At 71.0% G+C, this 53,662-nt stretch carries 45 protein-coding genes and 1 tRNA gene (1 of these 46 cut by a window edge); 34 read left to right on the top strand and 12 right to left on the bottom strand.

All coding sequences use genetic code 11. The features are described from left to right. The 11 genes from tuf (at position 1) to G407_RS0114025 (ending at position 14,636) form a co-directional block, all read left to right on the top strand. Complete coding sequence (gene tuf, locus G407_RS0114075) at positions 1–1,191, top strand: elongation factor Tu (protein ID WP_029031309.1); 1,191 nt, start codon at positions 1–3, stop codon at positions 1,189–1,191. A gap of 127 nt (positions 1,192–1,318) precedes the next feature. Beyond that, positions 1,319–1,395, top strand: a tRNA-Trp gene (locus G407_RS0114070). A 322-nt stretch (positions 1,396–1,717) separates the two neighbouring features. Beyond that, positions 1,718–1,921, top strand: a complete 204-nt coding sequence (secE, locus tag G407_RS0114065; protein WP_043539795.1) for a preprotein translocase subunit SecE — start codon at positions 1,718–1,720, stop codon at positions 1,919–1,921. A gap of 14 nt (positions 1,922–1,935) precedes the next feature. After that, positions 1,936–2,469 (top strand): transcription termination/antitermination protein NusG, encoded by a 534-nt coding sequence (gene nusG, locus G407_RS0114060; RefSeq protein ID WP_029031307.1) that lies wholly within the window; start codon positions 1,936–1,938, stop codon positions 2,467–2,469. 178 nt (positions 2,470–2,647) lie between these two features. After that, positions 2,648–3,079, top strand: a complete 432-nt coding sequence (gene rplK, locus G407_RS0114055) for a 50S ribosomal protein L11 (protein ID WP_029031306.1) — start codon at positions 2,648–2,650, stop codon at positions 3,077–3,079. A gap of 11 nt (positions 3,080–3,090) precedes the next feature. Continuing rightward, positions 3,091–3,786 carry a 50S ribosomal protein L1 gene (rplA, locus tag G407_RS0114050; protein WP_029031305.1) on the top strand — a complete coding sequence of 232 codons (696 nt, stop codon included), beginning with the start codon at positions 3,091–3,093 and terminating at the stop codon, positions 3,784–3,786. A gap of 614 nt (positions 3,787–4,400) precedes the next feature. After that, entirely contained in the window at positions 4,401–4,919 is a 519-nt protein-coding gene (gene rplJ, locus G407_RS0114045) for a 50S ribosomal protein L10 (RefSeq protein ID WP_029031304.1), read from the top strand. 51 nt (positions 4,920–4,970) lie between these two features. Beyond that, complete coding sequence (rplL, locus tag G407_RS0114040; protein WP_029031303.1) at positions 4,971–5,351, top strand: 50S ribosomal protein L7/L12; 381 nt, start codon at positions 4,971–4,973, stop codon at positions 5,349–5,351. Positions 5,352–5,684: 333 nt separating this feature from the next. Continuing rightward, on the top strand, positions 5,685–9,806 hold the full coding sequence (gene rpoB, locus G407_RS0114035; RefSeq protein WP_029031302.1) for a DNA-directed RNA polymerase subunit beta: 4,122 nt from the start codon (positions 5,685–5,687) through the stop codon (positions 9,804–9,806). 110 nt (positions 9,807–9,916) lie between these two features. Then, positions 9,917–14,086, top strand: coding sequence for a DNA-directed RNA polymerase subunit beta' (gene rpoC, locus G407_RS0114030; RefSeq protein WP_029031301.1), 4,170 nt, complete (start codon positions 9,917–9,919; stop codon positions 14,084–14,086). 142 nt (positions 14,087–14,228) lie between these two features. Further along, the gene (locus G407_RS0114025) at positions 14,229–14,636 is read left to right on the top strand and encodes a DUF4332 domain-containing protein (protein WP_029031300.1); all 408 of its coding nucleotides are present in this window, start codon (positions 14,229–14,231) and stop codon (positions 14,634–14,636) included. A gap of 40 nt (positions 14,637–14,676) precedes the next feature. Here G407_RS0114025 and G407_RS0114020 read toward each other — a convergent pair whose 3' ends face one another. The 4 genes from G407_RS0114020 to G407_RS0114005 form a co-directional block, all read right to left on the bottom strand. Further along, positions 14,677–16,143: a coiled-coil domain-containing protein gene (locus G407_RS0114020; RefSeq protein WP_029031299.1), complete on the bottom strand. Its 1,467-nt coding sequence runs from the start codon at positions 16,141–16,143 to the stop codon at positions 14,677–14,679. A gap of 5 nt (positions 16,144–16,148) precedes the next feature. Then, positions 16,149–17,084: a DUF6384 family protein gene (locus tag G407_RS0114015; protein ID WP_029031298.1), complete on the bottom strand. Its 936-nt coding sequence runs from the start codon at positions 17,082–17,084 to the stop codon at positions 16,149–16,151. Between the two features lie 49 nt (positions 17,085–17,133). Next, complete coding sequence (locus G407_RS0114010) at positions 17,134–18,357, bottom strand: hypothetical protein (protein ID WP_052341374.1); 1,224 nt, start codon at positions 18,355–18,357, stop codon at positions 17,134–17,136. A gap of 103 nt (positions 18,358–18,460) precedes the next feature. Beyond that, entirely contained in the window at positions 18,461–18,856 is a 396-nt protein-coding gene (locus tag G407_RS0114005; RefSeq protein ID WP_029031296.1) for a rhodanese-like domain-containing protein, read from the bottom strand. Between the two features lie 97 nt (positions 18,857–18,953). Here G407_RS0114005 and G407_RS0114000 point away from each other — a divergent pair, with 97 nt between their 5' ends. The 3 genes from G407_RS0114000 to G407_RS0113990 all read left to right on the top strand — a co-directional run bounded on the left by G407_RS0114000 (position 18,954) and on the right by G407_RS0113990 (position 20,771). Next, complete coding sequence (locus G407_RS0114000) at positions 18,954–19,652, top strand: DUF599 domain-containing protein (RefSeq protein ID WP_043539793.1); 699 nt, start codon at positions 18,954–18,956, stop codon at positions 19,650–19,652. Between the two features lie 10 nt (positions 19,653–19,662). After that, complete coding sequence (locus G407_RS0113995; protein ID WP_029031294.1) at positions 19,663–19,935, top strand: DUF3253 domain-containing protein; 273 nt, start codon at positions 19,663–19,665, stop codon at positions 19,933–19,935. A gap of 101 nt (positions 19,936–20,036) precedes the next feature. Next, entirely contained in the window at positions 20,037–20,771 is a 735-nt protein-coding gene (locus tag G407_RS0113990; protein WP_052341373.1) for a GntR family transcriptional regulator, read from the top strand. Positions 20,772–20,798: 27 nt separating this feature from the next. Here G407_RS0113990 and G407_RS30545 read toward each other — a convergent pair whose 3' ends face one another. From G407_RS30545 to G407_RS0113970, 4 genes are all read right to left on the bottom strand, one after another. Continuing rightward, on the bottom strand, positions 20,799–22,853 hold the full coding sequence (locus tag G407_RS30545; RefSeq protein ID WP_169728788.1) for a S8 family peptidase: 2,055 nt from the start codon (positions 22,851–22,853) through the stop codon (positions 20,799–20,801). Between the two features lie 176 nt (positions 22,854–23,029). Further along, a complete protein-coding gene (gene ldtR / locus G407_RS0113980) occupies positions 23,030–23,545 on the bottom strand; it encodes a transcriptional regulator LdtR (protein WP_029031292.1) in 516 nt (171 codons plus the stop codon). Between the two features lie 200 nt (positions 23,546–23,745). After that, positions 23,746–24,219, bottom strand: a complete 474-nt coding sequence (locus G407_RS0113975; RefSeq protein ID WP_029031291.1) for a DUF6163 family protein — start codon at positions 24,217–24,219, stop codon at positions 23,746–23,748. Continuing rightward, complete coding sequence (locus tag G407_RS0113970) at positions 24,219–25,277, bottom strand: enoyl-CoA hydratase/isomerase family protein (RefSeq protein ID WP_029031290.1); 1,059 nt, start codon at positions 25,275–25,277, stop codon at positions 24,219–24,221. Before G407_RS0113970 ends, G407_RS0113975 begins: the two co-directional genes overlap by 1 nt. A 168-nt stretch (positions 25,278–25,445) precedes the next feature. On the opposite strand from G407_RS0113970, the gene G407_RS0113965 reads away from it, so the two are divergent. The 17 genes from G407_RS0113965 (at position 25,446) to G407_RS31785 (ending at position 44,823) form a co-directional block, all read left to right on the top strand. Next, positions 25,446–26,291, top strand: coding sequence for an EamA family transporter (locus G407_RS0113965; protein ID WP_029031289.1), 846 nt, complete (start codon positions 25,446–25,448; stop codon positions 26,289–26,291). 160 nt (positions 26,292–26,451) lie between these two features. Then, entirely contained in the window at positions 26,452–26,604 is a 153-nt protein-coding gene (locus G407_RS0113960) for a hypothetical protein (RefSeq protein WP_245259089.1), read from the top strand. Between the two features lie 20 nt (positions 26,605–26,624). Continuing rightward, a complete protein-coding gene (locus G407_RS0113955) occupies positions 26,625–27,062 on the top strand; it encodes a type II toxin-antitoxin system HicB family antitoxin (RefSeq protein WP_052341371.1) in 438 nt (145 codons plus the stop codon). A 146-nt stretch (positions 27,063–27,208) separates the two neighbouring features. Beyond that, a complete protein-coding gene (gene hemB, locus G407_RS27800; protein ID WP_043539792.1) occupies positions 27,209–28,300 on the top strand; it encodes a porphobilinogen synthase in 1,092 nt (363 codons plus the stop codon). A 13-nt stretch (positions 28,301–28,313) separates the two neighbouring features. Continuing rightward, positions 28,314–28,685: a hypothetical protein gene (locus G407_RS0113945; RefSeq protein ID WP_052341370.1), complete on the top strand. Its 372-nt coding sequence runs from the start codon at positions 28,314–28,316 to the stop codon at positions 28,683–28,685. 152 nt (positions 28,686–28,837) lie between these two features. Beyond that, positions 28,838–29,962 (top strand): inositol-3-phosphate synthase, encoded by a 1,125-nt coding sequence (locus G407_RS0113940; RefSeq protein WP_029031285.1) that lies wholly within the window; start codon positions 28,838–28,840, stop codon positions 29,960–29,962. Continuing rightward, on the top strand, positions 29,959–30,588 hold the full coding sequence (locus G407_RS0113935) for a histidine phosphatase family protein (RefSeq protein WP_029031284.1): 630 nt from the start codon (positions 29,959–29,961) through the stop codon (positions 30,586–30,588). Before G407_RS0113940 ends, G407_RS0113935 begins: the two co-directional genes overlap by 4 nt. After that, positions 30,578–31,366, top strand: a complete 789-nt coding sequence (locus G407_RS27795; protein ID WP_052341380.1) for a TIGR04290 family methyltransferase — start codon at positions 30,578–30,580, stop codon at positions 31,364–31,366. Before G407_RS0113935 ends, G407_RS27795 begins: the two co-directional genes overlap by 11 nt. Then, positions 31,363–32,301, top strand: a complete 939-nt coding sequence (locus G407_RS0113925) for a glycoside hydrolase 5 family protein (protein WP_029031283.1) — start codon at positions 31,363–31,365, stop codon at positions 32,299–32,301. Before G407_RS27795 ends, G407_RS0113925 begins: the two co-directional genes overlap by 4 nt. Before the next feature lie 101 nt (positions 32,302–32,402). Next, positions 32,403–33,326, top strand: coding sequence for a phosphonate ABC transporter substrate-binding protein (phnD, locus tag G407_RS0113920; RefSeq protein ID WP_052341369.1), 924 nt, complete (start codon positions 32,403–32,405; stop codon positions 33,324–33,326). Positions 33,327–33,546: 220 nt separating this feature from the next. Next, positions 33,547–34,467, top strand: coding sequence for a phosphonate ABC transporter substrate-binding protein (gene phnD, locus G407_RS0113915; protein WP_029031281.1), 921 nt, complete (start codon positions 33,547–33,549; stop codon positions 34,465–34,467). A 103-nt stretch (positions 34,468–34,570) separates the two neighbouring features. Next, entirely contained in the window at positions 34,571–35,416 is an 846-nt protein-coding gene (gene phnC / locus G407_RS0113910) for a phosphonate ABC transporter ATP-binding protein (protein WP_029031280.1), read from the top strand. 3 nt (positions 35,417–35,419) lie between these two features. Next, positions 35,420–36,358: a phosphonate ABC transporter, permease protein PhnE gene (gene phnE, locus G407_RS0113905; RefSeq protein WP_029031279.1), complete on the top strand. Its 939-nt coding sequence runs from the start codon at positions 35,420–35,422 to the stop codon at positions 36,356–36,358. Next, the gene (gene phnE / locus G407_RS0113900; RefSeq protein ID WP_029031278.1) at positions 36,355–37,212 is read left to right on the top strand and encodes a phosphonate ABC transporter, permease protein PhnE; all 858 of its coding nucleotides are present in this window, start codon (positions 36,355–36,357) and stop codon (positions 37,210–37,212) included. Before phnE (G407_RS0113905) ends, phnE (G407_RS0113900) begins: the two co-directional genes overlap by 4 nt. 239 nt (positions 37,213–37,451) lie before the next feature. Next, the gene (locus tag G407_RS0113895; RefSeq protein ID WP_084327530.1) at positions 37,452–39,419 is read left to right on the top strand and encodes an autotransporter assembly complex protein TamA; all 1,968 of its coding nucleotides are present in this window, start codon (positions 37,452–37,454) and stop codon (positions 39,417–39,419) included. Beyond that, positions 39,419–44,035 carry a translocation/assembly module TamB domain-containing protein gene (locus tag G407_RS0113890; protein ID WP_043539791.1) on the top strand — a complete coding sequence of 1,539 codons (4,617 nt, stop codon included), beginning with the start codon at positions 39,419–39,421 and terminating at the stop codon, positions 44,033–44,035. The genes G407_RS0113895 and G407_RS0113890 overlap by 1 nt, the downstream gene beginning before the upstream one ends. Before the next feature lie 155 nt (positions 44,036–44,190). Next, entirely contained in the window at positions 44,191–44,823 is a 633-nt protein-coding gene (locus G407_RS31785; RefSeq protein WP_156917587.1) for a hypothetical protein, read from the top strand. Positions 44,824–44,840: 17 nt separating this feature from the next. Here G407_RS31785 and G407_RS0113885 read toward each other — a convergent pair whose 3' ends face one another. Together G407_RS0113885 and G407_RS0113880 are read right to left on the bottom strand one after the other, a co-directional pair. Then, positions 44,841–46,955 (bottom strand): molybdopterin-containing oxidoreductase family protein, encoded by a 2,115-nt coding sequence (locus G407_RS0113885; RefSeq protein ID WP_029031275.1) that lies wholly within the window; start codon positions 46,953–46,955, stop codon positions 44,841–44,843. A gap of 51 nt (positions 46,956–47,006) precedes the next feature. Continuing rightward, positions 47,007–47,930 (bottom strand): protein-L-isoaspartate O-methyltransferase family protein, encoded by a 924-nt coding sequence (locus G407_RS0113880; protein ID WP_029031274.1) that lies wholly within the window; start codon positions 47,928–47,930, stop codon positions 47,007–47,009. Positions 47,931–48,044: 114 nt separating this feature from the next. Here G407_RS0113880 and G407_RS27790 point away from each other — a divergent pair, with 114 nt between their 5' ends. Genes G407_RS27790 through G407_RS27785 form a run of 3 tightly spaced genes read left to right on the top strand, consistent with a single transcriptional unit; the run spans position 48,045 to position 52,868 of the window. Next, the gene (locus tag G407_RS27790) at positions 48,045–50,333 is read left to right on the top strand and encodes a penicillin acylase family protein (protein ID WP_052341368.1); all 2,289 of its coding nucleotides are present in this window, start codon (positions 48,045–48,047) and stop codon (positions 50,331–50,333) included. Next, positions 50,309–51,856 carry a GH3 family acyl-acid amido synthetase gene (locus tag G407_RS0113870; RefSeq protein WP_029031273.1) on the top strand — a complete coding sequence of 516 codons (1,548 nt, stop codon included), beginning with the start codon at positions 50,309–50,311 and terminating at the stop codon, positions 51,854–51,856. Before G407_RS27790 ends, G407_RS0113870 begins: the two co-directional genes overlap by 25 nt. Before the next feature lie 46 nt (positions 51,857–51,902). Beyond that, positions 51,903–52,868, top strand: a complete 966-nt coding sequence (locus G407_RS27785; RefSeq protein WP_052341367.1) for a dienelactone hydrolase family protein — start codon at positions 51,903–51,905, stop codon at positions 52,866–52,868. Here the strand turns inward: G407_RS27785 and G407_RS31205 are convergent. Beyond that, positions 52,753–53,403 (bottom strand): inner membrane-spanning protein YciB, encoded by a 651-nt coding sequence (locus G407_RS31205; RefSeq protein WP_169728787.1) that lies wholly within the window; start codon positions 53,401–53,403, stop codon positions 52,753–52,755. The two genes, G407_RS27785 and G407_RS31205, sit on opposite strands and share 116 nt — an antisense overlap. Before the next feature lie 111 nt (positions 53,404–53,514). Beyond that, a protein-coding gene (gene doeB / locus G407_RS0113855; protein ID WP_029031271.1) for a N(2)-acetyl-L-2,4-diaminobutanoate deacetylase DoeB crosses the window boundary here: on the bottom strand, positions 53,515–53,662 show its end. Its footprint extends 866 nt past the window's final position; the window shows 148 of its 1,014 coding nt (coding positions 867–1,014); its start codon lies off the right edge, out of view — the gene reads right to left on this strand; its stop codon occupies positions 53,515–53,517.

Genomic DNA, 53,662 nt, shown 5'->3' with positions numbered 1-53,662 from the left:
ATGGCCAAGGCAAAATTCGAGCGTACGAAGCCGCACTGCAACATCGGGACGATCGGTCACGTGGACCACGGCAAGACGTCGCTGACGGCGGCGATCACGAAGGTCCTGGCGGAGACGGGCGGCGCGACGTACACGGCGTACGACGCGATCGACAAGGCTCCCGAGGAGAAGGCGCGCGGGATCACGATCTCGACGGCGCACGTGGAGTACGAGACGGCGAACCGTCACTACGCGCACGTGGACTGCCCCGGCCACGCGGACTACGTGAAGAACATGATCACGGGCGCGGCGCAGATGGACGGCGCGATCCTGGTCGTGTCGGCGGCGGACGGCCCGATGCCGCAGACGCGCGAGCACATCCTGCTCGCCCGCCAGGTCGGCGTGCCGGCGCTGGTCGTGTTCATGAACAAGGTCGACATGGTCGACGACGAGGAGCTGCTGGAGCTGGTCGAGCTCGAGATCCGCGAGCTCTTGTCGAAGTACAGCTTCCCGGGCGACGACATCCCGATCACGAAGGGCTCGGCGCTGATGGCGCTCGAGGACAAGAGCCCGGAGATCGGCAAGGAGGCCGTGCTCAAGCTGATGGCCTCGGTGGACGAGTACATCCCGACGCCGGAGCGCCCGATCGACCAGCCGTTCCTGATGCCGATCGAGGACGTGTTCTCGATCTCGGGCCGCGGCACGGTGGTGACGGGTCGCGTCGAGCGCGGCGTGGTGAAGGTGGGCGAGGAGGTCGAGATCGTCGGCATCCGCGACACCGTCAAGACCACCGTGACGGGCGTCGAGATGTTCCGCAAGCTGCTCGACCAGGGCCAGGCCGGCGACAACGTCGGCGTGCTGCTGCGCGGCACCAAGCGCGAGGACGTCGAGCGCGGGCAGGTCGTCTGCAAGCCGGGCTCGGTGAAGCCGCACAAGAAGTTCACTGCCGAGGCGTACATCCTCACCAAGGAGGAGGGCGGCCGCCACACGCCGTTCTTCAACAACTACCGCCCGCAGTTCTACTTCCGCACGACGGACGTGACCGGCATGTGCAAGCTGCCCGAGGGCACCGAGATGGTGATGCCGGGCGACAACGTGTCGATGGAGGTCGAGCTGATCGTGCCGATCGCCATGGAGGAGAAGCTGCGCTTCGCTATCCGCGAGGGCGGCCGCACCGTCGGCGCCGGCGTCGTCGCGGCGGTCCTGGACTGACGTTTCCTTCCGCGCGCGAAAAAGCGCGCGAACGGCCTCGATGCCGATTGTCTTCCGGGAGGCGATGCGCTAGCAATCGCCTCCCGGCGCCGAACGCCCCCGCAAGACGGGCTTTCGGCCTCGCCGTAGGAGTGTAGCTCAACTGGTCAGAGCACCGGTCTCCAAAACCGGGGGTTGGGGGTTCGAGTCCCTCCACTCCTGCCACGCGGCAGGAAATCGACGGTAGTTTCAAGCGCGGGCTCGGGGACGAGCGCCGCGCTTTCTCGTTTCCGGCGGCTGTGTGAAGGCCGGACCGCCCATCGCGCGGCCCATCGTGCCGCCCATCGTGCCGCCCATCGTGTGGCCCTTGCAGGCGGTCCTTGATTTCCCATCCCCACATCTCTATTACACGGCTTCCGGTTCAGGGCGCTGCCGATTCCGGGCAGCGTGCCGGCCGCGGTAGCCGACAGGTTTCTCCAGCCCTCTCGCCGACGACCGTGACGAACGGACGGCCGGCGGCAGGGCGATTTGGCGTGAAGCGATCGAGATGGCCAAGGGCAAGACCACACCGTTCGAGTTCCTCCAGCAGGTGCGTCAGGAAGGGTCCAAGGTGACCTGGCCGACGCGCAAGGAGACGATGGTGACGACCGGAATGGTCTTCGTCATGGTCCTGCTGGCGGCGCTCTTCTTCCTCGTCGTCGACCAGATCCTGCGGTTCGGCGTCGGCGCCGTGCTCGGTCTCGGCGGCTGAGGGGAGGGGAGATCATGGCCAAGCGCTGGTACATCGTGCACGCCTACTCGAACTTCGAGAACAAGGTCGCGCAGTCGCTCAAGGACCAGGCCGAGCAGCGGGGGCTCGAGGAGCTCTTCGACGAGGTCCTGGTGCCGACCGAGAAGGTCGTCGAGGTGCGCCGCGGCCGCAAGGTCGACGCCGAGCGCAAGTTCTTCCCCGGCTACGTGTTGGTGAAGTGCGAGATGACCGACGAGGTCTACCACCTCATCAAGAACACGCCGAAGGTCACGGGCTTCCTGGGCGCCGACAAGGCCAAGCCCATGCCGATCCCCGACCACGAGGCCGAGCGGATCAAGGGCCAGGTGGCCGAGGGCGTCGAGCGCCCCAAGCCCACCGTGACCTTCGAGATCGGCGAGACGGTGCGCGTCGCCGACGGGCCCTTCGCCTCCTTCAACGGCGTCGTCGAGGAAGTCGACGAGGGCCGCTCGCGGGTCAAGGTCGCCGTGTCGATCTTCGGCCGCGCCACCCCGGTGGAGCTGGAATACGCCCAGGTCGAGAAGGTCTGACCCCGTCGGGGGCATCCTTCGAGACCCGGTCGCATCGCGGCGGCGCGCATCGCGTGCCGGCGCGCAAGTCGCGCGGGAGGCCTGCCCGGACGCCATCCGGGAGTGACCGGCCGTACCGCGCCCTGCAACCCTCCGCTCCCGGCCGGCAGCCGGCGGCGGACGCTACGGACGCAGTCTCATGGCGAAGAAGATCACGGGCTACATCAAGCTCCAGGTCCCGGCGGGGGCGGCCAATCCCTCCCCGCCCATCGGTCCCGCGCTCGGCCAGCGCGGCCTCAACATCATGGAATTCTGCAAGGCCTTCAATGCGAGGACCGGGCAGATGGAGAAGGGCACCCCGATCCCGGTGATCATCACCGCGTATCAGGATCGCTCCTTCACCTTCGAGATGAAGCAGCCTCCGGTCAGCTACTGGCTGAAGAAGGCGGCGGGTGTCCCGAAGGGCGCCACCACCCCGGGCAAGGGCGGCACCGTCGGCAAGATCACCGCCGAGCAGGTGCGCGAGATCGCCGAGAAGAAGATGGTCGATCTCAATTGCGATTCGGTCGAGGCGGCCTCCGCCATGATCGCAGGCTCGGCCCGGTCGATGGGCCTCGAGGTCGTGGGCTGAGGGAGGACGACATGGCCAAGGCTGGAAAGCGTATCCGCTCCGCCCGCGAGGGCATCGATCCCGTCAAGCTCTACGGGCTGGACGAGGCGATCGCGCTCCTCAAGGAGCGCTCCAAGGTGAAGTTCGACGAGACCGTCGAGATCGCCATGAATCTCGGCGTCGACCCGCGCCACGCGGACCAGATGGTCCGCGGCGTCTGCAACCTGCCCAACGGCTCGGGCCGCACGGTCCGCGTCGCGGTGTTCGCGCGCGGCGCCAAGCAGGACGAGGCGAAGGCCGCGGGTGCCGACATCGTCGGCGCGGAGGATCTCGTCGAGCAGATCCAGGGCGGCACGATCGACTTCGATCGCTGCATCGCCACCCCGGACATGATGCCGCTCGTCGGGCGCCTGGGTAAGGTGCTCGGCCCGCGCGGCCTGATGCCGAACCCGAAGGTCGGCACCGTCACCATGGACGTGAAGGGCGCCGTCGAGGCGGCCAAGGGCGGCGCGGTCGAGTTCCGCGTCGAGAAGGCCGGCATCGTGCACGGCGGCGTCGGCAAGCTCTCGTTCGAGGCGGGCAAGCTCGCCGAGAACGTCAAGGCCTTCGCCGACGCGGTGATCAAGGCCCGGCCGACCGGCGCCAAGGGCACCTACGTCCAGGGCGTGGCCATCACCTCGACGATGGGCCCGGGCCTGAAGGTCGACGTCTCGACCGTCACGGGCTGATCCCGGACCGATCCTCGGCGGATCGATCGATTCGCCGCGCGCATCGCTGCGGCCGGGACACGCGCCCGGCCGTTCCGGTGGCAGGGGGAAGGTTTCCGAGGCGCCGCCCGGTGGGTGCGGCCGTTCTCGAAAAACCGGCTTGACTTTTCGTCGAGATACCCCTTGGCATCCACGGCGTGACGCGTTAAGGAGGCGGTCCGCGTTCACCGAAGACCGTTCTGGGTCCGCATCAGGCGGAGCCAGGGTCGCGCGTTTTCCGCCCGGGAGACCGGGCGGGAAGACGGCCGATCGGCCGCGAGGCGTCCCCGCGGGGGTGCCGCAGCGGCCTGTCGGCCCGTCCTGTCCGAGACTGCAGGTGCCCGACGAGGGCTTGATGCTCGGCTTCCCGAGCGCCGGCATAGACGGGGACGACCGGATTTTCCGCGACGCCGGCCCGGCAGGGTCGCCGCCGCGGCGAGAAGGTTCGAACCATCGATCCCTGAGGCGCGTCCCGCCGACGGGGGGCAGGGCTTAGCCAGAGCGCCGTTCGTCGGCTCCGGCAGGTCCGGGTACGATGAGCGGCTATTCGCAACCGGCCGGGCCCGCGAGGGTTCCGGTCAACCGGAGAGAGCCCAGTGGACAGAGCAGCCAAGCGCGAGCTCGCCGGGACGCTGAACGACGTGTTCACCAGCACGTCCGTCGTCGTCGTGGCCCACTATTCGGGCCTCACGGTCGCCGACATGCAGAAGCTGCGCGCGCAGATGAAGCAGGCCGGCGCCACCGTGAAGGTCACGAAGAACCGCATCGCCAAGATCGCTCTCGAAGGCACGGAGGTCGCGTCGATCTCGGAGCTGCTGCAGGGCCCGACCCTGCTCGCGTACTCCGACGATCCCGTCGCGGCCCCGAAGGCGGCCGTCGACTTCGCCAAGACCAACGACAAGCTGGTCATCCTGGGCGGAGCGATGGGCGCCACGGCCCTGAACGCGGACGGAGTCAAGGCGCTCGCCACGATGCCGTCCCTCGACGAGCTGCGCGGTACGCTGATCGGCCTGATCCAGGCCCCGGCCACCAAGATCGCCCAGCTCACGACCGCGCCCGCAGCCAAGCTGGCGCGCGTTTTCGGGGCCTATGCCAAGTCCGAGGAAGCGGCTTGACGCCGTCCCGACCCAATCGAACCGTTCGAACCTTTCTGAGGATAGAAGACAATGGCTGATCTCGCCAAGCTCGTGGACGACCTGTCGTCGCTCACCGTTCTCGAGGCCGCCGAGCTCGCGAAGATGCTCGAGGAGAAGTGGGGCGTCTCCGCCGCCGCCGCCGTCGCGGTGGCCGGCCCCGCCGCCGGTGGTGGCGCTGCCGCCCCCGCCGAGGAGGAGAAGACCGAGTTCGACGTCGTCCTGGCCGCGGCCGGCGACAAGAAGATCGAGGTCATCAAGGAGGTCCGCGCGATCACCGGGCTGGGCCTGAAGGAGGCGAAGGACCTGGTCGAGGGCGCGCCCAAGACCGTCAAGGAGGCCGTCGCCAAGGAAGAGGCCGACAAGCTCAAGGCGCAGCTCGAGAAGGCCGGCGCCAAGGTCGAGCTCAAGTGATCGGGTCCGGTCGCCCTGCGGCGATCGGCTTCTGATTGATCCCGACGGTCCCGGGGAAGCCCGGGGCCGTCGTTTCCGTCCGGTGAGGAGGCGATTCGCACGCGCCTCGGCGGTCGGAACGGAACGGGGAGGCGGCGCATATCGTCGCAGATTTCCGTCCCGGCGTTGCGGAAGGGACGGGCTCCTTTCCACATTCGTTCTTTCGTCCACGGTCCCGCGGGACCAGCGGACGGCTGACCCGGCGCCCCCGACTCGGCGCCTTCGCGTCTCTCGCGCGCCCCGACGGCGCGAGGCGGGGCTCCCGGTCAGCCGTGCATGAGGAGCAAGGTCGACATGGCCAACACGCTGCTAGGCCGCAAGCGCATTCGCAAGTCCTTCGGGCGGATCCAGGAAGTCTCGGACATGCCGAACCTCATCGAGGTTCAGAAGGCGTCCTACGACCAGTTCCTGATCGTCGACGAGCCGCGCGGCGGCCGGGCCGACGAGGGCCTGCAGGCGGTCTTCAAGTCCGTGTTCCCGATCTCCGACTTCTCGAGCACGGCCCTGCTCGAGTTCGTCAAGTACACGTTCGAGCCCCCGAAGTACGACGTCGACGAGTGCCGCCAGCGCGGCATGACCTTCGCCGCGCCGCTCAAGGTGACGCTGCGGCTGATCGTGTTCGACGTCGATCCGGATACGCAGGCGAAGTCCGTCAAGGACATCAAGGAGCAGGACGTCTACATGGGCGACATGCCGCTCATGACCGACAACGGCACCTTCATCGTCAACGGCACCGAGCGCGTCATCGTCTCGCAGATGCACCGCTCGCCGGGCGTGTTCTTCGACCACGACAAGGGCAAGACGCACGCGTCGGGCAAGCTCCTCTTCGCCGCGCGCATCATCCCCTATCGCGGGTCGTGGCTCGACATCGAGTTCGACGCCAAGGACATCGTCCACGCGCGTATCGACCGCAAGCGCAAGATCCCCGTCTCGTCGCTGCTGTTCGCGCTCGGCCTCGACAGCGAGGAGATCCTCGATACGTTCTACAACCGCGTGGTCTACTCGCGCGATGCCGACGGCTGGCGCGCGCCGTTCGACCCTGAGCGGATGAAGGGCTTCAAGGGCACGGTCGACCTGATCGACGCCGACACCGGCGAGGTCGTGCTCGAGGCCGGCAAGCGCCTCACCGCGCGGGTCGCCAAGCAGCTCGCGGAGAAGAACGTCACGGCGCTGCGCGCCACCGACGAGGACCTCGTCAGCCAGTACGTCGCCGAGGACCTCGTCGACTCGACGAACGGCGCGATCTTCGCCGAGGCCGGCGAGGAGATCAGCGAGAAGCTGCTCAAGACGCTCGTCGACGGCGGCTTCACCGAGATCCCGCTGCTCGACATCGACCACGTCAATGTCGGCCCCTACATCCGCAACACGCTCGCGGTGGACAAGAACTCCGCCCGCGAGGAGGCGCTGTTCGACATCTACCGCGTGATGCGCCCCGGCGAGCCGCCGACGCTCGACACGGCGGAGGCGATGTTCCACTCGCTGTTCTTCGACGCCGAGCGCTACGACCTCTCGGCCGTCGGCCGCGTGAAGATGAACATGCGCCTCGACCTCGACGCGCCGGACACGCAGCGCACGCTCCGCCGCGAGGACATCCTCGCCGTGGTGAAGGCGCTCGTCGACCTGCGCGACGGCAAGGGCGAGGTGGACGACATCGACCACCTGGGCAACCGCCGCGTCCGCTCCGTCGGCGAGCTGATGGAGAACCAGTACCGCCTCGGCCTGCTGCGCATGGAGCGCTCCATCAAGGAGCGCATGTCGTCGGTCGACATCGACACCGTGATGCCGCAGGACCTGATCAACGCCAAGCCGGCGGCGGCCGCCGTGCGCGAGTTCTTCGGGTCCTCGCAGCTGTCGCAGTTCATGGACCAGACGAACCCGCTCTCCGAGGTCACCCACAAGCGCCGCCTCTCGGCGCTCGGCCCGGGCGGCCTGACGCGCGAGCGCGCCGGCTTCGAGGTGCGCGACGTGCACCCGACGCATTACGGCCGCATCTGCCCGATCGAGACCCCGGAAGGCCCGAACATCGGCCTGATCAACTCGCTCGCCACTTTCGCGCGGGTGAACAAGTACGGCTTCATCGAGACGCCGTTCCGCCGCGTGCACGAGAGCAAGGTCACCGGCGAGGTGATCTACCTCTCGGCCATGGAGGAGGCGAAGTACCACGTCGCGCAGGCGAACGCCGCGCTCGACGAGGCCGGCCAGCTCACCGAGGACCTCGTGATCTGCCGCAAGGCGGGCGAGGTGATCGTGGTGCCGCCCGATCGCGTCGACCTGATGGACGTCTCGCCGCGCCAGCTGGTCTCCGTCGCCGCCGCGCTGATCCCGTTCCTCGAGAACGACGACGCCAACCGCGCCCTGATGGGCTCGAACATGCAGCGCCAGGCGGTGCCGCTGGTTCGCGCCGACGCGCCCTTCGTGGGCACGGGCATGGAGGCGGTGGTCGCGCGCGATTCGGGCGCCGCCATCGGCGCGCGCCGCGCCGGCGTGGTCGACCAGGTGGACGCCACCCGTATCGTCATCCGCGCCACCGAGGAGACCGATCCGGGCAAGCCGGGCGTCGACATCTACCGCCTGATGAAGTTCCAGCGCTCCAACCAGAACACCTGCATCACGCAGAAGCCTCTGGTGCGCGTGGGCGACGTGGTGGCCAAGGGCGACATCATCGCCGACGGCCCCTCCACCGAGCTCGGCGAGCTGGCGCTCGGCCGCAACGTCCTCGTCGCGTTCATGCCGTGGAACGGCTACAACTTCGAGGACTCGATCCTCCTCTCCGAGCGGATCGTGAAGGACGACGTCTTCACCTCGATCCACATCGAGGAGTTCGAGGTGATGGCCCGCGACACCAAGCTCGGGCCCGAGGAGATCACCCGCGACATCCCGAACGTGTCGGAGGAGGCGCTCAAGAACCTCGACGAGGCGGGCATCGTCTACATCGGTGCCGAGGTGAACGCGGGCGACATTCTCGTCGGCAAGATCACGCCCAAGGGCGAGAGCCCGATGACGCCCGAGGAGAAGCTGCTGCGCGCCATCTTCGGCGAGAAGGCCTCGGACGTGCGCGACACGAGCCTGCGGGTGCCGCCGGGCGTCACCGGCACGATCGTCGAGGTGCGCGTGTTCAACCGCCACGGCGTCGACAAGGACGAGCGCGCCCAGGCGATCGAGCGCGAGGAGATCGAGCGTCTCGCCAAGGACCGCGACGACGAGCAGGCGATCCTCGATCGCAACACCTACGCACGCGTGGGCGAGCTGCTCGCCGGCCAGACGGCCATCGCCGGGCCGAAGGGCTTCCGCAAGGACACGACGCTGACCCGCGAGATGCTCGACGAGTATCCGCGCTCGCAGTGGTGGGCCTTCGCGGTCGCCGACGACGCCCGCATGGCCGAGCTCGAGGCGATCCAGAAGCAGTACGACGAGTCGAAGAAGCGCCTCGAGCAGCGCTTCCTCGACAAGGTCGAGAAGCTGCAGCGCGGCGACGAGCTGCCTCCGGGCGTCATGAAGATGGTCAAGGTCTTCGTGGCGGTGAAGCGCAAGATCCAGCCGGGCGACAAGATGGCCGGCCGCCACGGCAACAAGGGCGTCGTGTCGAAGATCGTGCCGGTCGAGGACATGCCGTTCCTGGAGGACGGGACCTCGGTCGACATCGTGCTCAACCCGCTCGGCGTGCCCTCGCGCATGAACGTCGGCCAGATCCTGGAGACGCATCTGGGCTGGGCGGCGGCGGGCCTGGGCAAGCAGGTCGCGGCCGCGGTCGACGCCTACCGCAAGGCGCACGACGGGGCGCAGCTGCGCGGCACGATGGAGCGCATCTACGGCTCGAACCATCCGCTCGACGCCTACGACGACGACACGCTCGCCGAGATGGGCGAGACGCTGCGCCGCGGCGTGCCGATGGCCACCCCGGTCTTCGACGGGGCGAAGGAGCGCGACATCGAGGAGATGCTCGAGATGGCCGGGCTCAACCGCTCGGGCCAGGTCACGCTCTACGACGGGCGCACGGGCGAGTCGTTCGATCGCCCGGTGACGGTGGGCTACATCTACATGCTCAAGCTCCACCACCTCGTGGACGACAAGATCCACGCGCGCTCGATCGGCCCGTACTCGCTCGTCACCCAGCAGCCGCTGGGCGGCAAGGCGCAGTTCGGCGGCCAGCGCTTCGGCGAGATGGAGGTGTGGGCGCTCGAGGCCTACGGCGCGGCGTACACGCTCCAGGAGATGCTCACGGTCAAGTCGGACGACGTGGCCGGCCGCACCAAGGTCTACGAGGCCATCGTGCGCGGCGACGACACGTTCGAGTCCGGCATCCCGGAGAGCTTCAACGTGCTCGTCAAGGAGATGCGCTCGCTCGGCCTCAACGTGGAGCTCACCTCGTCCAAGGCCAACACGAACGAGCTGCCGCCCTCGGAGGCGGCGGAATGACCCGGTGATCGAGATCGGTCGATAGAGACCAGCCGCGGGGACCCGACCCCGCGGCGCCTGCATTTTCGCGGCGAGCGTGACGGCGCACCTCGCCCTGCCAGGAGACGGCGATGAATCAAGAGGTCATGAACCTTTTCAACACTGCGGCCCAGCCGCAGTCGTTCGACCAGATCAAGATTTCGATCGCGAGCCCGGAAAAGATCCTCTCTTGGTCCTACGGCGAGATCAAGAAGCCCGAGACGATCAACTACCGTACGTTCAAGCCAGAGCGTGACGGCCTCTTCTGCGCGCGTATCTTCGGCCCGATCAAGGACTACGAGTGCTTGTGCGGCAAGTACAAGCGCATGAAGTACAAGGGCGTCATCTGCGAGAAGTGCGGCGTCGAGGTCACCCTCGCGCGCGTGCGGCGCGACCGCATGGGCCACATCGAGCTCGCCGCGCCGGTCGCCCACATCTGGTTCCTGAAGTCGCTGCCCTCGCGCATCGGCCTCCTGCTCGACATGACGCTGAAGGATCTCGAGCGGATCCTCTACTTCGAGTCCTACGTCGTCATCGAGCCGGGCCTCACCGCCTTGAAGGAGCGCCAGCTCCTGTCGGAGGAGGAGTACGTCCGCGCGCAGGACGAGTACGGCCAGGATTCGTTCACGGCGCTGATCGGCGCGGAGGCGATCCGCAAGATCCTGATGGATCTCGACCTCGAGAAGATCGCGGTCGACCTGCGCCACGAGATCGCCACCACGACCTCCGAGCTCAAGCCCAAGAAGCTGCTCAAGCGCCTGAAGATCATCGAGGCGTTCCTGATGTCGGGCAACCGGCCGGAATGGATGATCATGACGGTCGTGCCGGTGATCCCGCCGGACCTGCGCCCGCTCGTCCCGCTGGACGGCGGCCGCTTCGCGACGTCGGACCTGAACGACCTCTACCGCCGCGTCATCAACCGCAACAACCGCCTGAAGCGGCTGATCGAGCTGCGCGCGCCCGACATCATCATCCGCAACGAGAAGCGGATGCTGCAGGAGGCCGTGGACGCGCTGTTCGACAACGGCCGGCGTGGGCGCGTCATCACGGGCGCCAACAAGCGCCCGCTGAAGTCGCTCGCCGACATGCTGAAGGGCAAGCAGGGCCGCTTCCGCCAGAACCTGCTCGGCAAGCGCGTCGACTACTCGGGCCGCTCGGTGATCGTCGTGGGTCCCGAGCTCAAGCTGCACCAGTGCGGCCTGCCCAAGAAGATGGCGCTGGAGCTGTTCAAGCCGTTCATCTACTCGCGCCTCGACGCGAAGGGCTACTCGGCGACCGTGAAGCAGGCGAAGAAGCTCGTCGAGAAGGAGCGTCCCGAGGTGTGGGACATCCTCGACGAGGTGATCCGCGAGCATCCGGTGCTGCTCAACCGCGCACCGACGCTGCACCGCCTCGGCATCCAGGCCTTCGAGCCCGTGCTGATCGAGGGCAAGGCGATCCAGCTGCACCCGCTCGTCTGCGCGGCCTTCAACGCCGACTTCGACGGCGACCAGATGGCCGTGCACGTGCCCCTCTCGCTGGAGGCCCAGCTCGAGGCGCGCGTGCTGATGATGTCGACGAACAACATCCTGCACCCCGCCTCGGGCGCGCCGATCATCGTGCCCTCGCAGGACATCGTCCTCGGCCTCTACTATCTCTCGATCCTGGCGGACAAGCAGCCGGGCGAGGGGGCGATGTTCGCCGACCTGGGCGAGATCGACCACGCGCTGTTCCAGAAGACGATCAACCTGCACACCAAGGTCAAGTACCGCGCCACGAACTACGACGAGCAGGGGCAGCCCTACACGCAGGTGTATGACACCACTGCGGGTCGGGCGATCCTGGGCACCTTGCTGCCCAAGTCCCCGCGCGTCACCTTCGACGTCGTGAACAAGCTCATGACGAAGAAGGAAATCTCCAACATGATCGACACGGTCTACCGCAATTGCGGGCAGAAGGAGACGGTGATCTTCTGCGACCGGATCATGGCGATGGGCTTCTACCACGCGTTCAAGGCGGGCATCTCGTTCGGCAAGGACGACATGGTCATCCCCGAGAACAAGTGGGACATCGTCGAGGAGACGCGCACGCTCGTGAAGGACTACGAGCAGCAGTACCAGGACGGCCTCATCACCCAGGGCGAGAAGTACAACAAGGTCGTCGACGCCTGGGCGAAGTGCTCGGATCGCCTGGCGGGCGAGATGATGCAGCGCATCTCTGCGGTCCGGAAGGACCAGGACGGGCGCGACCTGCAGGTCAACTCGATCTACATGATGTCGCACTCGGGCGCCCGCGGCTCGCCGGCGCAGATGAAGCAGCTCGCCGCCATGCGCGGCCTGATGGCCAAGCCGTCCGGCGAGATCATCGAGACGCCGATCATCTCCAACTTCAAGGAGGGCCTCGACGTCCTCGAGTACTTCAACTCGACCCACGGCGCCCGCAAGGGCCTCGCGGACACCGCGTTGAAGACCGCCAACTCGGGCTACCTGACCCGTCGCCTCGTCGACGTGGCGCAGGACGCGGTCATCCGCGAGGTCGACTGCGGCACCTCGAAGGGCATCGGCATGCGCGCCATCGTCGATGCGGGCCAGGTCGTGGCCACGCTCGGCTCGCGCATCCTCGGCCGCACCGCGGCGGAGGACGTGACCGACGTCGAGGGCAAGGTGATCGTGCCCGCCGGCACCATGATCGAGGAATGGCACATCGCGGCCATCAACGACGCCGGCGTCCAGGAGGTGAAGATCCGCTCGGTGCTGGTCTGCGAGACCCGCAACGGCGTGTGCGCCACCTGCTACGGGCGCGATCTCGCCCGCGGCACGCCCGTCAACCAGGGCGAGGCCGTCGGCGTCATCGCGGCGCAGTCGATCGGCGAGCCGGGCACCCAGCTCACGATGCGCACCTTCCACATCGGCGGCGCGGCGCAGATCGCCGACACGTCCTTCGTGGAGAGCGCCTTCGAGGGCAAGGTGACGATCCGCAACCGCTACGTGGCGCGCAACTCGGACGGGGATCTCGTCACGATGGGCCGCAACGTCGCCGTGGTGATCGTCGGGCCGGACGGGACCGAGCGCTCGGTGCATCGCATCCAGTACGGGGCGCGCCTGCGCGTCGACGAGGGCGACGCCATCAAGCGCGGCCAGCGCATCGCGGAGTGGGACCCCTATTCCCGCCCGATCCTGGCCGAGGTGGACGGCGTCGTGGCCTACGAGGACCTGGTCGACGGCGGCTCGATCGTCGAGACGATGGACGAGGCGACCGGCATCGCCAAGCGCGTGGTCATCGACTGGCGCGGGGCGGCCCGCACGGCCGACCTCAAGCCCGCGATCACGATCCACGACGAGGACGGCAAGGTGCTGAAGCTGCCGCGTGGCGGCGAGGCCCGCTCGCTGCTCCCGGTCGAGGCGATCATCGCGGCCGACCCGGGCTCCAGGATCAAGGCCGGCGACGTGCTCGCGCGCGTCTCCACCGAGAGCGCCAAGACGCGCGACATCACGGGCGGCCTGCCGCGCGTGGCGGAGCTGTTCGAGGCGCGCCGTCCGAAGGACGCGGCGATCATCGCGGAGAAGTCGGGCACGATCCAGTTCGGGCGCGACTACAAGAACAAGCGCCGCCTGACGCTGACCCCGCACGACGGCTCGGACGCGGTCGAGTACCTGATCCCGAAGGGCAAGCACATCCACCTGCAGGACGGCGACGTCGTGGAGGTCGGCGACTTCATCGTCGACGGCAACCCGGCGCCGCACGACATCCTGGCGATCAAGGGCGTCGAGGAACTCGCCGCCTATCTCGTCAACGAGATCCAGGAGGTCTACCGCCTGCAGGGCGTCTCGATCAACGACAAGCACATCGAGGTGATCGTTCGCCAGATGCTGCAGAAGATCGAGATCACGGACGCGGGCGACTCGGAGCTGATCGCCGGCGAGCAGATCGACCGGATGGAGTTCGCGGAGATCAACGAGAAGCTCGTTTCCGAGCGGCGCAAGCCGGCGGTGGGCATGCCCGTCCTCCTCGGCATCACCAAGGCGAGCCTTCAGACGCGCTCCTTCATCTCGGCGGCGTCCTTCCAGGAGACCACGCGCGTCCTCACCGAGGCGGCGGTCAACGGCAAGACGGACGAGCTCGAGGGCCTCAAGGAGAACGTCATCGTCGGTTCGCTGATCCCGGCCGGCACGGGCGCGCTGGCGGCGCAGATCCGCGCCATCGCGACCCACCGCGACGACCTCATCCTCCAGCAGAAGGCGGAGGCCACGGGCGCCATGAGCGAGCTGCCCGCGGGCGAGTGATCGCCCCGGCGCCCGCGTGAACGAGATCGGAAGCCGCCCCTCGGGGCGGCTTCTTCTTTTGGTGCATGGAGGACCCTCTCGACGAGAGGCGCCGCCTGTGGTCTCCTGAATTCTATCCTATGTGAGGATGGGGGAGTACGACATGGCGGACAGGATCGAGGACGTCGAGGGCATCGGGCCGGCCTACGCCGAGACGCTGCGCGCGATCGGCTTGAAGACGACGGACGCCTTCCTCGAACGGGCCAAGGACCGCAAGGGCCGCGCCGCCCTCGCGGCCGAGACCGGGATCAGCGACAAGCTGATCCTCAAATGGGCGAACCACTGCGACCTCTTCCGCATCAAGGGGGTCGCGGGGCAGATGTCGGAGCTGCTCGAGGCGGCCGGCGTCGACACCGTGAAGGAGCTCGCGCGGCGCAACGCGGAGAACCTCGCGGCGGCGATGGCGGCGAAGAACGAGGAGAAGAAGCTCGTTCGCTCGGTGCCCAGCGCGAAGGAAGTCACCAAGTGGATCGAGGAGGCGAAGACGCTGGCGCCGATGATGACCTACTGATCGCCGTCGGCCGGCGGCGGCGCCTGCGGGCCGGGCGGGATCAGAACTTCCCGCCGGTCCGGAAGCCGCCGCCGGAGCGGCGCCCGCCGAACGAGCCGCCCGTGCGGAAGCCGCCCGACCGCCGGCCGCCGGACGAGCCGCCGAAGGAGCCGCTCGAACGGCCCCCGCCCCGGCTCGTCTCGACCGACCACCTCGCCGAGTTCCGGCGGGGCGGCGCGCGATAGCCGGAGCGCAGGGCCTCCTCCAGGAGCCGCGCGCCGGCCCCGCGCAGCAATCCCTCCAGGGCGGCGCCGATCATGGCGCCGTTCTCGAAGCGGCCGGCGCGCTCGTCGTATCCGGCTTTCTCGTAGCTGCGCAGCGCCCGCTCCGCCTCGGTGGCGCGAGCCCGCGCGGCGGCGTGGGCCTCCCGCGCCGCCCCGACCCGCTCCTCGGCCTCGACGACCGCGCGGCGGGCGTCGGCGATGTCGGCGACGAGACGGTCGTCCTCGGGGGAGGGGGTGCGCGCGGCCTCCGCCTCCAGCCGGCGCACGTCGTCGCGGGCGATCGCGTCGGACAGGATCGCGAGCGCCCGCGCGAGCTCCGGGTCGTTCTCGCCGGAGGCCTCTGCACGGGCTTCGGCGAGGCGCGCGCCGATCTCGGCCAGCACGCGCTCGGCCTCCTCCAGCGCCTCGCGCGCCGTCTCCTCGGCGGCCTCCAGCGGCGCGATGCCGGCCGCGACCAGCGCCTCGCGCTCGATCGCCTCGCGCCGCGCCTCGGCGTCCGCCGCCTCGGCGTCGAGACGCTCGGCATGCGCGCGCAGGCGATCGGGAATCTCGACGAGCATGCGGTAGTCGCGGCGCAGCTCCTCGAAGCCGATGAGGTCCGCCACCTTCCCGTCGCCCCAGCGCGCGAAGCCGCCGCCGCGATAGGCGCTGGTGCCGAAGCCGCGCGCCAGCAGGTAGGCGAACAGCGGGTCGGCGTCGTAGGGCGCGCGCTTGTCGGCGCGCTCGCTCTCCGCGCGCTCCGCCTTGGCCCGGGCGGCCGCGGCCTGCTCGGCGAGGGAGGCGAGGGTCGCGTTCGCCTCGGCCCAGGCAGCGTTGCCGGCGATCTCCTCCTCGACGCGCGCCTCGAGCGCATCGCTCGCGGCCTCGGCCGCGTCGAGGGCGGCCGTGCGCGCGTCCCGATCGCCGGCCGCCTCCCGCTCCTGCGCCTCCAGCGCCGCGACCCGCGCGCGCAGCGCCTCGAGCGCACCGCGCCGCTCCTCGAGGATCGCGAGCGCCGCGCGCTCCGCCCGGTCGAGGGCGGCGGCGGCGCCGTCCTCGGCGAGCGCCTGCAGGCGATGGCGGGCCAGCGCCGCATGCGCCCGCGCCTCCCGGGCGCGCGCCTGCGTGAGGTCCGCCTCCGCGGACGAGGCGGCGTCGGCGAGACGGGTCTCGTCGGCGCGGGCGGCGCGCTGCGCCTCGTCGATGCGGGCGCGTACGCCGCGGGCGGTGTCGAGGCTGGTCTCGAAGCTCGTCGCAAAGCTCATGGCGCTCACCAGTCCGTGATCCGGCCGCCCTCGACGGGCATGGCCCATGCGACGTCGAGCGCCCCGCGCGGCTTCTCGCCGAGCACGTCGTCCTGGATGATGCCGTCGTCCTCCTTGTCGCGGCGCACCGCCTCGAAGGTGCGCTCGGGCACGCGCACGCCGAAGACGGAGACGCGCGTCGTCTCGTTCGTCTCCTCGCTCTCGACGGGAAGCTCCAGCACCGCGCCGCCGGGGTCGATCGGCTCGACGATCAGGTAGTAGTTGCGCGCCCGCTCGTTGGCGTCGGGGATGCGGAAGACGCCGGTGGGGACGTCCGCGTCGTTCACGATGCGCAGCACGTAGGAGAGGGCGAGCGCGTCGCGCAGCGCCTCGAGCTCCGCCACCGTCGCCGACGCGCGCTCGGCGTCGCCGGCCGCGAGATTGCCCTCGGCGCGCGTGCGCAGCGCGTCCGCCTGCGCACGCGCATCGGGGACCCGCGCCTCGGCCAGGGCGGCGGCGTGAGCCGCGGCGATGCGTGCGGGCAGGACGCTGCCGATCAGCTCCTCCTGCGCGATCCGCGCGCGCTCGGCCTCGCCCGCCCGCCACGCGGACCAGCCGATGCCTCCGGCGACGAGGAGGACGACGAGCCCCGCCACCGCGGCGACCTTGCCGCGGGCGATCCACAGGCCGGCCAGCCGACGGCCGAGAGCCGAGCCGCGGCGCACGTAGGCGAAGCGCTTCTCGCGCAGGGCGGCGATGCCGGCCCGCAGCGCCTCGTCCGTGACGGCGATGCCCTGCGCGGCGTAGAGGCCGCGCAGGCGCTCCATCAGCACGTCCTCGCGCTCGTCGCGGGAGATCTCGCGGGCGAGCGCCGCTTCCTCGTGGCGGAGCGTGTCCACCACGTCCATCGCCAGCATCAGCTCGTCGAGCCCGCCCCGCTCGGCGTCGACCCCGCCCGCCATTGGCGCCCCTCCCGCGCGATCGTCGTCGACCCGTCCTCTGCCGCTCGTGTCAGGCGGGCAGCTCGAGGCCCTTCCCCTCCTCGGCGAGGCGCGCCATGCGCCGCTTGCCGTCCTCGACCGCCTCGCGGATCTCCTCGGAGTTCCTCGTCGCCGAGACGCGCATCTCCTCGATGATCTCGAAGGAGCGGGTCTGGAAGGCGATCACCGAATCGACGAGCGCCTTCACGGCGTCGGCGCGGATGGTCGGGCCGTAGCCGGCCTTGATCGCCTCCTCCTGCACCTTGCCGCCGATCTCGGCGAGGACCTCGAGCGACTGCGAGGCACCCTCCTTCATCGCGTCGAGCGTCTTCGTCGATTCGTGCAGGCCGAAGATGCCGGTGAGCGAGGCGGAGAGCGCGGTGAACACCGACTCGTTCGTGGAGAAGAACGAGATAGCCTGCTGGTAGACGCGCTCCTTGGCCGAGGTCGTCTGCATCAGCCGCGCCATCACCACCTCCGACGTGTTGTAGCCGATGGTGAGGTTGTCCGAGAGGTCCTTGGCGATCTGGAAACGGCCTTCCTCCGCGCGCAGCGTGCGCATCTTCTCGTCGCGGGCGAGCTCGAGCCGGGCACGCTCGGCGGGGTCCGTCCCGGCGAAGGCGGCGACGGCGTCGGAGGCCTGCTTCAGGGCCGCCTTGGCGGCCTCCAGCTCGCCGCCGGCGACCCGCAGCACCTCGAGCGCGGCGATCTCGGCCTGCTTGAGCGCGCCGCGGAAGTCCTGGTAGGCCTCCAGGATGACGTGCTCGCGGTCGATGTTCTCCTTGGTGTTGCGCGCCACGTCGAGATAGGTCTCGCGGATCTCGCCGAAGCGCTGGGCGATGTCGCCGCGGGTCATCTTCATCATCATGTTGGCGAAACGCTCGCCGATGGAGATGCGCCCGTCCTCCATCTGGTCGACCAGGGCCTTCGAATCGTCGCGGATCGAGTTGAAGGCGTTGGTGATCGTCTCGTAGCGCTGCGCCACCTCCATCTGCCGGACCTGCTCGCGCACGACCTCGTTGAACAGCGACTGCTGCGAGAGCGTGCGCGCGATCACGGCGACCTGCTCGGGCGCGAGCAGCTGGATGCGGTCGAGGAGCGCGACCACGGGCGCCTCCTCGCTGCGCATCTCGGGGACGAGGCCGAGCTCGCGAAGCCGCCCGATGGCGCGGTCGAGATACTGCAGGGGGCTGGGAAGGGACGCGGAGCCGGTCGTGGCGGCGTCGGCGGCAGCGGTCTGGGTCGTGTCGGTCATGGCGGGCCCTCGCGGCGGAGCGGTGCGGCCGAGAGATCATACTTCGGCGGCCGCGGAAAGTCGTCCTGTTGCGTATGCCTGCAGCGGAGCCGGCTCGCCGCCGTCAGGGCGCCTCCACCGGCCCGCCCGCCTCCTTCCAGGCGTTGAACCCGCCCGCCACGTGGGCGACGGGCTTCAGCCCCATCTCGTCGGCGGTCGCGGCCGCCAGCGCCGAGCGCCAGCCTCCGGCGCAGAAGAAGACGAAGCGCTTGCCCTCGCCGAAGACCGGTTTGTGGTAGGGGCTCTCCGGGTCGATCCAGAACTCCAGCATGCCGCGCGGGCAATGCACCGCACCGGGCATGCGGCCCTCGCGCTCGAGCTCGCGCGGATCGCGCAGGTCGACGAAGACGACGTCCTCGCGGCCGACGAGCGCCATGGCGTCGGCGACCGGAAGCGTCTCGATGCGGGCGTTCGCCTCCTCCATCAGGGCCTTGTAGCCCTTCACGATCGTCTGGGGCATGGTCGCGCTGGCTCCTCGTCCGAATGCGGGCGGGAGGGTCGCAAACGAAGGGCACCCGCGCAAGCGCCGGGGCGACGCGTCGTACATCAGGGGGACCATGACCGCCTCTCTCGGCTTCTCGAACCTCGACCTCGTGGCGCTCGCCTTCTTCGCGGCGGCGTGGGGCGGCTATCACCTCGCCGTGGAGCGGCTCGGGCCGGCGCGGCGCTCGCTCAACACGCGCATGGCCGCGCAACGCCGGGCCTGGATGCGCGAGCTTCTCGGGCGCGAGAACCGCATCGTCGATTCGACCATCATGGCCTCGCTGCAATCGGGCGCGGCCTTCTTCGCCTCGACGGCGCTGCTCGCGGTGGGCGCGGTGCTGGCGCTGATCCAGGCCACGGAGACCGCGCTCGCGCTGTTCGCGGACCTGCCCTTCGGGGTCGCGACCACGCGGCTCGCCTTCGAGGCGAAGGTGTTCGGGCTCGGCGTGATCTTCGTCTACGCCTTCTTCAAGTTCGCCTGGTCCTACCGCCTGTTCAACTACGCCGCGATCCTGGTGGGCGCGATCCCGCAGGACCGGCGCGCGCCCGACGCCGCGTCGGCGGCCGAGCGGGCGGCACGGATGACGATCGTCGCGGGCGGCCACTTCAACCGCGGGCAGCGGGCCTTCTTCTTCGCGCTCGGCTATCTCGGCTGGTTCGTCGGGCCGTGGGTGCTGATCGCGGCGACGGCCGCGGTCCTCGTCGTCATGGCCAACCGCCAGTTCGGCTCCGACGCGCTGCGAGCCCTGGATGTCCCGGTCGATCGCGCGTAAGGGAGAGCGCATGACGAACCCCGCTCCCGACGACGTTTCCCGCACCCTCCTCGACCTCGTCGCGCGGCGCGGGCCGGGAAGGACGATCTGCCCCTCCGAGGTCGCCCGCACGCTCGGCGGGCCGCATCCCGACGGCTGGGGCCCGCTGATGCAGCCGGTCCGCCGCGCAGCGGTCGCGCTCGCCAAGGAGGGGCGCGTCGCCATCCTGCGCAAGGGCCGCCCGGTCGACCCGGACGACTTCAAGGGCGTCTACCGGATCGGGCTCCCGCCGGGCGAGGCGTGAGCGAGCCCGAGCGATGCGTGCGCGGAGCCATCGCTTGTGATGACCTGGATCCTCTATAAGATACACGACGAAGGACCAGCAGACGAAAGGATGCGGAAGCGATGATCGAGCGCGAGGCGGCGCAGGACGCGCTGGGCTATCGCCCGCTCTACCGCCGGGTTCGCGACGTTCTCGTCAAGCGCATCGCCGAGGGCGTCTGGCAGGCGGGCGCCGTGATCCCGAGCGAGCCGGAGCTCGCGGCCGACCTCGGCGTCTCACAGGGGACCGTGCGCAAGGCGCTCGACGCCATGGCCGCCGAGCGGCTCGTGGTGCGCCGGCAGGGCAGGGGGACCTACGTCGCGCGGCACGACGACGCGCGGATCCTGTTCCAGTTCTTCAAGCTCGTGCCGGACGATGGGCCGGCGCGGTTCCCGACGAGCCGCTTTCTCTCCGTCGGCTCCGCCCGCGCCGACGCCGCGGAGGCCTCCCGGCTCGGGCTCGCCCGCGGCACGCGGGTCGTGCGGCTCGAGCGCCTGCGCGCGCTCGATGGCCGCGAATGCGTGCACGAGCGCATCGTCGTGGAGAAGGCGCGTTTCCCGGATCTCGACAAGCGCGACCTGCCCAACAACCTTTACGAGATGTACGCCAACCTCTACGGCGTTCCCGTCGCCCGCGCGGTCGAGCGCCTCAAGGCGATCGGCGCGCCCCCGGGCATCGCCGAGGCGCTCGGCGTGGCCGCGGGGGCGCCGCTCCTCCAGGTCGACCGCATCGCCACCGCCATCGACGGCGCGCCGGTGGAGTGGCGGCTCTCCCTGTGCCGGACCGACAGCGTGCACTACGCGTCGGACCTGCGGTGAGCCGCCCCCGCCGACGCGCGGGGTGGGTCAGAACCGCAGCCCCACGCCCGCCGTCACCGTGTGGCTCTGCGCCTTCTCGTCGAAGGCGCCCGAATAGGCGATCTCGCCGGTGAGCCGCGCGTCCGTCGCCTCGATCCGCAGCCGCGCGCCCACCTCCAGCGCGTCGCGGCCGACGCCGTTCGCGCGCGCCACGATCCGGGTGCCGAGGAGGTCGGCCGCGGTCGCCGGCTCGAGATCGCCGGAGCGGCGCGCATAGGCCACGTCGAGCTCGGGCGCGAGCCGCAGCGTCTCCGAGAGCGCGAGCGGCGAGAACGCGACGCGCAGGCCGGGGCCGAAGGCGGCGCGGGCGTGCTCCTGCGACGGCAGGGTCAGCGAGAGGATGCCCGCGCCGGTCTCCGCGGCGGCGTCCGTGCGCTGCCAGGAGCCCGAGGCGTGCACGTAGGGCGAGAGCCCGGCGAAGGCCGTCTCGAACCGTGCGCCGACCCGCAGGCGTGCATCGACAGCCGTGCCCGACACGTCCGTGCGCCCGACGACGGCGCGCGTCGTGCCCAGCCCCGGGATGCTGCGGCGGGTGAGCGTGTCGTCGAAGCCGGCGACCTGCCCGATCACGTCCGCGAAGAAGGCGCCGCGGCCGAGCGCGGCGTAGGCGAAGAGGTGGCGGGCGTCGCCCTCGGCGGCGTCGCCCCCGGTCGCGAAGTCCGTCTCGCTGCGGGTCGCGCCGACGCCGACGCCGATGCGCAGGGCGGGCATCGCGGCGAGCTCGACGCCTGCGAGCACGCCGGAGAGATCCGTCGTCGAGCCCGGCCCGCGCGGGCCGCCGTCGAGCCGCGCGTGGCCCCAGAGCCCGCGCACCCAGACCGAGCCGTCCGCCGTGCCGTCGGCGGCGAGGCCGACCGTGCCCGCGGAGGCGCCGAGATTGGCGTAGGCGGCGACCGGCCCGGCGAAGGCGGACTCGGAGGGAAGCGGCGCGCCGACGGCGCCCGCACCGATCTGGCGGCCGATCGCCGCCGTGACCTGCGAGACGCTGCCGAAGCGGTGCGCGGCCATTGCCGAGAAGGAGCCACCGGCGCGGGTGTCGCGGGTCGCCGCGAGGTTCGACAGGCTGAGCAGGCCCCAGCCGTAGACCGGGTCGATCCCCGGCGCGCCGAGATCGTTGGCGGTCTGCAGCAGGAGCTGCGCGAGCTGCTGCGCGCCGGCGCTCGGGTACATTTCCTGCGCGATCGCGAGGGCGCCGGAGACGTGCGGGGCGGCCATCGAGGTGCCGGAGAAGCGTGCGTAGGTGCTCCCTGGAACCGTGGAGAGAATGCCGTCGCGCGCCTGGTCGTCGCCGCCGCCGGGGGCCGCGAGGCAATAGTCCATCGCGACGCCGCAGCGGTTGGCGTATTGCGTGACGATGCCGTCCCGGCCCACCGAGGTCACCGCGAGCCAGCCGCGCTGGAGCTCGGGGAAGAGATAGGGCAGGCCCGTGAGGATTCCCGGCTGGTCGAAGCTGTCGTTGCCGGTCGCCCAGACCTGCACCGCGCCGCCCGTGACGAGATCGCGGTAGGCCTGGAGCAGGCCGGGGAAGTCGCCCGCGAAGTCGGCGCGCGAGACCTCGGGCGTGCGCACCGAGACGCCCCAGGAATTGTTGATGATGCGCGCGCCGCTGCCGTAGGCGGCGCGGTAGCCCGCCGGCAGCAGGTTCTCCATGGCGGCGAAGCTGATCCCGCCGCCCGCGAGGATGTGGACGGGCAGGATGCGCGCGCCGGGCGCCACGCCCATCATCCCGCGGCCGTCACGCGCGGCGGCGATGATGCCCGACACGTGCGTGCCGTGAGCGTCCGAATCGCCCGTGACCGGGCCGCCCGTGTACATGTCGAAGGAGGGGCCGATGCGGCCGAGGAACTCGGGATGATCGAGCTGGAGCCCGGTATCCATCACGGCGACCGGGACGTTCGCGCCGGTGAAGCCGAGGGAGAACGGCACCTGGGCGCCGATCATCGAGAGGCCGTACTGGGCCTGGAACTCCGGCGTCTGGGCGATCGCCGAGGAGGACACGGCCAGCGCCAAAAGGGACGCCAGCGACGCTACGCGAACCGACATGAGGTTACATTCCGATTTCTTCGGGACGCCGGTCCTAGCCGCGCGCCGTGCGCGCGGCAACGCGCCTCGCACGGGCGGGCGTCGTATCCGCGGATGGGCATATCGCGCACGCGCGCACGGCGTGGCCTCCCGGCCCCGCCGTGCGCGCATGCGTCGAGCCCCCCGGCCCACGGAAATCAGAGGCGGTAGCGGATCTGGTCGGTCCAGAAGCGCTCGAGGCGCGTCAGCGCCTGGTTGAGGCGCACGAAGTCCTCGTCGGAGATGCCGCCGATCGGGTCGATCGTGCGCGAGTGCTTCTCGTAGAGCGCGTGCACGATGTCGTGCACCTCCTTGCCGCTCTCGGTGAGCGAGATGCGCACCGCGCGGCGGTCGACGCGCGAGCGGGCGTGATGCAGGTAGCCCATCTCGACGAGCTTCTTGACGTTGTAGGAGACGTTCGAGCCGAGATAGTAGCCGCGGGTGCGCAGCTCGCTCGCCGTCAGCTCCTTGTCGCCGATGTTGTAGAGCAGCAGGGCCTGGACCGAGTTGACGTCGTCGCGGCCGCGCCGCTCGAACTCGTCCTTGATCACGTCGAGCAGGCGCCGGTGCAGGCGCTCCACGAGGTGCAGGGCCTCGAGGTAGGCGGGCTTCACGGGGCCGGACGTCTCCTCGGGGGACACGGGCTCGACGATGGACTTCGCCAGAGTGTTCATCATGCGCCTCACTGTTTTTGTGTAGTGGCCGGGTTCCCGGCTCGTTCATGAGGCGAAACTAGGTTGCTCCGATAAAAACGAGTTTAAACGACACGATGAACGACAAGTTTCCGCGATTCTGCGATTCCCGGAAAGATACGCCGATATTCATCGTCAAAGGCTCTAGGCCTTGTGATATCTAGGCGAGATCTCGTTAACCCTTACCCGTCTTCACCGGATGCGAAGAACGAGATCAGGAGATAGGTAACCATCAGCCCACAATAGGCCGCCGCGAGCGCCAGGCTGACCGGCACGACGCCCGGGAAGAACAGCGCCAGGACGAGGTGGCTCATCACCGCGAGCAGCCACAGGACCCCGCCCCAGGTGGCCGTGAGCCACAGGCCGACGGCGGCGATCGGGTCGATCACCGCGAAATAGACGATCGCGGCCTGGAAGCCGAGCGAGCGGTCCTCGAAGGGCGGGGCCATCGCGCTCGCGCCGACGATCACCGCCCAGAAGGAGAGGCCCTTGGCGATCCATAGGAGCGCCATCAGGCGCATGAACCAGGTGAGCGTCTTGTCCCAGCGCAGGCCTCGGGCGGAGGCGGGCTCGGACAGCTTGAGCGCCGCGTCGACCGAGGACGCGTCGCCGCGACCCTCGTCGGACGGGGTGCCGCGGCGCCGGAAGGGCCACATCAGAGGACGAGCTCGTCGTCGCCGAGCGGCGCGAAGTAGGCCTCGATCGCCTCGGGCGTCACGTCCTCCAGCCGCGGCGGGCTCCAGCGCGGGGCGTGGTCCTTGTCGACCAGGACCGCGCGCACGCCCTCGTAGAAGTCGTGCCCGTCGAGGATGCGCGAGACGATGCGGTACTCCATCCGCATCGCCTCCGCGAAGGGGAGATCCGCCCCGCGGCGCATCTGCTCGAAGGTGAGCTTCAGCGAGGTCGGCGACTTCGTCGCGAGCGCGTCGCGGATCTCGACAGCCGGGGAGTCGCCGCCCGCCGCCATCCGCTCGAGCGCGGCGTGGATCGCCTCGACCGAGCCCTCCGCGAAGCAGGCGTCGATGGTCGCGGCCTTCGCCTCGATCGGCGCCGGGCCCGGATCGCGACGGTGGCGTTCGAGCAGCGCGTCCGGGTCCTCGCCGGCGATCAGGCCGGCGCGGATCGCCGGCATCGCGGCGCTTTCCACCGAATGGGTGGCGAGCCCCATGGCGAGCGCGTCGGCGGGACCGATCCGGGAACCGGTCAGCGCGAGCCAGAGTCCCGTGCGCCCCGGCAGCCGGGGCAGGACATGGCTCGCGCCGACGTCCGGGAAGAAGCCGATGCCGACCTCCGGCATCGCGAAGAGATAGCGCTCGCCCGCCACCCGGTGCGAGCCGTGCAGCGAGACGCCGACGCCCCCGCCCATGACGATTCCGTCGATCAGCGCGACGTAGGGCTTCGGGAAGGCCTGGATCAGCGCGTTCAGCTCGTATTCCTCGCGCCAGAAGGCGTGCGCCTCCTCGCGCCGGCCGGCCTTGCCGGCCTCCACCAGCCTGCGGATGTCGCCGCCCGCGCAGAACGCCTTCTCGCCCGCGCCCTCGATGATCACCCGCGTCACCGCCGGGTCGTGGACCCACGCGTCGAGCGCGGCCCGCATGGCGCGCACGGCGTCGAGGGTGAGCGCGTTCAGGGCCCTCGGCCGGTTCAGGGTGATGACGCCGGCGGCGCCGTCGATGCGGCAGAGGGCGTCCGGCGCGTCGGTCTCGTCGGTCATGGGGGCGCTCCTGTCGGGAGACCGGGTTTAGGCGTCGGGAGGCGGGGGCGTCAATGCGGCGAGGCGCCGGCGAAGGACGCGATCGGTGCCGGACGTTGCCCTCGTGCCCGGATGCACGCTATGGATCGGGGCGGTCGAGCGGACCTTCGGGCCGCCGGTGGAGACCCGATGGATCCCCTCGTCCTCGCCGCGATCCTGTTCGCGGCCTTCCTGCACGCGGCCTGGAACGCGCTCGTCAAGGCGAACGTCGATCGCTTCACGATGATGCTGATGATCGCCGTGGTGCAGACGGCGATCGCCTGCACGATCGTGCCGTTCGTGCCGCTGCCGGCCGCGCCGGCGTGGCCCTGGCTCCTCCTCACCGCGATTCCGCACACGACATACAAGGTGTTCCTGGCGCGCGCCTACGACACGGGCGAGCTCGCGCGGATCTACCCGATCATGCGCGGGCTGACCCTCGCCCTCGTGACGGGGGCCTCGATCGGGCTGCTGGGCGAGAGCGTGCCGCTGCTCGGTCTCGTCGGCGTCGCGGTGATCGGGGCGGGCGTCGTGATCCTGTCCGCTCCCGGAGGAGGGGCGCTCGCCGGCGCGCGCGCCGCGACGCTGGCGATCACGCTCGGCGCCGCCGCGAGCTCGGCGGCCTACACGGTGATCGACGGGATCGGCGTGCGGCTCGCCGGCGAGGTCGCGGCCTTCGCCGCCTGGTTGTTCGTGCTCGACGGGCTCGGCATGATCCTCTTCGCCGCCGCGACCCGCGGGCGCCCCGCCTTCGATGCGATGGCGCCCCACTGGCGCGCGGGCCTGCTCGCGGGGTCGATCGCCTTCGGCTGCTACTGGATCGCGCTGTGGGCGCTCGCCCACGCTCCCATCGCTCTCGTCGCGGCGCTGCGCGAGACGAGCATCCTGTTCGCGCTCGCCCTGGCGCGCCTGCGCCTCGCCGAGCGGCTCGACCGGGCGAAGCTCGGGGGCGCCGGCGCAGTGCTGGCGGGGATCGTGCTGATCCTGATCGAGTGAGCGTCTGGACGTGCGATCGCACGTCGGATATCGCCTATGAATGCACGCGCGGAGCGTTCGATTCCGCTTGAGTTTCGGACACGAATGTGCGAGTCTGGGGCGGTCGATGACGCGGGAGCAGCTGGTCCAGGCGCTCAGGAGGCTCGCGCGGAGCCGAGGCGTGACCTTCAAGGTCGACTATTCGAAAGGCAAGGGTTCGCATGCGCGCATCCGCTTCGGCGATCGATCCACGATCGTGCAGAAGGACCTGACGCCCTCCAGGATCAGGCGCATCCTGAAGCAACTCGATATCGAGCCCGGTGCGCTCGGATAGCAGCAGCCCGGAGCAGCCAGATGGAGCGTTCGATGCTCTTCCGCTACCCGGTGCGGATCGTCGAGGAAGACGGCGCGCACGAGGTCTACGTGCGGGACCTGCCGGAAGTCGTCACCGGCGGGTCTACACCGACCGAAGCCCTCGCCATGGCCGAGGACGCCATCGAGGTCGCCGTCGCGGGGCGGATCGAGGACGAGATGGACCTGCCGGCGCCGAGCGCCGTGCAGCCCGGCGAGGTTCTCGTCGCCGTCCCGCCGCACATGGCGGCCAAGGCCGCCGTCTACGCGGCCTGGAAGAGGGCGGGCATCTCGAAGTCCGAGCTCGCGCGCCGGCTCGGACGCAGCGAGAACGAGGCACGCCGCATTCTCAAGCCGCGCCACGCGACCCGGCTGGACCAGCTGGAGGAAGCGGCTCGCGTGCTCGGGACGCAGCTCGTCGTGGGGGCCGAGCCGGTCTGACGCGCAGGCGCGCGCGGGCGCTCCACATCGCCGCCCTCCGCATCCGTGTCCTTGCGCATGGCGCCGGAACCGCCCCGTGCTAGACCTGTTCCAAACCTATCGTCGGCCCTCCACGTCTTCCCCCGGGCCGGCGCGGAGACGCGTCGATGTCGAGCCTCACCCCGTTCCAGCGCCCAGGATCCCGGCCGTCGTCCCGTCCCTCGGCTCGTGCCGAGGACGTCGGCGCCGCCGCCGCGCAGGAGGTGCAGAACCGCCTCGACCTGCGCCATCGCCCACGCCGCAACCGCAAGGCCGACTGGTCCCGCCGGCTCGTGCGCGAGAACACGCTCACCGTCGACGACCTGATCTGGCCGCTCTTCCTGACGGACGGGGAGGGGGTGCGCCAGGAGGTGCCGTCGATGCCCGGCGTGGTGCGGCTGTCGGTGGATCAGGCCGTCGGCGAGGCGGAGAGGGCGGCGGCGCTCGGCATCCCGGCCCTGGCGCTGTTTCCAAACACCGACCCCGCCAAGCGGGACGAGCACGGCTCGGAGGCGCTCAACGAGGCGAACCTCGTGTGCCGGGCGAGCCGCGCCATCAAGCAGGCCGTCCCCGGCATCGGCCTCGTCACCGACGTCGCCCTCGACCCCTACACCTCCCACGGCCACGACGGGCTGCTCGAGGGCGAGACCATCCTCAACGACGAGACGGTGGCGACGCTGGCGCGGCAGGCGGTGCTGCAGGCGCAGGCCGGATCCGACGTGATCGCGCCCTCCGACATGATGGACGGGCGAGTCGGCGCGATCCGCGAGGCGCTCGACGCCGCCGGCTTCGCCGAGGTGCAGATCATGGCCTACGCGGCCAAGTACGCGAGCGCCTTCTACGGCCCCTTCCGCGACGCGGTCGGCACCTCGAAGACGCTGTGCGGCGACAAGCGCACCTACCAGATGGACCCGGCCAATTCCCGCGAGGCGCTGCGCGAGGTCGCGCTCGACCTCGAGGAGGGCGCCGACATGGTCATGGTGAAGCCCGGCATGCCCTATCTCGACATCTGCGCCAAGGTGAAGGACGCCTTCGGGGTGCCGACCTTCGCCTACCAGGTGTCCGGCGAGTACGCGATGATCGAGGCGGCTGCGCGCAACGGCTGGCTGGACGGCGAGCGGGCGATGCTGGAGAGCCTGATGGCCTTCAAGCGCGCGGGCTGCGACGGCGTGCTGACCTACTTCGCCCCGCGCGTGGCCGAGATCCTCTCGCGTCGCTGACGTGCGGCCAGCCGTGCTCCGGCCGATCGTCATCGTGGCGCTGGCGGCGCTCGCCGCCTGCGGCAGCGCCGACCGGGAGGAGGCGCGCCTGTGCCGCCTCACGCTCCCCGTGCTCAATCCCGAGGGCGCCCGGCTCGCCGTGCTGCGCAGCGTCCGTGCCGACGAGAACGCCGTGCGTGTGGACTATACGGTCGAGGCCGGCGGGCGCTCGCGCCAGCGCTGGGTCGTGTGCCGCTTCGCGCCGACGCCGATGCGGGCCGGCACGCCCGAGATCGTGGCGCTCGAGACCGACACGGGGCGCATCGGGGGCGCCTCGCTCTACCTGATGCGCCGCTTCTGGCTCGACACGCCGGATGCACCCGCCGCGGACCCCGGCGCGGGGTGAGGGCGGGAAGAGAAAAATCCTCTCGATCCGACAGCGATCCCCATCCGCCGGGAACAAAGCCGGCGTCCCGTGCGTAGCGCTCTCGCAAGCGTAACGAGGCCGGAACGCGCCCGGGCGGCGCGCCGGCCCCTGTCGGATCGGGAGGATGCCTCATGGCCGCTGGCACGGTTCGCGTCGGGTTGGTGGGCGTCGGCAATTGCGCGAGCGCCTTCCTCCAGGGCCTGAGCTTCTACGAGAGCGCCGCGGCGAACGAGCCGATTCCCGGGCTCATGCACGCCGACCTCGGCGGCTACCGCGTGCGCGACATCGTCGTCTCGTCCGCCTTCGACGTCACCGACGCGAAGGTCGGCCGCGACCTCGCCGACGCGATCCACGCCGCCCCGAACGACACGCTGCGCTTCGCCGAGGTCGCGCCCACGGGGATCACCGTCGCGCGCGGCCCGACGCTCGACGGCCTCGGGCGCTACCTCTCCGCGCGCGTGCGCGAATCCGAGACGCCCGTCGCCGACGTCACCGAGGCGCTCAAGCGCTCGGAGACGGAGGTGCTCGTCTCCTACCTCCCCGTCGGCTCGCAGAAGGCGGCGGAGTTCTATGCCGAGCGGGCGATGGAGGCGGGGTGCGCCTTCGTCAACTGCATGCCGGTCTTCCTCGCCTCGAACCCGGACTGGCGCCGGCGCTTCGCGCAGGCCGGCGTGCCGATCATCGGCGACGATATCAAGAGCCAGGTCGGGGCGACGATCACGCACCGGGTGCTGACCAACCTCTTCCGCGAGCGGGGCGTGCGGCTCGACCGGACCTACCAGCTCAACATCGGCGGAAACGCCGATTTCGAGAACATGCTCGAGCGCGAGCGGCTCGTCTCGAAGAAGATCTCCAAGACGCAGGCCGTCGACAGCCAGCTCGGCACGCCGATGGACCCCGACGACATCCATATCGGCCCCTCCGACCACGTGCCCTGGCTCGGCGACCGCAAGGTCGCGCACATCCGCATGGAGGGCACGGCCTTCGGCAACGCGCCGATCTCGCTCGAGATGCGCCTCGAGGTCTGGGACAGCCCGAACTCGGCGGGCATCGTCATCGACGCGGTGCGCTGCGCCAAGCTGGCGCTCGACCGCGGCCTCTCGGGCGCGGTGGTGGGACCGTCCTCCTACTTCATGAAGTCGCCGCCGCGCCAGTTCACCGACGCGGAGGCGCACGCGCGGACCGAGGCGTTCATCGCCGGCGACGAGGAGGCGGACGCGAGCGGCCCGACGCTGCCGGGGCAGACGCTGCAATGAGCCTCCTCCTCCACCTCGTCCGCCACGGCGCGCACGACGGCGCGCCGGGCAGGCTCGCCGGGCGCGATCCGGCGATCCGGCTCTCCAAGGCGGGGCGCCGCGAGGCCGCCGCGCTCGCAACGAGCCTGGGCGGCCCGCGCCTCGCCGCGATCGTGGCGAGCCCGCAGCCGCGCACCGTCGAGACGGCGGAGATCCTCGCGCGGGGCCGCGGCGTGACCATCGACGCCGCGCTCGACGAGATCGACTTCGGGCCGTGGGCCGGCCGCTCCTTCGCCGAGCTCGAGGACGACCCCGCCTGGCGCCGCTGGAACGCCGAGCGCGACACCGCCGGGACCCCGTCGGGCGAGACCATGGCCGACGTCGCCGACCGCGTGGAGGGGCTCGTCGCCGATCTCGCGGGCGCCCATCCCGCCGGGTCCGAGCTCGCCCTCGTCACCCATTGCGACGTGATCCGCGCCGTCCTGTGCCGGGCGCTCGCCCTGCCGTTCTCGCGGGCCTTCGACATCGAGATCGCCACCGCCAGCCGCAGCACGCTCGCCCTCGACGAGGCGGGCGCGCGGGTCCTGGTCGTGAACCACACGCCGTCCGACGCCTTCCAGGAGACGCTTCGTGAGCCTGTCGCGTGACACCATCGCCGAGCGGGTCGAGGCGCTCGGCCCCTGGTTCCACAATCTGTACCTGGAGGGAGTCTGGACCGCGCCGAACCATTTCCTGGGCGACTTCCCCGGCATCATGTGGCGGCGTTTCCGGCATGCGCTGCCGGACGACTTGGCCGGCCGCTCCGTCCTCGACATCGGCTGCAACTCCGGCTTCTACTGCGCGGAGATGAAGCGGCGCGGCGCCGGGCGCGTGGTCGGCATCGATTCCGAGCCGTTCTACCTCGAGCAGGCGCGCTTCGCCGCCGAGGTGCTCGGGCACGACAGCGAGTTCCGGGAGATGAGCGTCTACGACGTCGGGGCGCTCGGCGAGCGCTTCGACATCGTGCTGTTCATGGGCGTCGCCTACCACCTGCGCCATCCGCTGCTCGCGCTCGACCTCCTGTGGGAGCACGTCGCCGACGACGTGCTCGTCTTCCAGTCGATGCAGCGGGGGTCGAGCGAGGTGCTCGAGCCCGCCGAGGACATGGATTTCTTCGACACGGACGCCTTCGACGAGCCCGGCTGGCCGAAGCTGCACTTCATCGAGAAGCGCTACGCGGGCGACCCGACGAACTGGTGGGCGCCGAACAGCGCCTGCACGCAGGCCATGCTGCGCTCGGCCGGGTTCCGGCCGTTCTCGCAGCCCGAGAAGGAGGTCTTCGTCTGCCGGCGCACGCAGCGCGCCGAGGGCGCCGAGCCGGTGTACCCGGCGCGCGGGCCGGGCGAGACCATCACCGCACCACAGAGCAAGGGACGAGCCGCATGATCGAAGCCGCGATGATCTGGAACGAGCCGAACAACAAGTCGCATTGGGACCTCGAGCTCGACCCCGACTTCCGGCTCTTCGCCGAGACCGCGATCGCCGGCGCCGAGGCGATCCGCGACGCGGACTCGGCGCTCCCGCGGGTCCTCGGCGGCATGTCGCCCATCGACGCCGGCTTCGTGCGCAACATGCAGGCGCGCGGGGTGCTCGACCACGTCGAGGCGGTGGCCGTGCACGGCTTCCCCCTCGACTGGAACCACTGGTCGATCCACGACTGGCCGCGGATGGTGGCCGAGATCCGGGCGCTGACGCATCTGCCGGTCTGGGTCAGCGAGGTCGGCGTCTCCACCTTCGGCGCCGAGGAGGTGCAGGCCTGGGGCCTCGCGCGCACGGCCGAGCTGCTCAAGGGAGAGGCGCCGCGCGTCCTGTGGTACTCGCTCTTCGACCTGCCCAAGGCCTGGGAGGCCACCACCCGCCATCGCGAGGCGGAGGGGTCGTCCTACTACCGCCACTTCTACCTCGGGCTGATCCGCGAGGACGGGACGCCGAAGCCCTCGCTCGAGGTCTTCGCCCGGCACACGCCGGATCTCGGCCTGTGCCAATGGTTCCACTTCGAGGACCACCGCCTCGACGACGCCGTGCGCTGGATGCGCCGGCTCGGCGTGCGTCACCTGCGCACCGGCCTTTCCTGGGCGGACTGGTATCGCCCGAACGCGCAAGCCTGGTTCGACCGGATGATGGACGCGCTCGCCGAGTTCGACGTCACCGTCACCTATTGCTTCACGCCCGAGCATCTGGGGATTGCGCCACACCACAGCAGCCCGCCGCAGCGCAAGGAGGACTTCGCCGAGTTCTGCCACCTGATGACCGAGCGCTACGCGGCGCGCACCGGCATCGCCGCGCCCCGCACGCTCGCCACGGCGGCGGGAGCGGCGTGACGGCGGCACGAGTCCCTGGTGTCGCGGTGATGTGATCTTCCCGGTCTACTTCCGTCTCGGCCCGCCATGTCGGCGAGGTACTTAGACGGGAGACGTTTTCCATGGCGAAATACACGCTCGTGCTGGCTTCCGCCAGCGCCGCCATCTCGATTCTGGCGGTGCTGCCGGCGGCCGCGGACTGGCGCACCGAGATCGGCACCTACAACATCGGCCTGCTGGGCGGCGAGAACGAGTCCGATCGCCTGCGGCGCTACGAGTGCCTCCAGAAGACGATGTCCGAGCGCCTGGGGATGCCGGTCGCCCTCTATCCGGCGTCCGACTATGCCGGCGTCATGCAGGGCCTCGTCGCCGGCCAGCTGCACCAGGCCGGCCTCGGCGCCTCCGGCTATGCCGGCATCCACCTGCAGGACCCGGACGCGGTCGAGCCGATCTTCACCACCGCCCAGGTCGACGGCTCGCTCGGCTACTACGCCGTCATGGTCGTGCGCGCCGACAGCGACATCGAGGCTCTGGAGGACATGCAGGGCCGTTCGCTGGCCTATGCCGACCCGAACTCCACCTCGGGCTATCTCGTGCCGCGCGCCGAGCTCGAAGCGCAGGGCATCGGCGAGGACTACTTCTCCCGGACCGGCTTCGGCGGCGGTCACGAGCAGGCGATCGTCGCGGTGCTCAACGGCCAGTACGACGCCGGCGTGACCTGGATCTCCGGCCAGGGCTCGCGGGAGGAGGGCTTCTCGCGCGGCAACCTGCGCCGCATGGTCGACAACGGCCTGCTCGACATGAGCGACGTGCGCATCGTCTGGCAGTCGAGCCTCATCCCCAACGGCCCGACGGTGGTCCGCAAGGACCTGCCGCAGGAGGCCCGCGAGATCGTCGTGGACGTCTACGGGTCCATCCACGTCGACGATCCCGAGTGCTTCGCCGCGATCGCGGGCGGCGACGCCGCCGGTTTCGAGCGGATCGATCACGCCTTCTACGAGCAGACGATCGAGATGCGCCGGCGCGAGATCGCCGAGAGCCGCTGACGGGCGCAGGCGCGCCCGGACGTCGCGAGCCGCGGCCGCAGGGCGCGAGCGCCCCGCGGCCGCAATCCGCGATGTTCGAGACGCCGGTCGTCGGCAGTTTCACGATAGTTGGCTAAAGAAAACCGTCAAAAAACTGTTACGCTCCACCAATAGAGCGACGGGGACGCGCCGATCGCGCGAAGCTTTCCCGCACCGCTCTACAGGATCGGAGACGACCTCCATGTTCCGCACCCTCTTGCTCGGCACCGCCGCCTCCGTCGCGCTCGTCGCCGCCGCTCCCGCCTTCGCCCAGGACTGGAAGCAGGACCTCCCCGTGTTCCGCATCGGCCTGCTCGGGGGCGAGAACGAGGCCGACCGGCTGCGCAACAACGAGTGCCTGATCGAGTCGCTCGGCTCACGCCTCGGCGTGCCGGTCGAGCTGTTCCCGGCCCCGGACTATGCCGGCGTGATGCAGGGCCTGCTCGCCGACCAGCTCGAGATGTCCTTCCTCGGCGCGTCCGGCTACGCCGGCATCTACCTGCAGGACCCCGAGGCCGTCGAGCCGATCTTCACCAACGCCGAGGCCGACGGCTCGCTCGGCTACAAGTCCGTGATGGTCGTGCGCGCCGACTCGGACATCCAGTCGCTCGAGGACATGCAGGGCCGCACCCTGGCCTATGCCGACCCGAACTCCACCTCGGGCTACCTCGTCCCGCGCTTCGAGCTCGGCCAGCAGGGCATCGCGGACGACTACTTCGCGGCCACCGGCTTCGGCGGCGGTCACGAGCAGGGCATCGTCGCGGTGCTCAACGGCCAGTACGACGGCGGCGTGACCTGGGTCTCCGGCGTCGGCGAGCCGTCCGAGGGCTACACCCGCGGCAACCTGCGCCGCATGATCGACAACGGCCTGCTCGACATGGCCGACCTCCGCGTGATCTGGGAGTCGAACCTGATCCCGAACGGCCCGATCGTGCTCCGCAAGGACGTGCCGGCCGAGGTGCGCGAGATCATCGTCGAGTATTTCGGCAATCAGCGCGAGATCGATAGCGAGTGCTACGTCGACGTCTCGTTCGGCGACGGCGCCGGCTGGAAGCCGGTCGACCACGCCTTCTACGAGGGCGTCGTCACCATGCGTAAGGCCGAGATGGAAGGCTCGCGCTGATCGCGCGACCGCTGCGGACGGCCCCTCGCCGCGCGCGAGGGTCCGTCTCGTTCGGCGCGGCCGCGCCGAACCCCCGGCCGACACACGCCCCCGCGAGGACGACATGCTCGAATTCCAGCAGCTCACGAAGCGCTTCAACAACACCGTCGCCGTCGATTCCGTCACCCTGGCGATCCCGAAGGGGCAGATGGTCGGCATCATCGGGCGGTCCGGCGCTGGCAAGTCGACGCTCCTGCGGATGATCAACCGCCTCGCCGACCCGTCCGGTGGCGCGCTGCTGCACGAGGGTCGCGACGTGGCCCGCCTGGAGGGCAAGGCGCTGCGCGCCTGGCGCTCCGATTGCGCCATGGTCTTCCAGCAGTTCAACCTCGTCGGCCGCCTGAACGTGATCACCAACGTGATGACCGGGCGCCTGCACGAGCACGGCTTGGTCTCCGCGATGCTGCAGCTGTTCACCGCCCGCGAGCGCGCCTTCGCGATCCGCGCCCTCGACCGCCTCGGCATGGCCCACACCGCGCTCCAGCAGACGGATACGCTCTCCGGCGGGCAGATGCAGCGCGTCGCCATCGCCCGTGCCCTGGTCCAGGAGCCGAAGATCCTCCTCGCCGACGAGCCGATCGCGTCGCTCGACCCGCTCAATGCCAAGGTGGTGATGGACGCCCTGCGCGCCATCAACACCGAGGACGGCCTCACCGTCGTCTGCAATCTGCACACGCTCGACACCGCGCGCGCCTATTGCGACCGCATCATCGGGATGCAGGCCGGGCGGGTCGTGTTCGACGGCGCGGCGCACGAGCTGACCGACCAGGCGGCCCGCGAGATCTACGGCGCCGAGGCCGGCGAGGCCTTCCAGGAAGGCCTGACCTCGACCGCGCTCGGCGGGCATTCCCCGGCGTCGGCGGAAGGGGCGCGGGGGGCGCCCCAGCCCGTGCGCGCGGCGGTGGGCTGAGCGATGAGCACGCACGCGCTCACCTCCTCCTCCGCCGTCGGCCCCGAGGCGCCGGATGCCGTGGCGCTGTTCGAGCGCCACCGCGCGGCGCTGATCCGCCAGAAGATGTGGACGAACCTGCTGTTCGTCGCGCTGTTCCTGGCGATGCTCGCCTGGTCGATCGACGTCTCGCGCTTCTTCCCCGAGCGGCTGGCGCAGGGCATCCCGCGCATCTTCGAGTATTTCGGCACGATCCTGCCGAACCTCGAATGGGACAAGCTCTTCCTCCCCCGCGGCGAGGACGGGCGCGCCGTGCCCGGGTCGCTGACCTTCTGGTACTCGGACCTCGGCAAGTACGTCACGCTGATCTTCGAGACGATCCTGATGGCGATCACGGCGACCATCCTCGGCGCCGCAGCGGCCTTCGCGCTGTGCTTCGTCGCCGCGCGAAACCTCGCGCCGCGGGGCTGGGCGGGCGTGCTGGCGCGGCGCACGCTGGAGTTCTGCCGCGGCGTGCCGGAGATCCTCTACGCCCTCGTGCTCGTCTTCGCGGTGGGTATCGGGCCGCTCGCGGGCGTGCTCGCCATCGCGATCCACACCGCCGGCGCGCTGGGCAAGCTCTTCGCCGAGGTCAACGAGAACGCCTCGATGCGCCCGGTGGACGGCATCCGCTCGGTGGGCGGCACCTGGGTCGAGGAGATGCGCTACGGCATCCTCCCGCAGGTCCTGCCGAACTTCGCCTCCTACACGCTGCTGCGCTTCGAGATCAACGTGCGCGCCTCCTCCATCGTCGGCTTCGTCGGCGCCGGCGGCATCGGGCAGGAGCTCAACCACGTCATCAGCTTCTATTCCGACGACCGGGTGCTCGCCGTGCTGATCCTCGTCGTGCTCACGGTCACCTGCATCGACCTGATCTCCGAGCGCGTGCGACACGCCTTCATCGGGCGGGAGAACCTCTCATGAAGACCCTCACGTTCGCCTCGATCGGGCCCGCCGAGATCGCGGCCGCCCGCGCCGACAACCCGCGGGCCTTCGGGGACCCGCGGCGGCGCGCGCTGGTGATCGGCTCCTGGGCGGCGATCCTCGGCTACCTGCTCTTCTCGTTCTGGCTGTTCGAGTTCGGCAAGCTGTTCCAGGCCTCGGACAACGCCCTGCGGATGCTCACCCGCATGGTCGTCTGGCAGGACATGGACACCTGGATGTACGACCAGATCTACGTCGGCATCGCCCAGACCATCGCCATGGCCTTCCTCGGCACGCTGCTCGCGACGGTGCTGGCGCTCTTCGTCGCCTTCGCGGCGGCACGCAACACGATGCCGCTGTGGCTGCCGCGCCAGGCGACGCGCCGCGTCCTCGATGTCCTGCGCGGCGTCGACCAGGTGATCTGGGGCCTCGTCTTCGTGCGCGCCGTCGGCCTCGGGCCGCTCGCCGGCGTCCTCGCGATCTTCGTCTCCGACACCGGCACGCTCGCCAAGCTCTATTCCGAGGCGATCGAGAACATCGACAGGAAGCAGGTCGAGGGCGTCGAGGCCACCGGCGCCGACGGCGTGCGCACCATCCGCTACGGGATCCTGCCGCAGATCCTGCCGGTGTTCATCTCGCTCTCGCTCTACTCCTTCGAATCGAGCACCCGCTCGGCGACCATCCTCGGCCTCGTCGGCGCCGGCGGTGTGGGCATGGTCATCATCGAGCGCTTCCGCGCCGGCCTGTTCGACCAGGTCGCTTTCGTGGTGCTCAACGTCCTCGTCGTGATCGCCGTGATCGACTTCGTGTCCGGCAAGATCCGCCAGCGCTTCATCGGCGAGCGCGGCCATTGACCGAGCGGGAGGGCGGGCGCCCTCCCGCTCCTGCGCGGTTCGCGGGCGCGCCGATCGTCCAGTCCCGCCAACGACTTCGGCCAGCCGACGCTCGCGCCACGGCCGCGTGCACACGGCCACGCTTACCGTGCCCGATTTGCCACGCCCGCGCTTTCGTGATCTTCTCCGGCTCCACGGGGGGAGCTGCAGGCGTTATGAACCGGCGCTGGTACGGCGGGCCGGGTGCGGCGGAGTCTCGGATGCGACGAGTCGATGGGGACGTGCGGGGACGGGCGGGGACGGCGTTGTGCCTGCTCGCGGCCTTGGCGCTCGCGACGTCGAGCATTCCGGCGCGTGCGCAGTTCGACTTCTTCGGCCTGTTCGGCGGCGGTGACGAGGAGCCGCCCGCGCCCAGCGCCGACGCGCTGCCCTACGATCTCGACATCGTGGTGGCGGGCGACGTCGACATCGAGGATACCTTCGAGACCGTCTCCACGCTCTACCGCCTGCGGGGCGATCCGCCGCCGGACGCCGAGGCGCTCGTGCGCCGGGCGCAGAGCGATCTCGTCCCCTTCATCGACGCCCTCTGGGGCCTCGGGTACTACAATTCGCGCGTGCAGATCGAGGTCGCCGGCGTGCCGCTCACGATCCGCGGGGAGAACGTCGCCGCGGCCGCCGCCGCCGCGCGCGCCTACCGAGGGACCGAGCTCGTGCCCGTGCGGGTGCTGATCGAGCCGGAGGAGGTCTTCCGTGTGCGCCAGCTGCGCGTGCTCGGGCCCGACGGCGCGCCGCTCGTGCTGCCGGAGGGGGTCTACACGCTCGAGCCGGGCGACGAGGCGACGAGCGCCGCGGTCCTCGCCGCGCAGGCCGACATCGTCGACTATTACCGCGCGGCATCCCGCCCGCTGGCCGCGATCGCCGGCATCGACCCTGTCGTCGTCCATCCCGAGCAGGCGCTCGACCTGACGATCCGCGTCGCGCCCGGACCCGTCGCCGGCATCGGGCCCATCGCGGTCGGCGGCAACGAGGACGTGCCCGAATCGGTCATCCGGTCCTTCATCTACACCGAGCCCGGCGACCCCTACTCACCCGAGGCGCTCGCCTCCATCCGCCGCTCGATCGGCCGGATCGAGGCGATCTCGTCGGTGCGGGTGCGCGAGGCGGATGCCCTGAACGAGAACGGCAACCTGCCGCTCGAGGTCGTCGTCTCCGAGCGCCTGAAGCGCGTCTTCGGCGTCTCGGCGAGCTATTCCACGGCGGACGGCCCGGCCGCCTCGATCTACTGGGCGCACCGCAACCTCTTCGGCGGTGCCGAGCGGCTCCGCCTCGAGGCGACCGCGCTCTACCTGACCCAGACCGGTGCTCGCGCGCAGCGCGATCCCGACGAGTGGTGGGACGACATCGGCGGCAAGGTCTCGGCGAGCTTCATCAAGCCTGCATTGTGGGGCACGCGCAACGACTTCCTGGCGGACGCGGTGGTCTCGCGCGACCGGACCGCCGGCTACACGGCGGAGCTCGTCAACGTCACCGCCGGCATCCGGCACCGCTTCGGCGACGGCTTCAACGTCCAGGCCGGGGTCGAGTACGAGACCGGGCGCGGCAAGGACGTGCTCGGCGACTACGACTACACGCTGGTGGGCCTGCCGGTCGCGGCCGAGCTCGACGGCAGCGACTCGCGGCTCGACCCGCGCGAAGGCTACCGCCTGCGCGCCGGCGTCACGCCCTATCTCGAAGCCTTCGGCTCGAGCACCGGCTTCACCTACGCGCTGGCCGAGGGCTCGGTCTATTTCCCCCTCGACGCGCTGAAGCGCTACGTGATCGCGGCGCGCGTCGAGGTCGGCTCCATCGCGGGAGCCGAGCTGAACGAGGTGCCGGCGAACCGCCGCTTCTACGCCGGCGGCGGCGGCTCGGTGCGCGGCTACGCCTATCGCAGCCTCGGCCCGCGGATCGGAACGGAGCCGATCGGCGGGCGCTCGCTGTTCGAGGCCTCGCTCGAGGCGCGGCTGCGGATCACGGACTCGATCGGGATCGTGCCCTTCGTCGATGCGGGCTCGGCCTTCCGCGAGAGCTACCCGAGCTTCGACGAGGAGCTGCGCTTCTCCGCGGGCGTCGGCCTGCGATACCACACGGCGATCGGCCCCCTGCGCGCCGACATCGCGTTCCCGCTGAACCCCGAGAAGGGAGACGACGCGTTCGGCCTCTATCTCGGCATCGGGCAGGCCTTCTGATGACGACGATGCGACCCGGGACCGTCCTCCTCGCCTCCGGCCTCGCCGGTCTCGCCCTCGCCGGCGGGCTGTTCGCGACCTCGGCCCTGCGCGCGCAGGAAGACCAGGGTGTCCTGGCCGGGCTGATCTCGAACCTGCTCTCGACGCCGACCCAGCAGATCTCCATCGGCAGCGTCGAGGGGGCGCTCTCCTCGGAGGCGACGATCCGCGACGTCCGGATCTCGGACGAGGAGGGCGTCTGGCTCACGCTCGACCGGGCCACAATCGACTGGAACCGATCCGCGCTGATCTTCCAGCGCCGGCTCGAGGTGGGCGAGCTCACCCTCGGAACCCTCACCGTCGAGCGCCTGCCCGCGCCGGGCGCGGACGTCGCGGAGGAGGACGTCGAGCAGGGGCCGCTCTTCCCCGAGCTGCCGCTCGAGGTCGACGTCGATCGCTTCGCCCTGGAAGAGCTCGTGCTGGGCGAGCCGGTGCTCGGCACCGCCGCGCGGCTCACCGCCGAGGGCTCGACGCGAATCGGCGACCCGGACGAGGGGATCACCCTCGACTTCGAGGCCCGCCGGCTCGACGAGCCCGGCAGCTTCAGCGCGGACATCGCCTACCGGCCGGTCGCCAACACGCTCGCGCTCGACGTGACGCTGGACGAGCCCGCCGGCGGTCTCGTCGCGCGCCTCGCCGATCTTCCGGGCCTGCCGCCGGTGCGCCTCGCGCTCCAGGGCGAGGGGCCGCTCGAGGACTTCGCGGCGAACCTCGACTTCGAGGCCGGGCCGGCCATCGGCGCGGACGGGCGCGCGACGGTGCAGCGCGTCGACGGGGCCTACGCGGTCGACCTCGACCTCGCCGCGCGCATCGCCGGCCTCCTGCCGGACGCGGTGGCGCCGATCTTCGAGGGCACGACGCAGCTCTCCGGCGACGTCACGGTCGGCGACGCCGGCCGCATCGCGCTGGACAGCGTGCGCCTCGCCTCGCCCGTCGCCGAGCTGACCGTCGGCGGCGCGATCGGGCCGGAGGGTGCGCTCGACCTCGACGTCGCGGGCCGCGCACTGCCGACGCAGGGCGGCGTCACGGAGGCGGGGCAGGCGCGGATCGGCGAGCTGGCGCTCGACATCTCCGTGAACGGATCGGTCCAGGCCCCGCGCATCGATGGCGAAATCGTCGCGCGTGATGTCACGACGCCGGTCGTCTCCCTCGAGAGCCTCGGGCTGACGGTCGATTCTGCGCCGGTCGGGACGGACGATCCGCCCACGCGCTTCTCCTTCGCCCTCGATGCCGACGCGCAGGGCCTCGCCTTCGCCGATCAGGCGCTCCAGGACGCGATCGGCCCGAGCCTCTCGGTGGTCGCGCGCGGCGAGGTCAGCGCCGAGGGCGTCGCCGACGTCGAGACGGCGGCGCTCGAGACGCGGACGGCGTCCGCGACCTTCGCGGGACGCGTCGGCGCGAGCGACCTCGACGGCACGCTCGACGCCGCGATCCCGGATCTCGCCGCGTTCTCGCGCCTCGTCGGGCTGGATCTCGCCGGCGCGGCCGACGTGGAGGCGCGCCTGGTCGGCGACCCGTCGGCGGAGCGGATCACGGCGCAGCTCGACGGCACGCTCCGGGGCTTCGCCAGCGGCATCCCTGCGGTCGACGGCCTCGTCGGCGACACGGCGACGCTCTCGGGAACCGCGCAGCAGCTTCCCGGCGGGTTCGGGCTCACGAACCTGATGCTCGACGGGGCGAACCTGATGCTCGTCGCCGACGGGCGCGCGACGGACGAGGACGCCGACCTGACGCTCGACGTCACGATCCCGACGCTCGCCCCGCTCGACGAGCGCGTGAGCGCGGGGCGGGCGACGGCGCAGGCGCGGCTCATGGGATCGCTCGCGACGCCCGACGTCGCGGCCACGGTGTCGCTGCGCGACGTCGTCGCCATGGACCGGCCGATCGAGCGGCTCGATCTCAGGCTCGCCGCGCAGGACGTCACCGGCGACCTCGACGCCGACGTGGCGCTCTCGGGCAGCGTCGCCGGGAAGGCCGCGGAGGGGACGGCGCGCGTCCTGCGCACGGACGGCGGCGGGATCGCGCTCGAGGGCCTCGACCTGACGATCGGCTCGGTCGACCTCGCCGGCGACCTCGCGGTCGGCGACGCCGGCCTCGCGGCGGGCGACCTTCGCCTGGACGCGGGCGAGCTCTCCGACCTCGCGCCGCTGCTGCTGACCGAGCTCGCCGGCGCGCTCGAGGCGGACGTCTCCCTCGCGGTCGAGGACGGCGGCCAGAACGCCGACGTCATGGCGGAGGGCGCGTCGCTCCGGATCGGCGACGTGGCCTTGTCCGACGTGTTCGTCGACCTGAGGGCGCGCGATCTCTTCCGCAGCCCGGTGCTCAACGGCGCCGTCCGTGCGCGGCAGCTCGTCGCCGGCGGCCAGACCTTCGAGAGCGTGGACCTCGCCTTCGACGGCACGCCGCAGGCGACCGCCTTCACCGCGTCCGCGACCGCGCAGGGGTTCGATCTGGATGCGGAGGGGCGGATCGTGCCGGAGGGCGAGGCGATCACCATCGCGCTCTCCGCATTCAGCGCCACGCGCGACGGGCGCAGCGTCACCCTCGCCGACGAGGCCTCCGTCAGCATCGCCGACGGCGCGGTCGCGATCGACGGCCTGCAGCTGCGCGCGGACGGGGGCACCGTCGCCGTCGACGGCACGGTGGGCGAGGTGCTCGACCTCGAGGCGCGCATCGCCGACCTGCCGCTGTCGGCCGCGGAGATCTTCGTCCCCGGTCTCGGCATCGCGGGCGTCGTGAACGGGGCGGTCGACGTCTCCGGCACGCCGTCGGCGCCGGAGGGCACCTACGACCTCACCGTCTCGGGCTTCTCGGTGCCGCAGCTGCGCGAGGCAGGCCTGCCGGGCGTCGACCTCGATGCGCAGGGCTCGTTCACCGGCGAGCGGGCCACCGTCGATGCCACGCTCGCGGTCGACGGCGGGCGGCTCGCGGTGTCGGGCTCGGTCCCGCTCGACCCGTCCGGGGAGATCGACCTCGACGTGACCGCGAGCGGCATCCCGCTCGCGCTCGCCCGCGCGGCAGCGCCCGATCTCGACCTGTCCGGCACGCTCTCCGGCTCGGCCGATCTCGGAGGCACCTTCGCCGCGCCCACGGGCACCTACAGGCTCGACGTCGACGGGCTGTCGCTGCCCCAGGCCCGGGACGCCGGCATTGCCGCCATCGACGTCGCCGCCTCGGGTCGGCTCGACGGCGATCGCGCCACGGTCGACGCCAGCGTCGCCGCGCCGCCGCTCGGCACGTTGTCCGTCGACGGGTCCGTGCCGCTCGACCCGTCGGGCACGATCGACCTCTCGGTGAGCGGACCCGTGACTCTCGACCCGCTCTCGCGCTTCCTCGATCCCGGCCAGCGGGTGGGCGGGCAGGCGCAGGTGGATCTCGACGTCGGCGGCACGATCTCGGACCCGCGGGTGACCGGCGGCGCCACGCTCGCCGGAGGCTCGTTCCGCGACGACCTGCGCGGCATCGCGCTCGACGGCATCTCGGGGCGGGTCGGCGCCGAGGGCGACACGGTGCGCATCGCCGACCTGACCGCGCGGACGCCGAACGGCGGCACGGTGTCGGTCGGCGGCAGCGTCGGGCTGCGCGACGGCTTCCCGGCGGACCTGACGATCACCGGCCGCAACGCCCAGCTCCTGAGCTCTGACCTGCTCACCGCGGTGGCCGATCTCGACCTCGCCATCACGGGCCCGCTCGCGACGGCGCCGACGATCGCCGGCAGCGTCGACCTGACCACGCTCGACGTCACCATCCCCGACACGCTGCCGACGGTGCTCGAGCCGCTTCCGGGGACCGAGCACGTCGCCCCGCCCCCGCAGGCGGCAGCGCGGCTCGCGCTGGCGCGGGAGCGGGCCGCCCGCGAGGCGGGTGCCGGCGGCGCGCCGTTCGACGCCCGCCTCGACCTCACGGTGAACGCGCAGAACCAGATCTTCGTGCGCGGGCGCGGCGTCAACGCCGAGCTCGGCGGGCAATTGCGGCTCACCGGCACGACGAACGACCCGAACGCGGTCGGCGCCTTCGACCTGCGCCGCGGGCGGCTCGACATCCTCGGCCAGCGGCTCGACTTCACCCGCGGGCGGCTCACCTTCGCCGGCTCGCTCACCCCCTCGCTCGACCTCGTGGCGCAGACGCAGGCGGAGGGCATCACCGCGCAGATCGCGGTCCGCGGCCCGGCGACCGCCCCGCGCTTCGAGCTCTCCTCGACGCCGGAGCTGCCCGACGACGAGATCCTCTCGCGTATCCTGTTCGGCCGCGCCGCCGGCGGCCTGTCGGCGGGGCAGGCGCTCCAGCTGGCGCAGGGCGTGGCGAGCCTCGCCGGCGGCGGCGCGGGCCTGTTCGAGGAGATCCGCAAGAGCCTGGGCGTCGACAGCCTCGACATCTCGGCCGGGGAGGGCGGGCCGACGGTGGGCGTCGGCCGCTACATCGCGGACAACGTGCGCCTGGGCATCCGCGCCGGCGCGCGCCCGGACGACACCGGCGTCTCGCTGGACATCGATCTCACCGACCGCCTGCGCTTCCAGGGCGCGGTCGGCGCGGACGGGCGCTCGTCGGTGGGCGTGGGCTACGAGATCGAGTATTGAGGCGACGCCGAGACTGCGTCAACCGATTTTGATTGCTGGATTCAGTGAGATGCTGGGAGCGGTGCGCTCCTGCGGCAAATCTCTCCTTGAGGTTGATCTCGACAGTCAGTAGGTTTTTGCCAAGGTGCATGATTGCTCTACCGATTGGGTGAGACATGAATTTGGTACTTCCAGGACATATAATTCAAAGAGCATATCAGCGTCTGGAGATCGCTGACGCGAGCTTGCGCGATCTCAAAGCTGCAGTGAGCTTTGAGCAATTTCAAATTTACTGGCTGTCGATCTTGACCAATGCTGGTGGTGTGCTCAACACTATTGAATCGGCTCAAAAGGTAAGCCCGCAAGCGCGTCAGTGGTACGGGGAAATGAAAAGGCTCATGAATCGTGATAAGTTTCTTAGATACATGTATCATCTGAGGAATGCTGAAGAGCATAATTCGCAAAGGACATATGGTGTCAGGGTACCAGGTGGCAGCATCGATTTCCAAGGCGGAACTTACGTCCACACAAGCGCAGGCGCCGCGATAACAATTGGCCCGGACGGTGTAATCTTAGCGCCTGGTATGCTGATGTCTATCGAAGGTGTCATGCCGAAAGCGAGCCGCGTAGATGTAGTTCTGTGGGACGTTGTTGATGAGCGACACAGTACAGTGTACGAAGTTCCCTCTGAGTTTCAGGGTCACTCCCTTGATCCCTGCAGGCCGGAAACTTTTGCAGGTCTGTATCTGGCATTTATTCGATCTAAGCTAAGCGAGATCAGCGTTATGAGACAGCCCTCAGTTTACTGACTAAGGCTTGATGCGGCTCACACCTGCTCCTTAGACACCTTAGGCACTTTGGGCGCGATCCGCACCCGGATGTCGTGGAAGGCGGCGCCGCCGTAGGGGGCGACCTGGTCGGCGCCCGAGAGCGTGTTGATGCCGCGCCCGTCCGGATGCGCCGCGTTCGGCCAGATCCCTTCGGCGATCAGCACGCCGCGGCGCACCCCCTCGAACAGGCGCGCCACGACCAGCACGCGTCCACGGGCGTTCTCGAGCGCGACCCAGGCGCCCTCGGCGATCCCGTACGCGGCTGCGTCCGCCGGGTGGATCATCACGCTCGGGCGCTCCTCCTTGGCCTTGGAGGTCGGCGTCTCGGTGAAGGTCGAGTTGAGGAAGTTCCGCGCCGGGCTCGTCGCCAGGCGGAACGGGTATTCCTCCGTCGCCTCCTCGGTGACGGCCCAATGGTCGGGGAGGGCGGGCATCAGCTGCCACGGCCCCATCGCCCCGGCGTTCGGGGCCGGGACGCGCGTCCAGTCGGGCCGGAAGCGGAACTTGCCGTCGGGCCAGGCGAAGCCGTCGAGGTAGTGCGCGGCCTCGAAGGGCGGCTGCACGTCCCGGAACGCCGCCTCCTCCAGCGCCTCGAGCGAGCCCCAGCCCGACGACGAGAGCGTCTCGTCGATGATCTCGCGCGGGCTCATCGCGAAGCCGCGGTGCGCGGCGCCGAGCCGCTCGGCGAGCGCGCAGATCACCTCGTGGTTCGAACGGCACTCCCCCGGCGCCTCGACGATCTTCGGCCCGAGCTGGATGTGCTGGTGGCCACCGCCCTGGTAGAGGTCGTCGTGCTCGAGGAACATGGTGGCGGGCAGCACCACGTCGGCATAGGCCGCGGTTTCCGTCAGGAACTGCTCGTGCACGACGGTGAACAGGTCCTCGCGAGCAAAGCCGCGCTCGACCAGCGTCTGCTCGGGGGCGACGGAGACCGGGTTCGAGTTCTGGATGAACAGCGCCGTCACCGGCGGCCCACCCCGGAGCGCCTGCGCGTCGCCGGTCAGCACGCGGCCGATCTGCGACTGGTCGAGCATGCGCACCGACGGATCGCGCAGGTCGTGACCCTCGATCAGCGACTTGTCCCAGTGGTAGATCGCGCCGTTGTTGTGGAAGGCACCACCGCCTTCCAGCTGCCAGGCCCCGGTGACCGCCGCGATGCAGGACGCCGCGTGCATGTTCACCGCGCCGTTGCGCTGGCGCGTGAAGCCGTAGCCGAGCCGGAAGTAGGTGCGCTTCGTCTCGCCGACGAGCCGGGCGAAGGCCTCGATCTCGGCGGCGGGGATGCCGGTGATCGCCTCGCCCCAGGCCGGCCCGCGGGTCTCGAGATGGGCGGCGAGGTCGTCCGGGCAGTCGGTATAGCGGCGCAGGTAGTCCCAGTCCGCGAGGCCGTCGCGGAAGAGGACGTGCATGACCGCGCACGCGAGCGCGCCGTCCGTGCCGGGACGCAGGAGGAGCTTGACGTCCGCCTGCTTCATCGTGGCGTTGTCGTACACGTCGACGACGACGATCTTGGCGCCGCGTTCCTTGCGGGCGCGGATCGCGTGGGTCATCACGTTGACCTGGGTGTGCACCGCGTTGGTGCCCCAGATCACGACGCAGTCCGCCTTCGCCATCTCCCGCGGGTCCGGCCCGGCGAGGCGGCCGGTCCCGGCGATGAAGCCGGTCCAGGCCATGTTCGTGCAGAAGGTCGAGAACATGCCGGAATAGCGCTTGGCATGGCGCAGGCGGTGGATGCCGTCGCGCATCACGAGGCCCATCGTTCCGGCATAGTAGTAGGGCCACACGGTCTGCGGCCCGTGCGCGGCCTCCGCCGCGAGGAAGCGCTGCGCCACGAGCTCGAGCGCCTCGTCCCAGGTCGCGCGCCGGAAGGCGCCGTCGCCCTTCGCGCCGGTGCGGATCAGTGGATGCGTCAGCCGGTCGGGGTGGTGGATGCGCTCGGCGTAGCGCGCCACCTTCGCGCAGATGACGCCGGCCGTGTAGCTCTGCCGGGGGTCGCCGTGCACGCGCCCGATGGTGTGCGCATCGAGCACCTCCACCTCGAGCGAGCAGGTGGAGGGGCAGTCGTGCGGGCAGACCGACCGGCGGCGGGAGAGGCGAGGGGGCGCGTTCATGGCTCGGTTCTGCCAGAGATCGGGGCCTGCGGGAAGCGCGAGGCGCGTGCGTCAGGGCTCGTCACGGGACGGCTCCTCGTAGGAGAGCGACCAGTCCGGCCCGGCGTGCCAGGTGCCGCTCGGGGAGGCCGGGATGCGCCAGCGCAGGCTGCGCACGAACTCCGCACCGCCGCCCTTCAACGCACGCCGCAGGCCCTCGCGCTCGTCGGGCGTCGCGCGGAGCGCGCCGGTCTCGCTCTCCGCCCGCACGAACTGCGCCGGGCCGACCGCCCGGGCGGCGAGGATGCCGTCTCCCGCGCCGCGGCGCCGCGCCAGGAGGCCGATGCCGATGCCGGTGCGCGCAAGGAGGCCCCCCGGCCGGTCCTCGCCCGCGACGCCCAGGGGAAACAGGATCCGCCCGCCCGCGGCGAGCCGGTCGAGCCAGGCCGGGGCGGGGCGCTCCACGCTGGCGTTGACGTAGACGACGTCGACGTCCTCCTCCGGGAAGTGCGCGCCGTCGCCGGCGACGGCCCGGACGTGCGGCAGGTGGGCGAGGTTCGCGCGCGCCGCCTGCGCCAGCACGGGGTCGACCTCGACGGCGAGGACGCGGCCGGCCTCCCCCACGCAGCGGGCGATCAGCGCGGTGTAGTAGCCGGTGCCGGCGCCCACGTGCAGCACGCGCTCGCCCGGCATCGGCGCGAGCGCCGCGAGCCAGCGGGCGTGGAGCGACGGGCTGCCGTTGTTGACGCTCCGCTCCTCGGCGAGGGCGAAGAGGACGTCCTGGTAGAGCACCGCCGGGTCCGTGGAGGCCACGTCGCGGTATCCGGCGGGCGACGCCATGCGCCACGGCGGCGGTCCGAGATAGCGCTCCCGCGGCTCGACGGCGAAGGCCGCTTCGAGCCCGGCGTGCGGCCGGTGGGCGTGGCACATCATCTGGCGGGCGAACGCGCGGCGCACGATGGCGAGCTCGTCCTCCGAGAAGGCTTGGGCGGTCATCGCTGGGTCCTCGGGCGGAGGCCCGCAGCATAGCCGCGCGTCGGGCGGGGCGCTACACGGCTCGCGTGCTCCTCGCTGCCGGAACCGCCGCCCCGTCGCCCTCGTTCCTCCGATGTGTCCAAGTTCGCCCATGCCCTGCGCCTCGCGCGGTCCTTCGCCATCCTCTCGCGCGCCGTGCTCGCCCGCGGACGCATCCCCGCGCGGGATCGGGAGGCGCGGCTCGCGATGTTCCCCGTGGACGGGCTTCCCGTCGCGGAGCCGGTCGAGATCCGCTGGAACGACCACCTCGTGCCCTGGATTACGGCGCGCGGCGATCGCGACTGCGCCGTGGCGCTCGGCGCCGTGCACGCGCATCTCCGGCTCACCCAGCTCGAGGTGCTGCGCAAGGTCGCCTACGGCCGCGTCGCCGAGATGGCCGGCCCGGCGGCGATCGACGTCGACCGGGCGCTGCGCACGCTCGGCATCACGCGGGCCGTGCCCGGGATCCTCGCCATGCAGCCGCCGGAGACGACCGCGTGGCTCGACGGCTTCGTCGACGGGCTCAACCACGTCGTCGACAACGCGCCCGAGGACCCGCCGGATTTCGCCATGCTCGGGCTCTCGCGCGAGCGCTGGACGGCGGCGGACGTGATGGCGGTCGGCCGCGCGGCGGTGGCCGACGTCAATTGGCTCGTCTGGCTGCGGCTCGTGCCGCTGCGGCGCGAGCCCGGCTGGCCCGACCTGTGGGACAGGCTCCTCGCGCACGGCACCGGCTCGATCGCCAACCTCGCCGGCTTCGACCTCGAGACCTTGCTCGCCGGCGCCCTGGGCGCCTCGCTGAAAGGCTCCAACGCCTGGGCCGTCCACGCCGAGCACAGCACCACCGGCTCGGCGCTGCTCGCGGGCGATCCGCACCTGCCGATCTCGGTGCCGAACATCTGGCTCGCCGCCGGCTACCGCTCGCCCTCCTGCCACTGCGTCGGCTTCCAGCTGCCGGGCCTGCCCTTCACCGCCTTCGGCCGCAACCCGGACCTCGCCTGGGGCGGGACGGCGCCGCACACGGCCTCCTCCGATCTCTTCGACCTCACGGACCTGCGCTACGAGCCCTTCGATTCGCGCACCGAGACGATCCGCGTGCGGGGCGGGGGCGAGGAGACGGTCGAGATCCGCACGAGCCGCTACGGCCCGATCATCTCCGACGCGGTGCCGATGGGGGCGACCTACGCCCTGCGCTGGGTCGGGCACGAGCCGTCCGACGAGCTCTCCTCGATGCTGGCGCTGAACCGCGCGCGCAGCTTCGAGGCCTTCCGCGAGGCGGCGGACGGGATGGCGGTGCCCGGCCAGAACTGGATCGTCGCCGAGCGGACGGGCGGCATCGCCAAGCAGATCGCGGCGAAGCTGCCGCGACGCCCGCACGCGCCGCTCGCCGACCTGATCTCGAAGCCCGAGGCCGCGCGCCATTGGGAGAGCTTCGTCACCGCGAAGGACTTCCCCGCCGAGCGCGACCCCGCCCGCGGCTTCGTCGTCTCCGCCAACGACCGGCCCGAGGAGGGGCCCGCGCCGCTCGCCTATTTCTACTCGCCCGTCGATCGCGTCGAGCGCATCGCCTCGGTTCTCGCCCGGGCGCGGCCCGTCTCGCCCGAGACGATGGCGGCGCTGCAGCGCGACGTCACGGTGCCCGGCGCCCTCGCGTTGCGCGACCGGCTCCTCGCGCTCGTCAAGGCGGCGGGGGAGCGCGGGGACGGGGGCGGAGGCCCTTCGAGGGAGGAGGTGCTCGTGGCCCGCGGCGCGGTGGTGCCGCTCCTCGTCGACTGGGACGGCTCCTACCCGGAGACCTCGCGCGGTGCGCTCGCCTTCGAGCTCCTCGTCGCCCACGTGAGCGCCCACTACCATTCGCAGGCCGAGCGGGCCTTCTACGGCGCGCTCTTCACCGCCCGGACGCTGATCGCCCGGGACCTGCACGAGCCGCGCACCGCGCTCGTCGACTCCGTGGCGAAGGCGCTCGTCGCGACGGCGAAGGAGCTGCGCCGCTACGGCACCTGGGGAGACATCCATCGCCTGCGGCTCGCGCACGTCCTCGGCGGCCTGCCGCTCGTCGGCCGCCGGCTCGTCTTCGCGGACATGCCCGTCGGCGGCACCTCGGACGCCGTCATGAAGACCGCCCATCCGGCGGTGCCGCGGCCGCATCGGGCGTTCTACGGCTCGATCGCCCGCTTCGTCTGCGATCTCGGCGAGCCGGATTCCGCCAGCGGCGTGCTTCTCGGCGGCCAGGACGGCTGGCTCGGCAGCGCGGCGATGCTCGACCAGCTCCCGCTCTGGCGCGAGGGCCGGTCGATGCCCTTGCCGATGAGCGAGGCCGGCGTCGCGCGCGCCTTCCCGCACCTCACGACGGTCGTGCCATGCTCGACGCCACCCCGCTCCTGAGGCTCTACGCCGCGCGGCGCCGGCGCGTGCTCGACGGGCAGGACGCCGTCGCCGCCCAGGCCCGGACCCTCTCAAATCTCGTGGCCCGCGCCGCCGGCACGCGCTTCGGGCGTGCTCACGGCTTCTCCGGGATCCGCTCCGCCGAGGACTTCCGCGCCGGCGTGCCGGTGCGCGGCTACGAGGACCTGTGGTCCGGCTGGTGGCAGGAGGGGTTCCCCGTCCACGAGGACGTCACCTGGCCCGGACGCATGCCGTTCTTCGCGCTCTCCTCGGGCACGACGACCGGACGCACGAAGTACATCCCGGTCAGCGCGGAGATGGTGGCCTCCAACCGCCGCGCGGCGCTCGACATCCTGGTGCACCATCTGGCGTGCAGGCCGGGCTCGCGCGTGCTCGCCGGGAAGAGCTTCATGCTCGGCGGCTCGACCGCGCTGGAGCCGCTCGCGCCGGGCGTGCGCGCGGGCGATCTCTCCGGGATCGCCGCCGCGACCGTTCCCGCCTTCGCGCGGCTTCGCACCTTCCCGCCGCAGCACCTCGCGCTGGAAGCCGACTGGGAGCGCAAGATGGCGGCGCTCGCCCCGGCCTCGCTCGCGCAGGACATCCGCGCGATCTCCGGCACGCCGACCTGGCTCCTCGCCTTCTTCGAGACGCTGGCGGCGAGCCACCCCGCCCGCGGCGAGCGGCTGGCCGACTTCTGGCCGAATCTCGAGCTGATCATCCACGGCGGCGTCGCCTTCGCGCCCTACGCCGCCCGCTTCGCCCGGCTGATCGAGGGCTCGGGCGTCCGGCTCCAGGAGGTCTACCCGGCGAGCGAGGGGTTCTTCGCCATCCAGGACGGGCCGCCGGAGGCGGGCATGCGCCTTCTCGTCGACAACGGCATCTTCTACGAGTTCGTCCGCTCCGGGGCGCCGGGAACGGCCACGCCCGAGCGGCTCGGGCTCGCAGAGGCGGAGATCGGCGTCGACTATGCGCTCGTGGTCTCCACCAATGCCGGCCTGTGGGCCTACGAGGTGGGCGACCTCGTGCGGCTCGTCTCCAGGGATCCGCCGCGGATCGTCTTCGCCGGGCGCACGGCCTTCACGCTCTCCGCCTTCGGCGAGCATCTCACCGGTGCGGAGATCGATCGGGCGGTGGCCGAGGTCGTGGGCGGCGCCGGGCTCGGGCTCGTCGAGGTCTCGGCCGGCGCCCGGCACAGGGCCGCCGGCGCGGCGTTCGACCACCATCTCTTCGTGATCGAGCTCGTCGAAGGTGCCCCGCCGCCCGAGCGCGCCCGGGCGCTGCGCGACGCGCTCGACGCCGCGCTCGCCCGCGCCAACGCCGACTACGCGTCCCACCGCGAGGCCGGCCAGCTCGCCGCACCGGAGCTGATCTGCGCGCCGCGGGGCACGTTCGAGTCCTGGATGCGCGCCCGCGGCAAGCTCGGCGGGCAGAACAAGCCGCCGCGGGTGATCGGCGAGGACGCCCTGCTGGCGAGCCTCGAGCGAGCGGCGGAGGCGGGAACACGGGTTCGGGCCGGCCGTTGAAGACGGCCGCGGTCGCCAGAGCCGCGTCGCCCGAGGATCGAACGAGATGGCCGAGATCAGCTTCCAGACGCGCAGCCCCTTCACGCTCGCCGACATGGTCCGCGGCGACGCGCCCGAGACGACCGCCAAGGGCTTCCTCTACACGCCGGGTGCCGTCGCGGCGGCGAAGAGCCGGCCCGCGGTCGTGATCCTGCCCGGGCTCGGCGGCATCATCGCCGAGCGCGAGCTGCGCTACGCGAAGCGCCTCGCGGCGGAGGGCTACGTCACGCTCGCCGTCGATACGTTCGGCAGCCGCGACGCGGCATACTCCAACCACACGCGGCGCGCGCTCCACGTCACCGAGACCATGATGCTGGCGGACGCCTACGCCGCGCTCGCCCACCTCGCGAGCCTGCCGATGGTGGACCCCGCGCGGGTGGCCGTGATGGGCTTCTCCTACGGCGGCATGATCGCGGTGCTCGCGGCCTACCGCCAGATGGCCGAGCTGTTCGATGCGGACGGGCTGCGGTTCGCGGGCCACGTGAGCTACTACGGCTGCTCGGTGCCGCGCTTCGACGACCCGACGACGACGGGCGCGCCGGTCGAGATCTTCCTCGGCGCGCTCGACCGCAACGTCGACCCGGAGCGCTCGCGCGAGATCGCCGAGGACCTGCGCCGCGGCGGATCGCGGGTCGGCTTCCACCTCTTCGAGGACACCTACCACCAGTGGGATTCGCAGAACATCGAGAAGAAGTTCGTGCGCTTCTCGCTCTACTCCTGCCGCTTCGCGGTGGACCGGGACAATCGCCTGCGGGACCTGCGCACGCGGCTCCCCATCACGGGCCGCGTCTCCCGCACCCTGGCGCTCACCGCCAACGCCGACCCGAGGGGCTACCACATGCTGCGCGACGAGGCGGTCATGGCGCGGACCGATGCGCGGCTGTCCGAGTTCCTGGCGGAGGCGCTCGCGAATCGTCCGCCACGGGCGGCGGCAGCCGATGCCGGCGCACGAACGGCGCCTGCGCGGCGATGAAGGCGAGGTTGGCGGGCAGGACCGCGAAGGTCTTGAAAGCCACCCAGACGTCCACGGGGAAGAACCGCCAGGTGATCTCGTTGAGGACGCCGAGGAGGACGAGGTAGGCACTGGCCCGCAGCGTCAGCACGCGCCAGGCCCGTGGGCCGTCTAGGATCAGCGACGCGCGCAGCACGCTCTTCAGAACGAGCCGCCCGGTCGCGAGGCCGCCGAGCAGGATCGCGGCGTAGAACCAGTTCATGACGGTCGGCCGGATCATGATGATCCAGGCCTCCTCGGCGAGGAGGCTCGCGCCGCCGAAGACGAGGACGACGAGGGTCGACGCCAGCGGCGTGAGCGGCACGTGCCGCTCGCGCACGAGGTTGGCCACGAGCGCGAGCACGGTCGCGCCCATGAACACGCCCGTGCCGACGAAGATCCCACCCACCTGGTTGCCGACGAAGAAGGCGACGAGCGGCCCGAGCTCGTAGGTCAGCCGCTCCTTCAGCCGCAGGGCAGGGACCGCCGCGGCGGCGGCTGCCGTCTCTCGCCGCATCGCGTCCATCCGCGCTCCCGGGCTTCGCGCGCGGCGAGGGGCGCCGCGCCGAGCACAACGGTGGGCGGGGGAGGGTGTTCCAGCGGTGCGGCGCGGGCCGGCAGGCGCCGCTCACCCCACGATCTGCGCCACCACCGCCACGCAGTCCCCCGGCTTGACGAGGCCCGGGAAGTGGCGCGCGGCCAGGATGCCGTCCATCGCCGCGCGGTAGGGGCGGGGCGTCGCGCCGGTGCGGCCGATCGGGGCGATCTCGGCGATC

This window comes from Salinarimonas rosea DSM 21201, from assembly GCF_000429045.1.
GTDB lineage: Bacteria > Pseudomonadota > Alphaproteobacteria > Rhizobiales > Beijerinckiaceae > Salinarimonas > Salinarimonas rosea.
This window is presented reverse-complemented; position numbering and strand designations above follow the sequence as displayed.

Bases quoted from the DNA above. Each gene is read 5' to 3' on its own strand.
- rplK (WP_029031306.1), top strand. From the start codon at position 2,648: ATGGCGAAGAAGATCACGGGCTACATCAAGCTCCAGGTCCCGGCGGGG.
- G407_RS0113890 (WP_043539791.1), top strand. From the start codon at position 39,419: ATGACGACGATGCGACCCGGGACCGTCCTCCTCGCCTCCGGCCTCGCC.
- G407_RS0113885 (WP_029031275.1), bottom strand. From the start codon at position 46,955: ATGAACGCGCCCCCTCGCCTCTCCCGCCGCCGGTCGGTCTGCCCGCAC.
- G407_RS0113975 (WP_029031291.1), bottom strand. From the start codon at position 24,219: ATGTGGCCCTTCCGGCGCCGCGGCACCCCGTCCGACGAGGGTCGCGGC.
- G407_RS0113870 (WP_029031273.1), top strand. From the start codon at position 50,309: ATGCTCGACGCCACCCCGCTCCTGAGGCTCTACGCCGCGCGGCGCCGG.
- phnE (WP_029031279.1), top strand. From the start codon at position 35,420: ATGAGCACGCACGCGCTCACCTCCTCCTCCGCCGTCGGCCCCGAGGCG.
- rpoB (WP_029031302.1), top strand. From the start codon at position 5,685: ATGGCCAACACGCTGCTAGGCCGCAAGCGCATTCGCAAGTCCTTCGGG.
- G407_RS0113990 (WP_052341373.1), top strand. From the start codon at position 20,037: ATGATCGAGCGCGAGGCGGCGCAGGACGCGCTGGGCTATCGCCCGCTC.
- G407_RS0114025 (WP_029031300.1), top strand. From the start codon at position 14,229: ATGGCGGACAGGATCGAGGACGTCGAGGGCATCGGGCCGGCCTACGCC.
- G407_RS0113970 (WP_029031290.1), bottom strand. From the start codon at position 25,277: ATGACCGACGAGACCGACGCGCCGGACGCCCTCTGCCGCATCGACGGC.
- hemB (WP_043539792.1), top strand. From the start codon at position 27,209: ATGTCGAGCCTCACCCCGTTCCAGCGCCCAGGATCCCGGCCGTCGTCC.
- phnD (WP_052341369.1), top strand. From the start codon at position 32,403: ATGGCGAAATACACGCTCGTGCTGGCTTCCGCCAGCGCCGCCATCTCG.
- phnD (WP_029031281.1), top strand. From the start codon at position 33,547: ATGTTCCGCACCCTCTTGCTCGGCACCGCCGCCTCCGTCGCGCTCGTC.
- G407_RS0113940 (WP_029031285.1), top strand. From the start codon at position 28,838: ATGGCCGCTGGCACGGTTCGCGTCGGGTTGGTGGGCGTCGGCAATTGC.
- G407_RS31205 (WP_169728787.1), bottom strand. From the start codon at position 53,403: ATGCGGCGAGAGACGGCAGCCGCCGCCGCGGCGGTCCCTGCCCTGCGG.
- tuf (WP_029031309.1), top strand. From the start codon at position 1: ATGGCCAAGGCAAAATTCGAGCGTACGAAGCCGCACTGCAACATCGGG.
- G407_RS0114000 (WP_043539793.1), top strand. From the start codon at position 18,954: ATGACCGCCTCTCTCGGCTTCTCGAACCTCGACCTCGTGGCGCTCGCC.
- G407_RS0114015 (WP_029031298.1), bottom strand. From the start codon at position 17,084: ATGGCGGGCGGGGTCGACGCCGAGCGGGGCGGGCTCGACGAGCTGATG.
- G407_RS0113965 (WP_029031289.1), top strand. From the start codon at position 25,446: ATGGATCCCCTCGTCCTCGCCGCGATCCTGTTCGCGGCCTTCCTGCAC.
- G407_RS0113880 (WP_029031274.1), bottom strand. From the start codon at position 47,930: ATGACCGCCCAAGCCTTCTCGGAGGACGAGCTCGCCATCGTGCGCCGC.
- phnE (WP_029031278.1), top strand. From the start codon at position 36,355: ATGAAGACCCTCACGTTCGCCTCGATCGGGCCCGCCGAGATCGCGGCC.
- G407_RS0114005 (WP_029031296.1), bottom strand. From the start codon at position 18,856: ATGCCCCAGACGATCGTGAAGGGCTACAAGGCCCTGATGGAGGAGGCG.
- rpoC (WP_029031301.1), top strand. From the start codon at position 9,917: ATGAATCAAGAGGTCATGAACCTTTTCAACACTGCGGCCCAGCCGCAG.
- G407_RS0113935 (WP_029031284.1), top strand. From the start codon at position 29,959: ATGAGCCTCCTCCTCCACCTCGTCCGCCACGGCGCGCACGACGGCGCG.
- G407_RS0113955 (WP_052341371.1), top strand. From the start codon at position 26,625: ATGGAGCGTTCGATGCTCTTCCGCTACCCGGTGCGGATCGTCGAGGAA.
- rplL (WP_029031303.1), top strand. From the start codon at position 4,971: ATGGCTGATCTCGCCAAGCTCGTGGACGACCTGTCGTCGCTCACCGTT.
- G407_RS27785 (WP_052341367.1), top strand. From the start codon at position 51,903: ATGGCCGAGATCAGCTTCCAGACGCGCAGCCCCTTCACGCTCGCCGAC.
- G407_RS31785 (WP_156917587.1), top strand. From the start codon at position 44,191: ATGAATTTGGTACTTCCAGGACATATAATTCAAAGAGCATATCAGCGT.
- nusG (WP_029031307.1), top strand. From the start codon at position 1,936: ATGGCCAAGCGCTGGTACATCGTGCACGCCTACTCGAACTTCGAGAAC.
- G407_RS0113925 (WP_029031283.1), top strand. From the start codon at position 31,363: ATGATCGAAGCCGCGATGATCTGGAACGAGCCGAACAACAAGTCGCAT.
- rplA (WP_029031305.1), top strand. From the start codon at position 3,091: ATGGCCAAGGCTGGAAAGCGTATCCGCTCCGCCCGCGAGGGCATCGAT.
- secE (WP_043539795.1), top strand. From the start codon at position 1,718: ATGGCCAAGGGCAAGACCACACCGTTCGAGTTCCTCCAGCAGGTGCGT.
- G407_RS30545 (WP_169728788.1), bottom strand. From the start codon at position 22,853: ATGTCGGTTCGCGTAGCGTCGCTGGCGTCCCTTTTGGCGCTGGCCGTG.
- G407_RS0113995 (WP_029031294.1), top strand. From the start codon at position 19,663: ATGACGAACCCCGCTCCCGACGACGTTTCCCGCACCCTCCTCGACCTC.
- G407_RS0114020 (WP_029031299.1), bottom strand. From the start codon at position 16,143: ATGAGCTTTGCGACGAGCTTCGAGACCAGCCTCGACACCGCCCGCGGC.
- phnC (WP_029031280.1), top strand. From the start codon at position 34,571: ATGCTCGAATTCCAGCAGCTCACGAAGCGCTTCAACAACACCGTCGCC.
- G407_RS0113895 (WP_084327530.1), top strand. From the start codon at position 37,452: ATGCGACGAGTCGATGGGGACGTGCGGGGACGGGCGGGGACGGCGTTG.
- G407_RS0114010 (WP_052341374.1), bottom strand. From the start codon at position 18,357: ATGACCGACACGACCCAGACCGCTGCCGCCGACGCCGCCACGACCGGC.
- ldtR (WP_029031292.1), bottom strand. From the start codon at position 23,545: ATGAACACTCTGGCGAAGTCCATCGTCGAGCCCGTGTCCCCCGAGGAG.